The organism is Aeromonas sp. s6, assembly GCF_040907815.1.
Taxonomy (GTDB): domain Bacteria; phylum Pseudomonadota; class Gammaproteobacteria; order Enterobacterales; family Aeromonadaceae; genus Aeromonas; species Aeromonas caviae.
Genome location: NZ_JBFOCN010000036.1, coordinates 1 through 54,533, shown reverse-complemented (window position 1 = coordinate 54,533; position 54,533 = coordinate 1). Strand labels below are relative to the sequence as shown.

Annotated in this window: 48 protein-coding genes, 1 tRNA gene and 1 riboswitch; of the genes, 15 read left to right on the top strand and 34 right to left on the bottom strand. The window is 61.0% G+C overall.

The window, feature by feature from the left end; all coding sequences use genetic code 11:
* The coding region (locus AB5Y50_RS05585) for an IS4 family transposase (protein ID WP_368162444.1) at positions 1 to 1,061 on the top strand (1,061 nt) is incomplete at its 5' end.
* 54 nt (positions 1,062 to 1,115) lie between these two features.
* Here AB5Y50_RS05585 and AB5Y50_RS05580 read toward each other — a convergent pair.
* From AB5Y50_RS05580 to tadA, 9 genes are all read right to left on the bottom strand, one after another.
* The gene (locus AB5Y50_RS05580) at positions 1,116 to 2,525 is read right to left on the bottom strand and encodes a basic amino acid/polyamine antiporter (protein WP_042864109.1); all 1,410 of its coding nucleotides are present in this window, start codon (positions 2,523 to 2,525) and stop codon (positions 1,116 to 1,118) included.
* A 9-nt stretch (positions 2,526 to 2,534) separates the two neighbouring features.
* Positions 2,535 to 3,437, bottom strand: a complete 903-nt coding sequence (locus tag AB5Y50_RS05575) for a homocysteine S-methyltransferase family protein (RefSeq protein WP_039040257.1) — start codon at positions 3,435 to 3,437, stop codon at positions 2,535 to 2,537.
* A 293-nt stretch (positions 3,438 to 3,730) separates the two neighbouring features.
* A complete protein-coding gene (locus AB5Y50_RS05570; RefSeq protein WP_042017561.1) occupies positions 3,731 to 4,273 on the bottom strand; it encodes a hypothetical protein in 543 nt (180 codons plus the stop codon).
* Positions 4,274 to 4,291: 18 nt separating this feature from the next.
* Positions 4,292 to 5,611: a hemolysin family protein gene (locus tag AB5Y50_RS05565; RefSeq protein ID WP_041213150.1), complete on the bottom strand. Its 1,320-nt coding sequence runs from the start codon at positions 5,609 to 5,611 to the stop codon at positions 4,292 to 4,294.
* A gap of 241 nt (positions 5,612 to 5,852) precedes the next feature.
* Positions 5,853 to 6,563, bottom strand: a complete 711-nt coding sequence (gene phoU, locus AB5Y50_RS05560) for a phosphate signaling complex protein PhoU (protein WP_257710304.1) — start codon at positions 6,561 to 6,563, stop codon at positions 5,853 to 5,855.
* Positions 6,564 to 6,742: 179 nt separating this feature from the next.
* On the bottom strand, positions 6,743 to 7,561 hold the full coding sequence (gene pstB / locus AB5Y50_RS05555) for a phosphate ABC transporter ATP-binding protein PstB (RefSeq protein ID WP_010675264.1): 819 nt from the start codon (positions 7,559 to 7,561) through the stop codon (positions 6,743 to 6,745).
* 104 nt (positions 7,562 to 7,665) lie between these two features.
* Positions 7,666 to 9,315, bottom strand: coding sequence for a phosphate ABC transporter permease PstA (pstA, locus tag AB5Y50_RS05550; protein ID WP_042017560.1), 1,650 nt, complete (start codon positions 9,313 to 9,315; stop codon positions 7,666 to 7,668).
* Between the two features lie 17 nt (positions 9,316 to 9,332).
* Complete coding sequence (locus AB5Y50_RS05545) at positions 9,333 to 11,570, bottom strand: ABC transporter permease subunit (protein ID WP_368162443.1); 2,238 nt, start codon at positions 11,568 to 11,570, stop codon at positions 9,333 to 9,335.
* A gap of 168 nt (positions 11,571 to 11,738) precedes the next feature.
* The gene (tadA, locus tag AB5Y50_RS05540; RefSeq protein ID WP_323952050.1) at positions 11,739 to 12,287 is read right to left on the bottom strand and encodes a tRNA adenosine(34) deaminase TadA; all 549 of its coding nucleotides are present in this window, start codon (positions 12,285 to 12,287) and stop codon (positions 11,739 to 11,741) included.
* Positions 12,288 to 12,672: 385 nt separating this feature from the next.
* On the opposite strand from tadA, the gene AB5Y50_RS05535 reads away from it, so the two are divergent.
* The 4 genes from AB5Y50_RS05535 to aceA all read left to right on the top strand — a co-directional run bounded on the left by AB5Y50_RS05535 (position 12,673) and on the right by aceA (position 16,828).
* Positions 12,673 to 12,749 (top strand) — tRNA-Pro (locus AB5Y50_RS05535).
* 255 nt (positions 12,750 to 13,004) lie between these two features.
* Positions 13,005 to 13,145, top strand: a complete 141-nt coding sequence (locus AB5Y50_RS05530) for a hypothetical protein (RefSeq protein ID WP_010675269.1) — start codon at positions 13,005 to 13,007, stop codon at positions 13,143 to 13,145.
* Positions 13,146 to 13,837: 692 nt separating this feature from the next.
* The gene (gene aceB, locus AB5Y50_RS05525) at positions 13,838 to 15,445 is read left to right on the top strand and encodes a malate synthase A (protein ID WP_124813014.1); all 1,608 of its coding nucleotides are present in this window, start codon (positions 13,838 to 13,840) and stop codon (positions 15,443 to 15,445) included.
* Positions 15,446 to 15,514: 69 nt separating this feature from the next.
* Positions 15,515 to 16,828 carry an isocitrate lyase gene (gene aceA / locus AB5Y50_RS05520; protein ID WP_041214877.1) on the top strand — a complete coding sequence of 438 codons (1,314 nt, stop codon included), beginning with the start codon at positions 15,515 to 15,517 and terminating at the stop codon, positions 16,826 to 16,828.
* A gap of 206 nt (positions 16,829 to 17,034) precedes the next feature.
* On the opposite strand, the gene hda is transcribed toward aceA, so the two are convergent.
* The 3 genes from hda to upp form a co-directional block, all read right to left on the bottom strand.
* Positions 17,035 to 17,736 (bottom strand): DnaA inactivator Hda, encoded by a 702-nt coding sequence (hda, locus tag AB5Y50_RS05515; RefSeq protein WP_010675272.1) that lies wholly within the window; start codon positions 17,734 to 17,736, stop codon positions 17,035 to 17,037.
* Between the two features lie 102 nt (positions 17,737 to 17,838).
* The gene (locus AB5Y50_RS05510) at positions 17,839 to 18,867 is read right to left on the bottom strand and encodes a DUF2066 domain-containing protein (protein ID WP_143237759.1); all 1,029 of its coding nucleotides are present in this window, start codon (positions 18,865 to 18,867) and stop codon (positions 17,839 to 17,841) included.
* Positions 18,868 to 19,008: 141 nt separating this feature from the next.
* Positions 19,009 to 19,635 carry a uracil phosphoribosyltransferase gene (upp, locus tag AB5Y50_RS05505; RefSeq protein WP_005302745.1) on the bottom strand — a complete coding sequence of 209 codons (627 nt, stop codon included), beginning with the start codon at positions 19,633 to 19,635 and terminating at the stop codon, positions 19,009 to 19,011.
* A 176-nt stretch (positions 19,636 to 19,811) separates the two neighbouring features.
* Between upp and purM the strand changes: the two genes are divergently transcribed.
* Together purM and purN are read left to right on the top strand one after the other, a co-directional pair.
* Positions 19,812 to 20,849, top strand: a complete 1,038-nt coding sequence (gene purM, locus AB5Y50_RS05500) for a phosphoribosylformylglycinamidine cyclo-ligase (protein ID WP_010675274.1) — start codon at positions 19,812 to 19,814, stop codon at positions 20,847 to 20,849.
* A 32-nt stretch (positions 20,850 to 20,881) separates the two neighbouring features.
* Positions 20,882 to 21,520, top strand: coding sequence for a phosphoribosylglycinamide formyltransferase (gene purN, locus AB5Y50_RS05495; protein ID WP_042017578.1), 639 nt, complete (start codon positions 20,882 to 20,884; stop codon positions 21,518 to 21,520).
* A 114-nt stretch (positions 21,521 to 21,634) separates the two neighbouring features.
* Here the strand turns inward: purN and AB5Y50_RS05490 are convergent, their stop codons facing one another.
* The 5 genes from AB5Y50_RS05490 to AB5Y50_RS05470 form a co-directional block, all read right to left on the bottom strand.
* Entirely contained in the window at positions 21,635 to 22,396 is a 762-nt protein-coding gene (locus tag AB5Y50_RS05490; protein ID WP_113070040.1) for a Nif3-like dinuclear metal center hexameric protein, read from the bottom strand.
* Positions 22,397 to 22,503: 107 nt separating this feature from the next.
* On the bottom strand, positions 22,504 to 23,838 hold the full coding sequence (locus AB5Y50_RS05485) for a sigma-54 dependent transcriptional regulator (RefSeq protein ID WP_041214874.1): 1,335 nt from the start codon (positions 23,836 to 23,838) through the stop codon (positions 22,504 to 22,506).
* Positions 23,839 to 23,908: 70 nt separating this feature from the next.
* The gene (locus tag AB5Y50_RS05480) at positions 23,909 to 24,943 is read right to left on the bottom strand and encodes a PAS domain-containing sensor histidine kinase (protein WP_368162442.1); all 1,035 of its coding nucleotides are present in this window, start codon (positions 24,941 to 24,943) and stop codon (positions 23,909 to 23,911) included.
* Between the two features lie 105 nt (positions 24,944 to 25,048).
* Positions 25,049 to 26,467, bottom strand: coding sequence for a sigma-54 dependent transcriptional regulator (locus tag AB5Y50_RS05475; RefSeq protein ID WP_041201656.1), 1,419 nt, complete (start codon positions 26,465 to 26,467; stop codon positions 25,049 to 25,051).
* A gap of 239 nt (positions 26,468 to 26,706) precedes the next feature.
* Positions 26,707 to 27,546: a DUF2726 domain-containing protein gene (locus tag AB5Y50_RS05470; protein ID WP_368162441.1), complete on the bottom strand. Its 840-nt coding sequence runs from the start codon at positions 27,544 to 27,546 to the stop codon at positions 26,707 to 26,709.
* A 258-nt stretch (positions 27,547 to 27,804) separates the two neighbouring features.
* Here AB5Y50_RS05470 and AB5Y50_RS05465 point away from each other — a divergent pair, with 258 nt between their 5' ends.
* From AB5Y50_RS05465 to ppx, 3 genes are all read left to right on the top strand, one after another.
* On the top strand, positions 27,805 to 28,317 hold the full coding sequence (locus AB5Y50_RS05465) for a glycine cleavage system protein R (RefSeq protein WP_128342599.1): 513 nt from the start codon (positions 27,805 to 27,807) through the stop codon (positions 28,315 to 28,317).
* 76 nt (positions 28,318 to 28,393) lie between these two features.
* The gene (ppk1, locus tag AB5Y50_RS05460) at positions 28,394 to 30,463 is read left to right on the top strand and encodes a polyphosphate kinase 1 (RefSeq protein WP_128342601.1); all 2,070 of its coding nucleotides are present in this window, start codon (positions 28,394 to 28,396) and stop codon (positions 30,461 to 30,463) included.
* Entirely contained in the window at positions 30,453 to 31,943 is a 1,491-nt protein-coding gene (gene ppx, locus AB5Y50_RS05455) for an exopolyphosphatase (RefSeq protein ID WP_368162440.1), read from the top strand. The genes ppk1 and ppx overlap by 11 nt, the downstream gene beginning before the upstream one ends.
* Before the next feature lie 59 nt (positions 31,944 to 32,002).
* On the opposite strand, the gene mgtE is transcribed toward ppx, so the two are convergent.
* The 14 genes from mgtE to AB5Y50_RS05385 all read right to left on the bottom strand — a co-directional run bounded on the left by mgtE (position 32,003) and on the right by AB5Y50_RS05385 (position 47,055).
* Entirely contained in the window at positions 32,003 to 33,346 is a 1,344-nt protein-coding gene (gene mgtE, locus AB5Y50_RS05450; protein WP_368162439.1) for a magnesium transporter, read from the bottom strand.
* Between the two features lie 123 nt (positions 33,347 to 33,469).
* Positions 33,470 to 33,639: riboswitch (M-box (ykoK) riboswitch) on the bottom strand.
* A gap of 177 nt (positions 33,640 to 33,816) precedes the next feature.
* Entirely contained in the window at positions 33,817 to 35,025 is a 1,209-nt protein-coding gene (flgL, locus tag AB5Y50_RS05445) for a flagellar hook-associated protein FlgL (protein WP_128342603.1), read from the bottom strand.
* 3 nt (positions 35,026 to 35,028) lie between these two features.
* Positions 35,029 to 37,026, bottom strand: coding sequence for a flagellar basal body rod C-terminal domain-containing protein (locus tag AB5Y50_RS05440; protein WP_368162438.1), 1,998 nt, complete (start codon positions 37,024 to 37,026; stop codon positions 35,029 to 35,031).
* Between the two features lie 3 nt (positions 37,027 to 37,029).
* Positions 37,030 to 38,130 carry a flagellar assembly peptidoglycan hydrolase FlgJ gene (gene flgJ / locus AB5Y50_RS05435; protein WP_128342607.1) on the bottom strand — a complete coding sequence of 367 codons (1,101 nt, stop codon included), beginning with the start codon at positions 38,128 to 38,130 and terminating at the stop codon, positions 37,030 to 37,032.
* A gap of 46 nt (positions 38,131 to 38,176) precedes the next feature.
* Complete coding sequence (locus AB5Y50_RS05430; RefSeq protein ID WP_010675288.1) at positions 38,177 to 39,274, bottom strand: flagellar basal body P-ring protein FlgI; 1,098 nt, start codon at positions 39,272 to 39,274, stop codon at positions 38,177 to 38,179.
* Positions 39,275 to 39,334: 60 nt separating this feature from the next.
* Positions 39,335 to 40,006: a flagellar basal body L-ring protein FlgH gene (flgH, locus tag AB5Y50_RS05425; RefSeq protein ID WP_010675289.1), complete on the bottom strand. Its 672-nt coding sequence runs from the start codon at positions 40,004 to 40,006 to the stop codon at positions 39,335 to 39,337.
* 16 nt (positions 40,007 to 40,022) lie between these two features.
* Positions 40,023 to 40,811 (bottom strand): flagellar basal-body rod protein FlgG, encoded by a 789-nt coding sequence (gene flgG, locus AB5Y50_RS05420; protein WP_010675290.1) that lies wholly within the window; start codon positions 40,809 to 40,811, stop codon positions 40,023 to 40,025.
* Between the two features lie 14 nt (positions 40,812 to 40,825).
* Positions 40,826 to 41,572 carry a flagellar basal-body rod protein FlgF gene (flgF, locus tag AB5Y50_RS05415; RefSeq protein WP_042648967.1) on the bottom strand — a complete coding sequence of 249 codons (747 nt, stop codon included), beginning with the start codon at positions 41,570 to 41,572 and terminating at the stop codon, positions 40,826 to 40,828.
* Between the two features lie 146 nt (positions 41,573 to 41,718).
* Positions 41,719 to 43,584, bottom strand: coding sequence for a flagellar hook protein FlgE (locus AB5Y50_RS05410; RefSeq protein WP_290436344.1), 1,866 nt, complete (start codon positions 43,582 to 43,584; stop codon positions 41,719 to 41,721).
* 10 nt (positions 43,585 to 43,594) lie between these two features.
* Positions 43,595 to 44,332, bottom strand: a complete 738-nt coding sequence (locus AB5Y50_RS05405; RefSeq protein ID WP_102948625.1) for a flagellar hook assembly protein FlgD — start codon at positions 44,330 to 44,332, stop codon at positions 43,595 to 43,597.
* Between the two features lie 90 nt (positions 44,333 to 44,422).
* Entirely contained in the window at positions 44,423 to 44,842 is a 420-nt protein-coding gene (gene flgC, locus AB5Y50_RS05400) for a flagellar basal body rod protein FlgC (RefSeq protein WP_053288338.1), read from the bottom strand.
* Positions 44,839 to 45,240 (bottom strand): flagellar basal body rod protein FlgB, encoded by a 402-nt coding sequence (gene flgB / locus AB5Y50_RS05395; RefSeq protein ID WP_053288337.1) that lies wholly within the window; start codon positions 45,238 to 45,240, stop codon positions 44,839 to 44,841. Before flgB ends, flgC begins: the two co-directional genes overlap by 4 nt.
* 61 nt (positions 45,241 to 45,301) lie before the next feature.
* Complete coding sequence (locus AB5Y50_RS05390) at positions 45,302 to 46,126, bottom strand: protein-glutamate O-methyltransferase CheR (RefSeq protein ID WP_052815061.1); 825 nt, start codon at positions 46,124 to 46,126, stop codon at positions 45,302 to 45,304.
* A gap of 17 nt (positions 46,127 to 46,143) precedes the next feature.
* Positions 46,144 to 47,055: a chemotaxis protein CheV gene (locus AB5Y50_RS05385; protein WP_053288335.1), complete on the bottom strand. Its 912-nt coding sequence runs from the start codon at positions 47,053 to 47,055 to the stop codon at positions 46,144 to 46,146.
* Between the two features lie 237 nt (positions 47,056 to 47,292).
* Here AB5Y50_RS05385 and flgA point away from each other — a divergent pair, with 237 nt between their 5' ends.
* The 3 genes from flgA to AB5Y50_RS05370 all read left to right on the top strand — a co-directional run bounded on the left by flgA (position 47,293) and on the right by AB5Y50_RS05370 (position 48,726).
* Complete coding sequence (flgA, locus tag AB5Y50_RS05380; protein WP_029314756.1) at positions 47,293 to 47,898, top strand: flagellar basal body P-ring formation chaperone FlgA; 606 nt, start codon at positions 47,293 to 47,295, stop codon at positions 47,896 to 47,898.
* A 94-nt stretch (positions 47,899 to 47,992) separates the two neighbouring features.
* Positions 47,993 to 48,313, top strand: coding sequence for a flagellar biosynthesis anti-sigma factor FlgM (flgM, locus tag AB5Y50_RS05375; protein ID WP_069652526.1), 321 nt, complete (start codon positions 47,993 to 47,995; stop codon positions 48,311 to 48,313).
* Positions 48,310 to 48,726, top strand: coding sequence for a flagella synthesis protein FlgN (locus tag AB5Y50_RS05370; protein ID WP_052815062.1), 417 nt, complete (start codon positions 48,310 to 48,312; stop codon positions 48,724 to 48,726). The genes flgM and AB5Y50_RS05370 overlap by 4 nt, the downstream gene beginning before the upstream one ends.
* A gap of 43 nt (positions 48,727 to 48,769) precedes the next feature.
* On the opposite strand, the gene yfcE is transcribed toward AB5Y50_RS05370, so the two are convergent.
* Positions 48,770 to 49,312, bottom strand: a complete 543-nt coding sequence (gene yfcE, locus AB5Y50_RS05365; protein ID WP_069652525.1) for a phosphodiesterase — start codon at positions 49,310 to 49,312, stop codon at positions 48,770 to 48,772.
* 10 nt (positions 49,313 to 49,322) lie between these two features.
* The gene (locus AB5Y50_RS05360) at positions 49,323 to 50,960 is read right to left on the bottom strand and encodes a peptide ABC transporter substrate-binding protein (RefSeq protein ID WP_052814883.1); all 1,638 of its coding nucleotides are present in this window, start codon (positions 50,958 to 50,960) and stop codon (positions 49,323 to 49,325) included.
* A gap of 289 nt (positions 50,961 to 51,249) precedes the next feature.
* Here AB5Y50_RS05360 and AB5Y50_RS05355 point away from each other — a divergent pair, with 289 nt between their 5' ends.
* Positions 51,250 to 52,152 carry a DMT family transporter gene (locus AB5Y50_RS05355; RefSeq protein WP_201873181.1) on the top strand — a complete coding sequence of 301 codons (903 nt, stop codon included), beginning with the start codon at positions 51,250 to 51,252 and terminating at the stop codon, positions 52,150 to 52,152.
* 101 nt (positions 52,153 to 52,253) lie between these two features.
* On the opposite strand, the gene rsuA is transcribed toward AB5Y50_RS05355, so the two are convergent.
* The gene (rsuA, locus tag AB5Y50_RS05350; protein WP_043153817.1) at positions 52,254 to 52,946 is read right to left on the bottom strand and encodes a 16S rRNA pseudouridine(516) synthase RsuA; all 693 of its coding nucleotides are present in this window, start codon (positions 52,944 to 52,946) and stop codon (positions 52,254 to 52,256) included.
* 172 nt (positions 52,947 to 53,118) lie between these two features.
* On the opposite strand from rsuA, the gene AB5Y50_RS05345 reads away from it, so the two are divergent.
* On the top strand, positions 53,119 to 54,309 hold the full coding sequence (locus AB5Y50_RS05345; protein WP_368162437.1) for an HD-GYP domain-containing protein: 1,191 nt from the start codon (positions 53,119 to 53,121) through the stop codon (positions 54,307 to 54,309).
* Positions 54,310 to 54,533: the final 224 nt, after the last annotated feature.

Here is a 54,533-nt window from a genome sequence, read left to right as displayed (position 1 = left end):
TCATCCAGGCGCGCCAAAAACTGGCTGACCAAGCCGTTCGACAGGTGTTCCAGCAGACCGCCACACTCTGGCATCAGCAGTGTCAGCACCCCACCTGGGCCGGCTTGCAGCTGCTGGCCGTGGACGGGGTGGTCTGGCGCACGCCCGATACTCCGGACAATGCCGGCGCCTTTGCCAAGTCGAAAACCGTCCAGGGGGAGACGCAATATCCCCAGGTCCGCATGTTGTGTCAGATGGAGCTGACCAGTCATCTGCTGACCCAGACAGTGATGGACTCCTGTGCGGTAAACGAGATGGTGTTGGCAGAGCAACTGATTGAAAAAACACCCGATAATAGCCTGACCCTGTTCGATAAGGGCTTCTACTCACTGGGGTTACTCCATGCCTGGCAACGCCAGGGCGTAGCGCGTCACTGGCTTATTCCGCTGAAAAAGGGGGCTCAATACGAGGTCATCCGCAAGCTGGGGCGGCAGGATGTGCTGGTACGCCTCAGTGCCAGTCCGCAGGCCAAGAAGAAGTGGAGCGAGTTGCCGGAGCAGTTCGAAGCCCGGCTGCTGACCCGGACGGTAAACGGCAAGGAGCGGCAGGTGCTGACCTCGCTCACCGACCCGCTGCGCTTCCCGGCCAGCGAGTTGATGGAGCTATACCAGAATCGCTGGGAAATCGAGCTGGGCTATCGGGAGATGAAACATAGCCTGCAACAGCACCGGCTGACGCTGCGCAGCAAGAAACCCGATGGAGTAAGGCAGGAGCTATGGGGCTTGGTATTGGCCTATAACCTACTGAGATATCAGATGGTTAGGATGGCGGCGAGCTTAAAGGGCTATACGGCCAGCCAGTTGAGCTTTCACATGGCATCGGTGTATCTGCTGCATGAACTCAGTTGCCTGCCGTTTGTGTCACCGGGCATGGTTCCAGGGCGTGTCGCTGAGTTGGACAAACAGGCAGAGCAGTTCAAGTTACCCGCCCGCCGAGAACGAAGTTACCCAAGGTGCATCAAAGCCAAACCACAGAAGTATGCGACGAGAAAACCTAGTAAAAACAATGCCAGTCAGGCTTAACTGACTGGCATTAGCCCAGGGGCGCTCTTTTTCATGACAGGGACAACCCCCGGGTCAGACGTGAACGAAGGACCAGACGGCGGGGATCAGGCTCAGCAGCGTCACCCCGGCCAGCAGCCGTTCGCGCCCGCTGAGCCGCTGTTCGGCGCCGAGCTGGCGACGGCTGTAGAGAAACAGCAGCAGACCCGGCCCGTAGAGCAGAAGCGACAGCAGCAGGTACTCCACCCCGGCGGCGTAGAGCAGCCAGAAACCATAACCGCTCGACACCAGCGCCACCACCCGCATCAGGCCGCGGCCCTGCCCCCCCTTGCCACTGAAGACCAGCTTGAGCAGGAAGAGGCCGATGAGCAGGTAGGGCACCAGGATCATGGAGGTGGAGATGAGCAGCAGGTTGGTATACCCCTTGCCAAGCAGCCATACCAGCAGCAAGCAGCCCTGCACGGTCAGGCTGGTGAGCCAGAGCGAGGCGATGGGGGTGCCGTTGCGGTTCTCGCGCCGGAAGATGGCCGGGAAGGCCCCGTGACGCGCCGCGCTGAACGGCACCTCGGCCGAGAAGAGGGTCCAGCTCACGTAGGAGGCGAGCACCGACACGATGAGGCCGGCGCTGATGAGCAGCTTGCCCCAGGAACCCGTCATCTGGGCCATCAATCCCGCCATGGAGGGGTTGGGCAGGGCCGCAAGCTCCGGGCGGCTCAATATTCCGAGCGCCAGCACCGAGATGAGTACATAGAGCAGCAGCGCCAGCACCACGCCGAGCACGGTGGCGGTGCCCACGTCCCGCTTGTTTCTCGCCCGGGCCGAGAGCACCGCTGCCCCTTCGATGCCGGTGAAGACCCAGAGGGTGATGAGCATGGTGTTGCGCACCTGCTCGGAGACCGGTACCGCCAGGGTGCTGCCCTCCTGATCCGCCGCAAAGGTGACCGGATCGAACCAGTAGCAGGCGAACAGGATGAACAGCAGCAGCGGCAGGCTCTTGGCCAGGGTCGCCACCAGATTGAACAGGGCCGCCTGCTGCACGCCTCGGGCCACCAGCAGGTGCACCGCCCAGAGGATGCAGGACTCGCCGACAAAAGCTGCCAATGTGTTGCCCTCGCCAAACCAGACCCGCTCCGGCGTGTCGACGAAGCTGCCCAGCGCCGCGAAGGCGATCACCAGATACCCCACCACGCCGATGGTGGCACAGAGCCAGTATCCCCAGGCGGAGAAGAACCCCACCAGCTCGCCAAAGCCGGCTCGGGCATAGCTGTAGATGCCGCCGTCGAGCTCGGGTTTGAGCCGCGACAGGTAAAGGAAGCTCATGGCCAGCGCCAGTATGCCGACCCCGGTGACGGCCCAGCCGATCAGCACGGCGCGGGCGCCCGCCACATCGGCCATGTTCTGGGGCAGGCTGAAGATGCCGGCCCCCACCATGGAGCTGAACACCAGCGCAGTGAGGGACCAGAGCCCGATCTTGCTCTCTTTCATGGGCGCTCCTTAACGCAGCCGGCTGGCCAGCGCCTCGATGTGTTCCGGACCGATGCCGCAGCAGCCGCCGATGAGGTTTGCCCCGGCTCTGCGCCAGCGCTCGGCCCAGCCGAGGTAATCCAGCGGCCCCAGATCGCCGCGGATCTCGTCCAGACCGTCATTGGCAGTCGCCTCCTTGGGCTGGGGCGGGAAGGCGTTGGCATAGGCGCCGAGGCGAACGTCGGTGCGCCCCTGAACCTGCAACGCGGCGACGGCCACCTTGAGCGCCCCTTCAATCACCTCGGGCTGGCAGCAGTTGAACAGGATGGCATCCACCCCGGCCGACGCCAACGCGGTCACGGCATCCGCCACCCGCTCACCGGAGCGCAGGGTGGGTTCGCTGCCCGGCGCTTCGTCTTCCAGAGTAAAGGAGACCCAGAACGGCTTGCCGTCCTCGGGCAGCAGGGCCTTGAGGGCCAGGGGCTCGGCGATGAGGCTCATGGTCTCCGCCAGCCAGAGATCCACATGGGGTGACAGGGCACGGATAAGCGGTGTCGCCAGCTCGCTCACCCGCTCGGCCTGATAGAGGTCCGCACGATAGGAGCCAAAGAGCGGCGGCAAGGAGCCGGCCACCTTGACGGCTCCCCCCTGTTCGTCGGCCACGTCTCGGGCCAGTTGCCCGGCCAGAGCTGCAAGTGCCTCCCCTTGGGCGGCAAAGCGCGCCTCGCCGATGTGGAAGGGCACCAGGGCATAGCTGTTGGTAGTGATCACCCGGGCACCGCTCGTCGCATAGGCCTGGTGTACCTCGCGCACCGTCTCGGGCGCTTCCATCAACGCCAGCGCCGACCACTCCGGTTGACGGAACGGCGCACCACGCCGCGCCAGTTCACGGCCCATACCGCCATCGAGTACCCACAAATCCTGCTTGTCCATCTCTGTCTCTCTGCGTCTCCCCGCCATGACGGGTGTTTATTGTGTGAAACCATATTAAGCCATCAAAACATCTAGACGGCTAGAAATCCCAAATATCATGACCCAAAGTAGAACAAGAGGCAATCGGGGGCTACGAACAAATCCGGGCAAGCTCAGGATGATGGCGGCAAAGGGAGATCTCCCCGGCACAGGCATCACCTGGGCAGGCACTGAAACGACAAGAGGCCACCCCGGGGGGTGGCCTCTTGTGAAACAGGGGATCAAGGCGGGCACAGCCGCCGATAACCAGGGGCTCAGCGCCCGGCCAGCACCCGCTTGGTCTGCTTGACCCAGTCGGAGACCCGGCCCTGCTGGGGATAGCCCTGCCAGATCTGCTCCCACTGGGCGGGGCTGAGGGGGCGGCCCAGCCGACGCTGCACCCCGGCATAGAGGTAGTCGTGGGCCGTGGTGCGTGCCTGGGCCGAGGTGAGGAACTTGGCAACAGGGTCGGTGAGACGCACGTCCCGCATGCCGAGCAGCGGATAGTCGCTGTGCACCGCCGCCAGCATGGTCTCGCGCATGGCGGATTCGATGTAACCCCGGGCAAACAGGGCGGTGACCGATTCAAGCGACCCTTGATCCGGGCCGTGATACTCCTCGTCGAACACCGGGCTGGGCTCTGCCACGGCGCTTTGCACCACCGCATCGGGATCCTGCTGCGGGACCACCACGGCAGGCTCGGGGGTAACGGGTTTGGCAGGCGTCACTGGCTTGCGCGGTGCGCTCTGGCTGCAGGCACCCAGTGCCAGGGCGAGCGCCACACAGGCCAGCGCACGGGAATGAGTCTTCATCTTCATGATTGCTAACGAACTCCTTTAGGATTCCTGAGCGGGCTTCTCATTGCTCGCAGGTTCTACCCGGGTGACCAGCAACTGGTCAATCTTGTAACTGTCGATGTCCACCACTTCGAACTTGTAACCGGCATATTTGACCGAGTCGGTGCGCTTGGGGATCTTGCGCAGCATGTACATGATGAAACCGGCGATGGTCTCGTAGTTTTGGTTTTCCGGGAACTCCTCGATGTCGAAGGCGCGCATCACGTCGGAGATGGGGGTAACCCCGTCCACCAGCCAGGAGTTCTCGTCCCGCTGGACGATCTGCTCTTCCACCACGTGGGTGGCCCACTCCCCCATGACGGTGCTCATCAGGTCGTTCATGGTGACGATGCCCACCACCAGGGCGTATTCGTTCATCACCACCGCAAAGTCGCCGCGATGGTTCTTGAAGTACTCCATCGCCTCGTAGAGGTTGAGGGTGTCGGGAATGATGATGACGTTCTGCACCAGGGAGCCGCTGTTGAGATCGATGCTCTGGCCGCTGATGACGCGGATCAGCAGCTCCTTGGCATCCACGAACCCCTTGATGCTGTCGAGGTTGTGGTCGCACACCAGGAACTTGTTGTGGGGGTGCTCGGCGATCTTCGCCTTGATGCTCTCCTCCCCCTCTTGCAGGGTGAAGTAGATGAGGCTCTCCCGCGCCGTCATGGCGGAAGTGACACCCAGAGACTGGAGCTCGAACACGTTCTCGATGAGCTGGTGCTCCTCGCGCTGAATGACACCGGCTTCGGCACCTGCATCCATCACCGCATAAATATCGTCGGAGGTGATCTCGTCGTTGCGCACCATGGAGATGCGCATCAGCCGGAACAGGCCGTTGGCCATGCCGTTGAACAGCCACACCAGCGGCATCAGCAAGGTGACGCACAGCATCATGGGACGCACCACCACCACGGCGATCCGCTCGGGCATGGTCATGGCAAGGCGCTTGGGCATCAGGTCCGCTATCAGGATGAACATGCCGGTGACGAAGACGAACGAGGCCGCAGAGCTAATCTGGCCGAGCCAGGGCCCCTGGTAGAAGCCGGCAATCAGCTCCCTGATGGCGGGATTGAGGGCGGATTCCCCCAGGATACCGCCGAGGATGGCGACGGTATTGAGGCCTATCTGCACCACGGTAAAGAAGTTGCCCGGCTGGGCCTGCAATGCCAGCACCTTCTCGGCGTGGCGGTTGCCCTCGTCGGCCATCACCTGCAACTTGATCTTGCGGGAGGCGGCAAGGGAGATCTCGGAGAGTGAGAAGAACACGCTGCCGGCGACCAGCAGCATCAGAAAGAACAAACTATCGGCAAAACTCATGATTAACCTATTGCGACAGCCGCCTTAGCACAAGACGGCAAACTGGGCCCGGGAAACCGGACCGTGACTCCATCCGGGACTCACACAGGGGCCATATTCTAGCAGAAAAGCGCCCGCTGGGTGGCGTTATCTTGAACTGCCGTGCCATGCAATGAAAAAGGCGCTCAAAGCGCCTTTTTATTCAATCAAGGCTGGATTCCCGTCGTGCAGCCGCGACGGGAGCTCCACCCAAGGCGCCCTATCAGCCCTTGCCCAGCAGATCGCTCAGGTCATCGGCCTTGGTGTGACGCACATCCTTGCCCTTGACGTAGTAGACGATGTACTCGCAGATGTGCTGGCAGCGATCACCGACCCGCTCGATGGCCCGTGCCGCCCACAAGACGTTCAGCACCTGCGGTATAGTGCGCGGATCTTCCATCATGTAGGTCATCAGCTCGCGGATGATGGACTCGTATTCGCGGTCCACCTTGTCATCTTCCTTGTAGACCGCCAGGGCTGCATCCAAATCCATGCGGGCGAAAGCGTCGAGCACGTCGTGGAGCATCTTGACGGTGCGACGCCCCATGTTCTCCAGCGACACCAGCGGCGGCTGCGGCTTGTTGGCGTTGTCGGTCAGCATGCGGGCAATCTTGTCCGCCACGTCGCCGATCCGCTCCAGATCCGTGATGGTCTTGATGATGGCCATCACCAGCCGCAGGTCGGACGCGGTGGGCTGACGCTTGGCGATGATGCGGGTGCACTCCTCGTCGATCGCCACTTCCATGGCGTTGACCTTGTGGTCGTTGGCCACGATCTTGCGCGCCGCATCCAGATCCTGGCCATGGATGGCGGCGATGGCGTCGGTGAGTTGCTTCTCCACCAGCCCCCCCATCACCAGTACCTGATTGCGCACGCTCTCAAGCTCGGCATTGAACTGACCGGAGATGTGTTTGTTGAGGTTCATATTGTCCATACCAGTAATCCTTGTTGCTCCGATTATGCCTTAGCCGTTGAACTGACTGCCAATCTGTTTGTTGATGCCCATCTTGTTCATCTCAATCACCCTTGTTGCACCAACATGCCTTAGCCGTTGAACTGACTGCCAATCTGCTTGTTGATGCTCATCTTGCTCATCTCAATCACCGGCATTCCTTAGCCGTAACGACCGGTAATGTAGTCTTCGGTCTTCTTCTTGGCCGGGGTGGTGAAGATAGTGTTGGTATTCGAGTACTCGATGAGTTCCCCCATGTACATGAACGCGGTCTGATCCGAGACCCGCGCCGCCTGCTGCATGTTGTGGGTCACGATCACCACGGTGAACTGGCTCTTGAGCTCGTTGATGAGCTCCTCGATGGTGAGGGTGGAGATGGGGTCCAGCGCCGAGGTCGGTTCATCGAGCAGCAGCACTTCCGGCTCGATGGCGATGGCACGGGCAATCACCAGACGCTGCTGCTGACCACCGGAGAGGCCGAAGGCGTTGTCGTGCAGACGATCCTTCACCTCCTCCCACAGGGCGGCACCGCGCAGGGAACGCTCGGCGGCCTCGTCCAGAGTACGGCGGTCGTTGATGCCCTGCAGGCGCAGGCCGTAGACCACGTTCTCGTAGATGGACTTGGGGAAGGGGTTGGGGCGCTGGAACACCATGCCCACCTGGCGGCGAAGGGCGGAGACATCCACGCTCTTGTCATAGATGTTGTGGCCGTGCAGCTGGATCTCCCCCTCGATGCGGCAGATCTCCACCAGATCGTTCATCCGGTTGATGCAGCGCAGCAAAGTGGACTTGCCGCAACCGGACGGGCCGATGAAGGCGGTGACCTGACCCTTGGGGATCTTCATGTTGACGTTGAACAGCGCCTGCTTGTTGCCGTAGTACAGGTTGAGATCCTTCACCTCCAGCGCAGTCTGCTCCGGGGTCAGGTTGAGCAGGTCGGTGGCGGTGTGCGGGGCCGAACTCGGTGTTACGTTGATCATCTGTTTACCTCAAATTCTCTTGGTGGCAGCGGGCAAACGTCTTGCCCGCTGCCGGAATATCTGGTTGGCAGGGAAGACCCCTGCCCGTCTCTGTAATGGCTGGATTAATGTTCCAGCGACCGGAATTTCTCGCGCAGGTGGTTACGAATACCGATCGCCGTCAGGTTGAGGCCGACGATCACCGTCACCAGCAGGAAGGAGGTGGCGTAGACCAGAGGACGCGCCGCCTCGACGTTCGGGCTCTGGAAGCCCACGTCATAGATGTGGAAGCCCAGGTGCATGAACTTGCGCTCCACGTGCAGGTACGGGAAGTTGCCGTCCATCGGCAACGTGGGAGCAAGCTTCACCACCCCCACCAGCATCAGCGGCGCCACCTCGCCCGCCGCACGGGCGATGGCCAGGATAAGGCCGGTCATGATGGCCGGGCTTGCCATGGGCAGCACGATGCGCCACAGGGTCTCGGCCTGGGTGGCACCCAGCGCCAGCGAACCCTGGCGAATGGTGCTCGGGATCCGGGCCAGCCCCTCTTCGGTGGAGACGATCACCACCGGCAGGGTCAGAATGGCCAGGGTCAGAGCAGACCAGATGACACCGGGGGAGCCGAAGGTCGGGCTCGGCAGCGCTTCCGGGTAGAAGAGGCGGTCGATGCTGCCCCCCAGGGTGTAGACGAAGAAGCCCAAACCAAACACGCCGTAGACGATGGAGGGCACCCCCGCCAGGTTGATCACCGCGATGCGGATGATTTTGGTCAGGCTGTTCTTGCCCGCGTACTCGTGCAGGTAGACTGCCGCCACCACCCCGAGCGGGGTCACGATGATGGCCATCAGGATCACCATGAAGACGGTGCCGAAGATGGCCGGGAAGACGCCGCCCTCGGTGTTCGCCTCCCGGGGGTCATCGGAGACGAACTTGCCAATCTGGTGGAACCAGTGACCCACCTTGGCCATCAGGCTCATGTCGTTGGGCCAGACCACATCCAGCACCCGGGACATGGGCATGGTCACCAGCTCGCCGCGCATGTCCTTGACAGTGATGCTGTCTCTGTCCGCCTGGGTACGCAGGGAGAAGAGCTCTTTCTCCAGCACCTGGTAACGGTCGTTGAGCGCCTGACGCTCGCTCGCCAGCTCGGCTTTAAGCTGATCGGTCAGCTTGTCATCCAGCTCGGCCTTGCGCTCTTTCAGGCGCAGGCGCTCCAGTTGGTAGTTGATGCTGCCGATGGCCCCTTTTTGCAGGTCGTTGGCTTGGCTTGAGAGGCCGTTGGCACGGGCCAGCACCCGCTGCAAGGCGGGATGCAGATCCGTGGTCAGCTCCTGGCCATCTTCCTTCACCGAGGTGATGTAACCATAGAAGTTGCCGTTGGTGGCGCGTTCCACCATGGCGAGCTCCGCCGGCTGGGTGCGCGATTTGATATCGGTCTCCAGCACCCAGCGAAAATCGAGGTCCACGAACTCCCGGTTGCCGGTCTTGACCAGATAACGGGTAATCTCTTCGCGATCCTCCCCTTCCAGCGCCTGGCCTGCGGCGCGCAGGCGCTCCACCGGCACCAGCTCCCGGTCGTTGATCTCGCCAATCAGGACGCTCTTGTTGCCGCTTGCATCTTCAAGTTGCCACTCATAGATGGGATGGGGCCAGAAATAGACCAGACCACGCCAGCCAATCAGCAACAACAGACCCAGTACGGCCACCAGACTCAGGCTGACGGCGCCCCCCGTCATCCAGATCCAGGGGGCCCCCGATTTAAACCACTTACCCATTGTCGATTCCTTAGTCCTTACAGAGAGCTGTACTTTTCACGCAACCGCTGGCGGACGAATTCAGCCAGGGTATTGAACAAGAAGGTGAACACAAACAGCACGAAGGCGGCGAGGAAGAGCACCCGGTAGTGGGAGCTGCCCACTTCCGATTCCGGCATCTCCACCGCGATGTTCGCCGCCAGGGTCCGCAGCCCCTGGAACATGGAAAAGTCCATGATGGGGGTGTTGCCGGTGGCCATCAGCACGATCATGGTCTCGCCCACAGCGCGGCCAAGGCCCATCATCACCGCCGAGAAGATGCCCGGGCTCGCGGTGAGGATCACCACCCGGCTCAGGGTCTGCCACGGGGTCGCCCCCAGCGCAAGCGAGCCCTGGGTCAGGTGCTTGGGCACCGAGAAGACCGCGTCTTCGGCGATGGAGAAGATGGTGGGGATGACCGCAAAGCCCATGGCGATACCGACCACCAGGGAGTTGCGCTGGTCAAACTTGATGCCCATGTCGTGGGTCAGCCAGATGCGCGAATCACCGTGCATGAAGGCGTTCTCGATGATGGGGCTCAAGGCGAAGGCGCCCCATCCGATGAACAGCAGCACAGGGATAAGCAGGATGGCGTGCCAGCCTTCCGGCAGCCAGGCGCGGCCGCGCTCCGGCAGATAGTTCCACACCAGGGCGGTGAGCAGCATGCCCATGGGCAGCAGGATCAGCAGCAGGATCACCCCGGGCAGGGCCCCTTCGATGATGGGCGCGAGCCACAGACCCGCCAGGAAGCCGAGGATGACGGTCGGCAGCGCCGCCATGATCTCCACCGTCGGCTTGACGTATTTGCGCAGCCCCGCCGACATGAAGTAGGCGGTATAGATGGCACCGGCGACACCCAGGGGCACCGCGAACACCATGGCATAGAAGGAGGCTTTCAAGGTACCAAACACCAGGGGCACCAGGCTCAGCTTGGCTTCGAAGTCGTTGCTGGCGGAGGTGGACTGCCACACGTACTGGGGCTCGGGATAGCCTTCATACCACACCTGTTGCCAGAGGGCAGACCAGGTTACCTCGGGGTGATCGTTCTCGACGTCAAAGACCTTGAAGTCATCCCCCTGCTGGGTCAACAGCAGGTTGTGGCGAGGAGAGATGGCAACAGCAGCCAGGTTGCCCCCGTCAACCTTCTCGCCAAGCAGCTTGGCTTCACCGGTGGCATGGAAGAAGTTGATGGTGCCGTCGCTGCCTGCGCTGATGAAGCCCTTGCGAAAGTGCTCGGGGGTCAGCAGGGCGACCGGCGCATCGCCCTTGAAGTCACGGATCTGGGTGAACTGGCGCTTGCCATCCTTTGCCACCTCGAACCACTGGGAGATGACGCCGTTGTCGTTGCCCACCAGCAGGGAGGACGCACCGGAGAGCAGTGCCACCTGGGTCACGCTGGCATTGGGGGCGTTGATCTCCATGACATTGCGCAGGGAGATGTCGCTCAGGTTGTGGATGTCATAGACCGACAGGCGGTTGCCCTCGCGCACGAACAACAGGCGCAGGTTCGGGGTCAGCAGCATCTGGTCAACATGGCGTGGCAGGGACGGAATGGTGTAGGTCTGGTTGCTCCACTCGATTTCGCCGGAGAGGAAATTCTCCTCACCGCTCATCACCATCAGCACACCACGACCATCTTCGGTCACGGCCGCGGTCGCCATTTTGTCCTTGGTCGCCTCGAAGACCATGCGCGTCAGCGCCTTGCCCTGGGGATCGATCACCACAGGGGTCTCGCCGAAGGGATATTGCAGGCTGGGCTCGATGACGCGCACGTCATTGGGATAGGAGATCTTGAAATAGGGTTGCACCACCTGGGCCTTGCCGTCGGCAAACCCATAGGCGATGAGTTTCTGGCCCGGCGCAGGCGGCGCGACCGCCGTGATCTCGCCGTCCACCTGCGCCTCACCAATCACCTGTCCGGTCTTGATCTTGCCATCCGGTTGCACGGCAAAGAATTTGACCTTCCCCTGGTCGCTGAAGCGGTAACCTATCTCGTTTTGCTCCTCGACCCCGAGCCAGGCGGTCTTGCCCTTGATGGGCAGGGTGAAGGAAGCGGTGCTCTCCATGCTGGCGCCATTGAAGATGGGCTTCACCACATAAAGCAGGTAGAAGAAGATGAGCAGCAGCGCCACCAGCACCAGGGCTCCCCCTGTGGTGACGCCATATTTGGCCAATTTATCCTTGATCCGGCGTTTTCGACTGCCCGCCATGACCAGATTTAACGATTCCGATGACATGCAAGACCTCAATGTGAGCTAGGCTTGGCGGCATTATATGGCGGATGCATGACAGTTTTGTTACATCAACAGCGGCAAAGAGCGCAGGCTCCATCGGGGGGGTGGCAGTTGATATTCGGTGGGAAGCAGGCAGCCGGTCTGGCAGTGAAATAAAAGCAAACGGGGCCATCAGGCCCCGCTGTCATCTTGAGGAAGCGCCTCTTTCGCGGCGAGTCTGGCCGCCTTCTTCTCGGCGCGGCGCCGTTTGAAGAAATCCGACAGCTGGGCCGAGCAGGCGTCGGCGAGCACCTCCCCCGTCAGTACCACCTGGTGGTTGTGGCGGGGATCCAGCAGGATGTCGAACACAGACCCTGCCGCCCCCGTCTTCAAATCCCGGGCACCATAGACCACCCGCTTGACCCGGCTGTGGATGAGGGCGCCGGCACACATGCAACAGGGCTCCAGCGTCACATAGAGGGTGGTGTCGAGCAGGCGATAGTTTTCAAGCTGCTTGCCCGCTTCCCGAAGCGCCATCACCTCGGCATGGGCGCAGGCGTCGTGCTCGCTGATGGAGCGATTCCACCCCTCTGCCACTATCTTGTCCCCCAGCACCAGCACGGCGCCTACCGGGATCTCGCCTATCCCCTCTGCCCTGGCTGCCAGGGCCATGGCATGGCGCATCCAGCGTTCGTCCTCCTCGCGCTGGCTGATCTGTGCTGCAACTTCAGATGGTTTCACGCCCTGATCCTCTCGTCGATATGATGTCGGCTTGCCTGGCCCCTGCACGGCATCGGCCGCGTACTCCCGGATTGCTGCGTCCCGGCCCTGGGCACACCGGGCCCCTTCCCCCTCGCGCTGGCCGGTAGCCGGTAGCCCACGGCAGAAGATGCTGTCAATGAAAGAGAGGCCAAAGGCCCCGGCGACATAAGAACGCCCCGAGTCGGGTGTTCGCCACCCTGTGCCCGCCTAAGGGGGCGGCGATTATGCCAAAACTCCGGCCAGGGCCCAAGTTGCATCTTGGCTGAACAATAAAGAAGCAGTCGGCATCTCCCTGATAAAAAAGGAGTTGCGCCCGCCAAATCATCCGATTAGACTTCCTTCCCGTCAGCCGAGCTGACTCCGTCGGTGTGTAGCGCAGCCAGGTAGCGCATCTGCATGGGGTGTAGAGGGTCGGAGGTTCGAATCCTCTCACACCGACCAAATTCCCCGAAATAGCCCAGTCAAACGACTGGGCTATTTTTTTGCCTGCACGCCCGACGCTTGCCTCTTTTCCTCTCACCTCCCCCGTTCATCGGGTCGCCGCTTTTTATTGGCATGAATTTTATACAGAACCACTTGAAGCTTTCATAAAGTGCCGCTAGGATACGCAACTTTTCCGCCGGCCATAAAAACAGGGAGGTGGACACTAGGGTGATGGAATCACCGACCGGCTTGCAATCAATGAGGCAAGCATCCATGACCCAAGCTGTTGACTCCCAGCCCGTTCAGCCCCTGATCTCCCCCACGCCCTCCGAGCTCGATTCCGCAGAGCACGGGTTTGGCAGTTCAGTGCACCTCGATGTGATCGATCTCGCCGCCCCGGATGAAGATTACTGAGACGAGCCCGTGCCATAGTGCGGTTCAAGACGCCGGTTTTGCTGTCCGGCACCGCCCTTGACCCAGGCCAACAGACCGCCACCGCAAATAACGACAAAATGCTAGTTTTTCTTCAAAAATCAGTTTAATTGACCATCTCCTGCGTTCCAACCTCCCTCTCCTTCATGGACACGCCTTGATACAAACCTACGTTATTGCTCGTCATTTCCCTCTCTCCTGTTCGCCTTCGCCATTTTGACTCAATTTGACATTTTAGTTTTAAACGCCAGTTCACTACCCGGTTACTTCATAGCCCCCATGCAGTCTGGATTGAACGAAGGCATTTCATACAGCTGTTTTTGCAAAGCTTGGAGTAATGTCGGGATTTGTTTTTGCATTTGTAATTTTATTACGTAATTAGTTACATTTTTAACCCATCCCCTCTACCGAAATCCTCCCCCCTGCCGCCCCGGCGACCCAAGAGCATAACCATCTGCAAAGAGCTTTTACACTAATCACATAAATCCATTTAAAACAGCATCTTAACTATCATCAAAAAACACCCGTTTTAAAAATCAAGTTGACGAATCCGCCATTCTTTTGCACCTTATGAATCGTGTTGCCCCGCTGTTACGGGGAGTTTGAAAGAAAGGGATATAGACGTTAGTCGTAGTTAATAAATTCAAAATGTAACTTTTGGAGGAGTACCCACTATGTCGGCACCGGCCCAGACCATCAGCAGCACCCGCCTGCGCATTCAAGGCGAGATGCTTCCCGATTACGCGCAGATCCTGACGCCGGATGCGGTGGCCCTGGTGTCCGAACTGGTGGAACGTTTCGCTCCCCAACGCAACGAGCTGCTGAAGCAGCGAGTCGCACGCCAGGCCCGTATCGATGGCGGCGAGTTGCCGGACTTCCTGCCAGAGACCGCCCATATTCGCGATGGTGACTGGACGGTGCGCGGCATTCCCGCCGATCTGCAGGACCGCCGTGTGGAGATCACCGGCCCGGTCGAGCGCAAAATGGTGATCAATGCCCTCAACGCCAACGTCAAGGTCTTCATGGCCGACTTCGAGGACTCCCTGGCCCCGGCCTGGAACAAGGTGATCGAGGGCCAGATCAACCTGCGCGATGCGGTCAACGGCACCATTGCCTACCAGAGCCCGGAGGGGAAGGCCTATACCCTGAATCCCAACCCGGCCGTGCTCATCTGCCGGGTGCGCGGTCTGCATCTGCCGGAGAAGCACGTCACCTTTGATGGTGCCCCCATTCCCGGCGGCCTGTTCGACTTCGCCCTCTATTTCCTGCACAACCACAAGGCGTTGCTGGCCAAGGGCTCCGGTCCCTACTTCTACGTACCCAAGCTGCAGAGCCATCTGGAAGGGCGCTGGTGGAGCGAGGTGTTCGCCTGGACCGAAGACAGGTTTGGTCTGCCCCGCGGTACCATCAAGGCCACCGTGCTCATCGAAACCCTGCCGGCGGTATTCGAGATGGACGAGCTGCTCTATCAGATGAAGGATCACATCGTCGCCCTCAACTGCGGCCGCTGGGATTACATCTTCAGCTATATCAAGACCTTGAAGAACCACTCCGATCGCGTCCTGCCGGATCGTCAGGTGGTGACCATGGACAAGCCGTTCCTCTCTGCCTACTCGCGACTCCTTATCAAGACCTGCCACAAACGCGGCGCGCTGGCGATGGGGGGCATGGCCGCCTTTATTCCGGCCAAGGACGCGGCAGTCAACGAACAGGTGTTTGCCAAGGTGCACGCGGACAAGCAGCGCGAGGCCGACAACGGCCACGATGGCACCTGGGTCGCCCACCCCGGTCTGGCCGATACCGCCATGGCGGTGTTCAACGCCACCATTCCGGCGGGTGCCCAGAACCAGATCGGCGTGCTGCGCGAGCAGGATGCCCCCATCACGGCCGCCGACCTGCTGGCCCCCTGTGAGGGTGATCGCACCGAGGCGGGCATGCGCACCAATATCCGCGTCGCCCTGCAATACCTGGAAGCCTGGATCAACGGCAATGGCTGCGTGCCCATCTACGGACTGATGGAAGATGCCGCCACCGCCGAGATCTCCCGCACCTCCATCTGGCAGTGGATCCGCCACGGCAAGACCCTCTCCAACGGTCAGGCAGTGACCAAGGCGCTGTTCCGCCAGATGCTGGCCGAGGAGCAGGAGGTGGTCAGAGGCGAAGTGGGCGAGGCCCGCTGGCAATCTGGCCGTTTCGCCGAGGCAAGCGCCCTGATGGACGAGATCACCTGCGCCGACACACTCATCGATTTTCTGACGCTGCCCGGCTACGAGCGGCTGTGAGACCCGGGCCGGTAACGGCCCCCATAACAAGTCAATGGAAACGTGAAATCAATGAAAGAGGGAACTGATATGGCACTGACCCGTGAGCAACAGATCCAGGCTATCGAGAAAGACTGGGCAGAAAACCCCCGCTGGAAAGGGATCAAGCGCGGCTACAGCGCCGAGGACGTGGTGAACCTGCGTGGCAGCCTGCAGCCGGCACACACTCTGGCCCAACGCGGCGCCGACAAACTGTGGGAGCTGATCCACGGCGGCGCCAAGAAAGGCTATGTAAACTGCCTCGGCGCCCTGACCGGCGGCCAGGCGGTGCAGCAGGCCAAGGCCGGCATCGAAGCCATCTATCTCTCCGGCTGGCAGGTGGCGGCGGACAACAACCTCTCCTCCACCATGTACCCGGATCAGTCCCTCTACCCGGCCAACTCCGTCCCCTCCGTGGTAGAGCGCATCAACAACTCCTTCGCCCGGGCAGACCAGATCCAGTGGGCCAACAAAGTTGGACCAGAGGACAAGGGCTTCATCGACTACTTCCTGCCCATCGTGGCGGATGCGGAAGCCGGTTTCGGCGGCGTGCTGAACGCCTTCGAGCTGATGAAGGGGATGATTGAAGCGGGCGCCGCCGGCGTGCACTTCGAAGATCAGCTCGCGTCCGTGAAAAAGTGCGGCCACATGGGCGGCAAGGTACTGGTCCCGAGCCAGGAAGCGGTGCAAAAGCTCATCGCAGCCCGTCTGGCAGCCGACGTCTGCGGCACCACCACCCTGGTGATCGCCCGTACCGACGCCAACGCGGCAGATCTGCTGACCACGGATGCCGACCCCTACGATGCCGGCTTCCTGACCGGTGAGCGCACCAGCGAGGGCTTCTACAAGGTGCAGGCCGGCATCGAGCAGGCCATCTCCCGCGGCCTGGCCTACGCCCCTTACGCCGACATGGTGTGGTGCGAGACCGCCAAGCCCGATCTGGACGAGGCGCGCAAATTTGCCGAGGCCATCAAGGCCCAGTACCCGGACAAGATCCTGGCCTACAACTGCTCCCCGAGCTTCAACTGGAAGAAGAACCTGGACGATGCCACCATCGCCCGCTTCCAGCAAGAGCTCTCCGACATGGGCTACAAGTACCAGTTCATCACCCTGGCGGGTATCCACAACATGTGGTTCCACATGTACGAGCTGGCCTACCAGTACGCCCGTGGCGAGGGAATGAAGCACTATGTCGAGATGGTGCAGCAGCCGGAATTTGCCGCTGCCGAGCGGGGCTACACCTTCGTGGCACACCAGCAGGAAGTGGGTACCGGTTACTTCGACAAGGTGACCACCGTCATTCAGGGCGGCCAGTCCTCGGTGACCGCCCTGACCGGCTCGACCGAAGAAGATCAGTTCCACTGATAGCTGTGTAATGCTCGCAAACAAACCCCGGCCAAGTCCCGGGGTTTGTCGTTATGGGGCTTAGAACCTATCCCAGTAGGCGTAATCGTTGAAGGCAGTTTGAACACGGACAGCGCGCAGAAACCGGAGCGTACTGTAGTACGTGAAGATTTCGAGCACTGCCCAGGTTCAAAATGGCGAATAAGATAGCCTAATGGGATAGGTTTTCAGAGCTCGAGGATCTCTTTGACAAAGGGAATGGTCAGCTTGCGCTTGGCACGGAAGGAGGCGTTGTCGAGACGATTGAGGGTGGCAAGCAGGGTGCGCATGTCGCGGGAGAGGCGGTTGAGCAGGAAACGGCCCACGTCGATGGGCAGCTTGAAACCCCGCAGCTCGGCGCGCAGTTGCAGGGCGCTGAGTTTGCCCTCGTCGTCCAGCTCGTCGAGGTGGAAGCTCACTCCCCAGTCGAGACGGGACGCGAGATCCGGCAGTTGCAGCCCCAGCTTGCGTGGCGCGCTGCAGCCGGTAACGATTAGCGTCCCCTCCCCCTTCTCCTTCCAGCGATTGTAGAAGTCGAACAGGGCCCGCTCCCACAGGGCGTTGCCGGCGATCGCCTCCAGGCTGTCGAGACAGACCAGGGGCAGGCTCTCCAAGGCATCGAGCATGCTGGGGTCAAGCTGTTCGAATTGATCGAGGGAGAGATAGGCCGCCGCCGCGTCGCGGGCGTTGACCTCGGCGCAGGTGGCATGGAGCAGATGGGAGCGGCCCGACCCCTTGGCTCCCCAGAAATAGAGGAAGGGCGAGCCCTGACCGATGGCCGCATTCTTGAGGGCGGTGATCAGATGGGCGTTGTTGCCGGGATAAAAACTGACGAAGGTTTCATCATCCGGTAGTTGTACGGCTAAAGACAGTTGGGCCGGTTGCTTCACTCGTTGGGCTTTGACTGTGATATTTGCGGGCAAGTGTATCACCAGCGGGGCAGATAGAGAACCGCCCGGACCATGCCGGGCGGTCAGGATCCTTCCCCGGGATCAGGGCTGCGACCATTGATAGCGCAGGCCGCTCTCGTTGTCTTCCACCTGATGCAGGCGGCTCTCCAGTTGCAACCCCCTCACCAGCTCGGCCTTGTCCCCCTGCAGCGAGAGGTTGAAGGTCACCTTGTCCCCTTCCAGCTTGCCAATAGCCACCTTGGTGACACTGGCCATCCCCTGCAGCAGCTTCTGGATCTGGATCATGCCATCGATATCGGACAGCCCCTCCACCACCAGGGTCTGGCTGGAGGCGACACCGGAGAGACGGGTACCGTACTGCTGCACCAGCCAACCGGCCAGGGCATCGGCAAAGCCCTTTGCCACCTCGGCCTGGGTACCTGAACCCGAGCCCTTGGTCAGCTCGGTCAGCTCTCCTGCCTGCGCCCCCGGCTTGGACCCATAAAGACCCCAGTCGATGCTCCAGGCCTCCCCCTCCGGGCTCAGTTTGCCGAGCACCACCATTTCGGCGCCGTAACGCTGGCTCGCCTTGAGCACGGGATCAGCAAAGCGGCCCCAGACATCGGTCGCATTGACCGCCATGTTGTCATCCAAATCCATCAGCGGGAGACTGACCGGCAGCCCCATGGCCTGGGTCTGGGCACGCAGCGCCTCGGACCAGCCATCGCCGGACTGATCCGGCAGAATGCGCCGCTCGCCTTCGTCGACCACCAGCCAGATGGCGACCTGCGGCCGCACCGGGCCAAGCAGGGCAAACTTGCTCTGGCCGACCAGGGCGTTAACCTTGGCCACATTGAAATCCACCTTGAGAAACTTGACCGAGCCGATGTCCTGATAGCTGTATTGCTGCACGTAATCCGCCGGCGCCGCCAGGGCCTTCACCACATCCGGCTGGGTGAGGATATCGCGCTTGCCCGTCACCTTGACGAGCACATCCCCCAGCGCCTGGGACTGGGCGGCCGTCATGTCGCCACTGGTGGGAGCCTTGCCCTGATAGAGGTCGGTTACCTGGGCGGCCGATACCACGAGAGGCAGACAGCAGCAGAGGAGAGTCGCTAAGCGTTTCAGCATAAAGAAGATTCTCGAAATGGGGGATGGTGCTTATGGTAGCGGCAAGGCGCGCATGGCAGCAAGCAAAGGGGGGGAGAAACAGCGGAGCCGGCAGGGTGCCGGCTCCGTTTGCGCGCCTTGGGCGCGGCGATGGGGTGATGCTTACTTGGTGCCGAAGATCTTGTCGCCGGCATCACCCAAGCCCGGGACGATATAGCCCTTCTCGTTCAGCCCCTGGTCGATGGAGGCACAGAACAGCTCCACGTCCGGGTGAGCGGCTTCCAGCGCCTTGATGCCTTCCGGCGCTGCAACCAGCACCAGCACCTTGATGGACTGGCAACCTTTCTTCTTGAGCAGATCGATGGTGGCGATCATGGAGCCGCCGGTGGCCAGCATGGGGTCGATGACCAGGGCCAGACGCTCTTCGATGTTGCTGACGATCTTCTCGAAGTAGGGGACAGGCTGCAGGGTCTCTTCATCGCGATAGATACCGACCACGCTGACGCGGGCGCTCGGCATGTGCTCCAGCACGCCATCCATCATGCCAAGACCGGCGCGCAGGATAGGCACGACGGTGACCTTCTTGCCCTTGATCTGGTCTACTTCCACAGGGCCGTTCCAGCCATCGATGGTCACTTTTTCGGTTTCGAAGTCAGAGGTCGCTTCGTAGGTCAACAAACTGCCCACCTCCTTGGCCAGTTCACGGAAACGCTTGGTGCTGATGTCGCCTTCGCGCATCAGGCCGATCTTGTGCTTGACCAGGGGGTGTTTGACTTCAACGACTTTCATTATTATCTCCTCTAACCGGCGCCAAAAAAATCGCGGAATCATACAACAAAAGCCACTGCTTGTAGAGCTTTTCGATTCAAAAACGCGCAAACGATTTTCTTTCTGGTTTTTCGTGCCCGCTGGTAGAATACGCCCCGAATTTTACCCTCCACTTCTTTATATGACGGGGAATACGCGTGACTGACAAAACCTCACTGAGCTACAAGGATGCTGGCGTAGATATCGATGCCGGCAATGCACTGGTTGAACGTATCAAGGGCGTGTCAAAACGCACTCGTCGTCCTGAAGTCCTTGGTGGTCTTGGCGGCTTTGGGGCCCTGTGTCAAATCCCTGCTGGCTACAAGGAACCGGTACTGGTCTCCGGTACCGACGGGGTGGGCACCAAGCTGCGTCTGGCCATCGACCTGAAGAAGCACGACACCGTGGGGATCGACTTGGTCGCCATGTGCGTCAATGACCTCATCGTGCAGGGCGCCGAGCCCCTCTTCTTCCTCGACTACTATGCCACCGGCAAACTGGACGTGGACACTGCCGCTGCCGTGGTCACCGGCATCGGCGCCGGCTGCGAACAGTCCGGCTGTGCCCTGGTCGGCGGTGAAACTGCCGAAATGCCTGGCATGTATGAAGGGGAAGATTACGACATCGCCGGTTTCTGCGTCGGCGTGGTGGAAAAGAGCGAGATCATCGACGGTAGCAAAGTTGGCGAAGGGGATGCCCTGATCGCCCTGGCCGCCAGCGGTCCCCACTCCAACGGCTTCTCCCTCATTCGCAAGATCCTGGAAGTCTCCAAGGCCGACGTGCAGCAGCCGCTGGGTGACACCACCCTGGCCAACGCCCTGCTGGAGCCGACCCGCATCTACGTGAAGCCCGTGCTCAAGCTCATCAAGGAGTGCGAGATCCACGCCCTGTCCCACATCACCGGCGGCGGCTTCTGGGAGAACATCCCGCGCGTGCTGCCCGCCAACACCCAGGCGGTCATCGACGAGCAGAGCTGGCAGTGGCCGGCGGTGTTCAGCTGGCTGCAACAGGCAGGCAACGTCACCCGCCACGAGATGTATCGCACCTTCAACTGCGGCGTCGGCATGATCATCGCCCTGCCGGCGGATCAGCTGGACAAGGCACTGGCCCTGCTCAAGGCCGAAGGCGAGAACGCCTGGCACATCGGCCACATCGCCAAGGCGGCCGATGGTGAGGAGCAGGTCATCATTCAATGAATGATCGGATCAACGGCCAGATGACCTCCCCTATGAAACGCATCCTCGTCCTCATCTCAGGCAGCGGCAGCAACCTGCAGGCCATCCTCGATGGCTGTGCCGGCGGCAAGATTGCCGGTCAGGTGGTCGGCGTCATCAGCAACAAGGCTGATGCCTATGGCCTGGTGCGTGCCAGGGAAGCCGGGGTGGCAACCGCCATCCTGGCCCAGCAGCAGTTCGCCAGCCGGGAGGAGTATGATGCCGCCCTGCTGGCCCTGATGGCGGATTATCAACCGGATCTGGTTGTGCTGGCCGGCTTTATGCGGATCCTGAGCGCCGACCTCGTGCGCCACTTCGCGGGGAGGATGATCAACATCCACCCCTCGTTGCTGCCGAAATACCAGGGTCTGCACACCCACCAGCGCGCCATCGAGGCCGGTGATGACGAGCACGGCGCCAGCGTCCACTTCGTCACCGAAGAGCTCGACGGCGGCCCGGTGATCCTCCAGGCACGGGTCCCCATCTTCGAAGGGGACAGTGCCGACGAGGTCGCCGCCCGGGTCCAGGTGCAGGAGCACAGCATCTACCCCCTGGTGGTGCAGTGGTTCTGTGAAGGGCGCTTGCAGATGCGAGAAGGGTCTGCCTTCCTCGATGGCAAGCAGCTTGGCCTGGCAGGCTATGCCAGCGAGTAACCGCTAGCAGCAGTAAGACACAACAAGGGAGGCTCAGGCCTCCCTTGTCATTTCCATCGACCAGCGCAATGCCTGTCATCACATCCGATGACGCCGCTGCGCGGCTAATCGGCCCTACACCGGATTGTCGATATCGATAAAGGTGACCTCCAACCCGTGCACGGTGGCGAGCCACTCTCCCAGCGCCTTGACGCCGTAACGTTCGGTGGCGTGGTGGCCTGCGGCGTAGAAGTGCATGCCCATCTCGCGGGCGGTGTGGATGGTCTGCTCGGAGGCTTCGCCGGAGATGAAGGCATCGATGCCCTGCTCCGCCGCCTGGCTGATGTAGCTCTGACCACCGCCGGTGCACCAGGCCACGGAGCGGATGAGCTCGGGACCACTGTCACCACAATGAAGCGGCTCGCGACCGAGACGCTCGGCAATCAGCTTGGCAAAATCGCTGCCGCTCATGGGCTCCTCCAGCTTGCCCACCATGGCGACGCTCTTGCTGTTCCAGGGTTCGAGGCCGCGACGCACCTTGATGCCAAGCAGCCTGGCAAGCTGGGCGTTGTTGCCCACCTCCGGGTGCACGTCCAGCGGCAGGTGATAGGCAAACAGGTTGATGTCGTGGGTCAGCAGAGTCTTGATGCGGCGCTGTTTCATGCCGGTGATCTGGGCCGGCTCGCCGCTCCAGAAGTAGCCGTGATGAACTAGGATGGCATCGGCCCCGGCGGCCACGGCGGCATCGATGAGGGCCTGGCTGGCGGTGACGCCGGTCACCACCTTGCGAATGCGCTCGCGCCCCTCCACCTGCAGGCCGTTGGGGCAGTAATCCTTGATGGCATGGGGTTCGAGCAGGTGGTTGAGCAGGCTTTCCAGTTTACGATGAGAGATCATGGGGGTCTCCTAGCTGGGCTCCCCACGCACTGTGCGGGGAGCCGGATTCCGATCGTCAGGGCCCATGATAATCGAGCCGGACCGGCAAGGCCATGCGCCTGTCAGGCCTAGGCGGGCAGCTCGATGCCGGCGTCACGCATCTGGGCCAGCTTGTAGCGCAGGGTGCGCGGGCTGATGCCGAGCTTGTCGGCCACCGCTTTGCGACTGCCGTTGCACTCCTGCAGGGTGTCCAGAATGATCTGGTGCTCCTGCTGCTTGAGTTCGCCGCCAAGCCCCTCCCCTGACAGCCGCTCGAGCGGGCGCACCAGGGTCTCGTCCGTCTCTTCCAGGATCAGGTGCTCACAGTCGATGAGGCCGTCTGGGCAGAGGATCAGGGCACGCTGCACCACGTTGTCGAGCTCGCGCACGTTGCCGGGCCAGGGGTGAGCCATCAGACGCTCTCGGGCGCCCTCTGCAAGCTGCGGCGTCGGCAGCCCCATCTGGCTGGCATGCAGCGCCAGCAGATGCTCCGCCAGGGGAAGAATGTCCCCCGGGCGCTCCCAGAGCGCCGTCCAGCGCAGGGGGAAGACGTTGAGGCGATAGTAGAGATCCTCGCGGAACAACCCGTCCTGCACCGCTTTTTTCAGATCCCGGTTGCTGGTGGCAATGACCCGCACATCGAGGGGGATCATCTTGCGGCTGCCGAGCCGCTCCACCTCTTTCTCCTGCAAGACCCGCAGCAGCTTGGCCTGCAACCCCAGATCCATCTCGGTGATCTCGTCGAGCAGCAGGGTTCCTCCCTGAGCCTGCTCGAACTTGCCAGGGCACCCCTGCACCGCACCGGTGAAGGCGCCCTTCTCGTAGCCAAACAGGGTCGCTTCCAGCATGTTCTCCGGAATGGCGGCGCAGTTGATGGCGACGAAGGCCTGCTCTGCCCGGCTGGAGTGGTCGTGAATGTAGCGAGCCAGCACCTCCTTGCCTGTCCCGCTCGGGCCGGTCACCATGACGGTGGCTTCGCTTCTCGCCACCCGGGTCGCCAGCTGGAACAGCTCCGCAGTCCTGGGGTCCCCGTACACCACGGCACGCTTCTCCACCTTCTGGGCCGGCACATAACGGCTGACCTGGTTGAGCAGCACCTCGGGGGAGAAGGGCTTGGCCAGATAGTCGATCGCCCCCTCGCGCATGGCGCGCACCGCCCCGTCGATGTTGGCGTAGGCAGTCATCAGGAGCACCGGCACCTGGGGATATTGCTGGCGAATGTTGGCGAGCAGGGTCAGACCATCCATGCCCCCCATCTGGATGTCGGAGATCACCATGTCAAAGCGCTGACGGGACAGGGCAAGCAGGGCCCGCTCGCCGCTGTCCACCTCGCGGCACTCATAGCCACCGAGCAGCAGGGTATCCACCAGCGCCTCGCGCAGGCCGTTGTCATCTTCCACCACCAGAATGCGAGCCTGGGTCATGCCACACCTCCTACAACCAACATGGCCTTGTCGAGAATCATCTTCACCGGCGCTCCGGCTTTTGCGTGGCTCATGCCACGCCCCCCAACTGAACCTGTTGCTGATGCAGGGGGAAGGACAGGGTAAAACAGGTGCCCTCGCCAGGGACCGAGGCCACGCTCACCTCCCCCTGATGGGCTCGTACCACCGACTGCACCACCGCAAGACCGAGGCCCGTCCCCTGGGATCGGGTGGTAAAGAAGGGTTCGAAGATCTGGTTGAGCAGGGAGGGGGCCATCCCCTTACCGTTGTCGATGACCCGCATCTCCACCCGGTTGCCGCTGCGCACAGCGCTCACCAGGAGCGAATCGGCGCCGGCCTGCCGGGCATTGGCGATGAGGTTGTTGATGGCCCCCGCCAGGGCACTGCTGTTGGCAAGCAGACAGAGATCGGGCTCAGGGGCCTCCAGATGCAAGGCGCAGCCCTGCTGCTGGCAGAAGGCTTCGGCCCCCGCCTGCACTTCCGCCAGCAAGCCCTGCACCGAGAGGGGCGCCACCACCTGGTTGTCGCCATTGCGGGCAAACAGCAGGATGTCGTTGATCTGCTTCTCGAGATCCTGCAGGCGCGCCATCAATTTTTGCTGGAACTGGCTGCGGGATTCAGGCTTGAGGGTGCGGTTGGCCAGGTTGGCCGCATAGAGCATGGCGGAGGAGAGCGGGGTGCGGATCTGGTGCGCCAGAGAAGCCGCCATATTGCCAAGGGCGGAGAGACGCTTCATGTGGTTGACCCTGTCCTGCAACTGGCGGGTCTCGGTCAAGTCGGTAATGAACACCAGTTGGCCCGGCTGATCCGGCAGCGGCTGAGTCGACAGCTGGACCCGGCGGCCGTCGCGCAAGGAGATCTCGTGACCGTCATCCTCACGGGGTTCGAAGCAGCGGACGATGATCTGGCGCCAGGAAAGGCCTTCCAGTGGCTCTCCCAGCAGCGCCAGGGCGGCAGGGTTTGCGCGGGTGATCAGCCCCTCGCCATCGAGCAGCAGCACGCCGGTCGGCAGCGCCGTGAAGATGGCGTAAAGCTGACTCACTTCATGTGACTGGAGGGGGGCATCCTGCTGCAAGATTGTCATAAAGCTGACCTCAAACTGGCGATTGAGTCAGCTTATTCAATTTCCATGCCAGCAAAATAGGCGTTATTTATCAATGTATTGGATCAATGCGTCAAAGCATTGACCTCAATTGTCCTTGCTCATGCCGTACTTCTTCATCTTCTCCACCAGGGTGGTGCGGCGCATGCTGAGCAGGTCGGCGGCGCGGGCCACCACCCCGTCCTGGGACTCCAGGGCCTGGCGGATCAGCTCCACCTCGAGGTCGGCCAGCATCTCCTTGAGGTTGACCCCTTCCTGGGGCAACTGCATGGGCAGGGGTATGGCGATGCCGGGATCCAGCTCTGGTGGGGACTGGAACACGGCAGCCAGGGCGTCCCGCTCGTCCATCTCGGTGAGCCGCTCATCTCGTGGCTCGCAGGGCAGCAGGCGATAGCGGCCGGGCAGATCCGCCACATCGACGATCTGGTTCGGATAGAGGATGAGCAGGCGCTCGATGAGGTTGGACAGCTCGCGCACGTTGCCGGGCCAGGCGTACTGCATCAGGGACTCCATGGCGCGCTGGGTCAGACGGATGATCCCCTTGTGCTGTTCGGCATGGCGATTGAGCAGCTCCTGCAGCAGCAGCGGGATGTCGTCGGCCCGATCCCGCAGGGGGGGGGTCTCGATGGGAAACACATTGAGGCGGTAGTAGAGATCTTCGCGAAACGCCTGGGTGCGGATCATGGCTTCCAGATCCCGGTGGGTCGCCGCGATCACCCGCACATCGGCCTGGACGGCCTTGCCGCCCCCGACCCGGTCGAACTGGCGCTCCTGCAGCACCCGCAGCAACTTGACCTGCATCGGCAGCGGCATGTCGCCGATTTCGTCGAGGAAGAGGGTGCCCCCCTGGGCCAGTTCGAAGCGGCCGCGCCGGGCGGCAATGGCACCGGTGAAGGCCCCCTTCTCGTGACCGAACAGCTCGCTCTCGAGCAGCTCCGCCGGAATGGCGCCGCAGTTGATGGGCACGAAGGGGCCCGCGCTTCGGGCGGACAGCTCGTGGATGGCGCGAGCCACCACCTCCTTGCCGGTTCCGGACTCACCGAGGATCAGTACGTTGGCGTCGGTCTCGGCCACCTGGCCGATAAGACGGCGCACCTCCTGGATGCCCCTCCCCTTGCCCACCAGCAGGCGCAGCAGGGTCTGACCCTTGTCGTGGGTCTGATGACGGGGATGCAGGGAGATGAAGGCCTGGCAGAAGTGCAGATGACGGGTGAGGGACTCATAGGTAAAGGGCGCCTCGGCCACCCCGATGAAGTTGCTGCAACCATGGCTCGCCGGCATCAGGGAGAGGAAGGGCAGACGAGGATGGGCGGCAAGCAGCTCACTCAGGGCGCGCTCGCGCAGTTCCCCGGCCAGAATCCCCTGCAAGGGCCCGGCAGTCTCGATGGCCACATCGAGATCGCTCTCAACCACCTCCTGCCAGGGGATCCCCATGAAGGAGAGCACAGTCCCCAGTTGCTGGCGCCGCACATCATCGGCATCAACAAGCAGCACACCCATAGCCATCCTATCCATATTTTCACACCTGACGCCAAATTATTGTTTTTTAAGTGCTTATTAAAACCAATTTCGCACTGTGTCATAAGGGGGACAAAGTGCCAAAATTATGGCGGATTGTCAAAACTTGTCGCATCCTCCCGGACCCTGGCGGGACGGGGATCACGCTTCCAGCCAGATTGAGTATCGGATGAAAACCAGCGAAGGGGAAAGAATGACGCCGACAGGGTGCGGCGTCAGAGGAGGGATCAGTGTTTCACGTTCTCCTGGGGAGCGGCATAGCGGCACTCGGGAAACCGGCTGCAGGCGAGGAACAGGCGACCGGCATGGGGACCCTTTCGTGCTTCCCGTGCCACCAGGGGCGCGGCACAGCGGGGGCAATGAGGGATCGTCTCCCGGGGCTCCTCCTCATCCGGATCGAGGAAGGGATTCTCCTCCATCAACGCGGGCATTGCCTCTTCGGCCTGGGGGGGCGGCACCTGGGGCTCCCTGGCAGCCCCCGGGTGTGACGTGCCCAGATCGACACCATCGAACAGCAGCGGGCTGAAGGTCGGTTCGCGGCGCTCGCCGGGCAGCAGGTCATCCACCGGCGCCGTCGTTCTCGCCAGCAGGGGCAGCAGTTGCTCCCGCAACTCGTCGACCTGGTAGTGGCTGCTGGCCGGGATCTGCAACAGCGGCAGGCCGGCGCCATCGCAGGCCGCCTTCAGGAAGAGATCCCGCGACTTGCGCTTCTGGTGGCGGTGCCCCTCGTCATCCAGCTCCACGGCACACAGGAAAGAGAGATCCGCCGGGTGGCAGAGCAGAAAATCGAAGTGCTTCTCCCCTATCTTGCCGAGCGCCTGCTGGCGCTTGCGCTTGCCAAGGTACGCCTCGGGCGTCAATACATAGGAGGCTCGTACCTTGGCAAAGACACGGGCCTTGTCCCCCACCGCCTGATCCAGCACCCCGAAGAAGGTGCGCTCCGCTGGGCTCATCAAGGTTTCCTGCAGATCATAGGGCTCGGCCTTGCCCACTTTCTCCCTGCGCCAGACGATCACCAGCAGGAGCAACCCCAGCAACACGGCTCCCGATACGACAAGGCTATTCATACACGCACATCCCGTTTACAAGACAAATTCAGTTCACACCAGAGGAAGGGGCACACTCTACCACGGGGAAAGCGACTCAGGCAGCGCAGAAATCAAGCCCGTCCCGGCATTCACGTTTTTTCACTGAATTTGCGCAAGGCGGGCTTCATATGGCCTGTCACAGCAGGCACAATGCTAGAGCCCATGGACGTTCTGGCGCACTCCCCGTCACCGCCAGGCGTCAACGGACCCCACGCAGCCCCATTCAAGGAGAGCAGGATGCAAAAGCAATTGGTCGTCACCGTGATCGGCGCAGACAAACCCGGGATCGTCGAGAGCCTGGCCGATACCATCACCCGGCAGCAGGGCAACTGGCTGGCCAGCTCCATGAGCGAGCTGGCGGGGCAATTTGCCGGCATTTTGCACGTCGCCGTGCCTGACGAGCATTACCGCAGCCTGTGCGAGGCCCTGGTGGTGCTGCCTGGCCTCACCGTGAGCTTCGCCGAAGGGCAGCTCAGCCCGCAACCGGCCCATCAGGTGATGCTGAGCGTCACCGGCAACGACAGACCGGGCATCGTCCACGAAGTGGCCAGCATCCTGCGCCAGCTCAACATCAACGTCGCCGACCTCACCACAGGTTGCGAACCTGCGCCCCACTCAGGCGCCCCCCTCTTCTATGCTCACGCCCTGGTGGCCCTGCCGCCGCAGCTCGAACTGGACGATCTCGTCACGGCCCTGGAGTCCCTCTCCGACGACCTCGTCGTCGACATCGATCAGGATCTGAGCGAATAGTGTCGCCTGTCATAAATTTGTCATGGTTTGACGCCATAACTTCCGCGCAGACGCAACCAGAGCAAAGAGGCACCAGATGAGCACCGACAAGCAGTATGAAGAGAAAGAGCTTAGCTGGCTCTCATTCAATGAACGGGTGTTGCAAGAGGCGATGGACAAGACGGTACCCCTCATCGAGCGGGTCCGCTTCCTCGGGATTTTCTCCTCCAATCAGGACGAGTTCTTCAAGGTACGGGTGTCGGACGTCAAGCGCCGCATCCTCATCAACGAAGTCCACGGCGGCGACGACGAGGCCAAGGTGCTGCTGCGCGCCATCCAGCAGAAGGTGATGGCGCTCGGCGAGGCGTTCGACAACACCTACAAGGAGCTGCTGATCGCGCTGGCCCGCCACAACATCTTCCTGGTGAACGAAAGCCAGCTCTCCGAGTCCATCCAGCAGTGGCTGCGGATCTTCTTCCGGGAAAAGGTGCTGCGCCACATCATCCCCATCCTCCTCAACAAGGAGGTCAACCCGGTCAAGTTCCTGAAAGACGAGCACACCTATCTCGCCATCGAGATGAAGAAGAACGGCCAGGTGATCCAGTACGCCCTGGTGGAAGTGCCCACCGACGATCTGCCCCGCTTCTTCCAGCTACCGCCGGAGGGCACCCGTCGCAAGAAGCAGATCATCATCCTGGACAACGTTATCCGCTTCTGTCTGGACGAGATCTTCAAGGGCTTCTTCGACTACGACGAGATTGCCGCCTACGCGGTCAAGCTGACCCGGGATGCCGAATATGACCTCTCCGACCAGCTGGACCTCAGCCTGGTGGACAAGATGAGTGACGGCTTGAAACAGCGCCTCACCGCCATGCCGGTGCGCTTCGTCTACGAGCGGGAGATGCCGGCGGCCATGATAAGCTTCTTGAAGCTCAAGCTGCAGATCAGCTCCTACGACGCCATCATGCCCGGTGGGCGCTATCACAACTTCAAGGATTTCATCGGCTTCCCCAATGTGGGCCGGGATTATCTGGAAAACCCCAAGCTGCCGGCCCTCGATTGCCGCGACTTTGACGGCCTCGTCAACGCCTTCGACGCCATCGCCAAGCAGGACATCCTGCTCTACTACCCGTACCACAAGTTCCACCACTTCACCGAGCTGGTGCGCCAGGCGGCCTTCGACCCGGCGGTCAGCGCCATTCGCATCAACATCTACCGGGTGGCCAAGAAGTCGCGGATCATCCACTCCCTCATCGACGCCGCCAACAACGGCAAGAAGGTGACCGTGGTGGTGGAGCTGCGCGCCCGCTTCGACGAGGCAGCCAACATCGACTGGGCCAACATCCTGACCGACGCAGGCGTCAAGGTGGTGTTCGGGGTGCCCAGCCTTAAGATCCACTCCAAGCTCTGCCTCATCACCCGCCACGAGAACGGCGAGGCGGTGCGCTACGCCCATATCGGGACCGGCAACTTCAACGAGAAGACCGCCAAGATCTACACAGACTTCTCCCTGCTGACCCGCCATCCGGACATCACCGCCGAGGTGGAGAGCGTGTTCGAGTACATCGAGTACCCGTACCGGCGCTACAAGTTCAACCACCTGCTGGTCTCCCCCATCAACAGCCGCCGCCAGCTCTATCGCCTCATCGATAACGAGCTGACCAACGCCAAGGCGGGGCAACCCAGCGGTATCACCCTCAAGATCAACAACCTGGTGGACAGAGACCTCATCAACCGGCTCTATGCCGCCGGCCAGGCCGGGGTGCCCATCCAGATGATCATCCGGGGCATGTGCGCCCTGCGCCCGGGGGTGCCGGGTCTGAGCGACAACATCCGGGTCATCAGCATCATCGACCGTTTCCTCGAACATCCGCGGGTGATGGTGTTCCACAACAAGGGCAATCCCCAGCTCTATATCTCCAGTGCCGACTGGATGAGCCGCAACATCGACGGTCGCATCGAGGTGGGCACCCCCATCTATGACGAGCGGCTCAAGCAGCGCATCCTCGACATTCTCGAGCTACAACTGAGTGATACCTGCAAGGCGCGGGTGATCGATGCCGACCAGAAGAACGAGTACGTGAAGCGGGGCAACCGCCGCAAGGTCCGTTCCCAGGTGGCGATTTACGACTACCTCAAACGCATAGAGTCAAACCATGGACAATAGTCTGTACGCCGCTGTCGATCTGGGCTCGAACAGCTTCCACATGGTCATTGCCCGCCTCACCGAGGGGCGGATGCAGATCATCGATCGCATCAAGGAGCGAGTGCGCCTCGCCGAAGGGATGGATGAGCAGCGCCGCATGTCCCAGGAGGCCATGGCGCGCGGGCTGGACTGCCTCGCCCTGTTCGCCGAGCGGCTCACCAACATCAAGCCGGATCAGATCCGCATCGCCGGCACCTACACGTTGCGCCGCGCCAGCAACGCCCGCGACTTCGTGCGCGAGGCGGCCAAGGTGCTCAACCACCCCATCGAGATCATCAGCGGCCAGGAAGAGGCCCGCCTCATCTATCAGGGGGTCGCCCATACCCAGCACATCGAGGGCCAGGTGCTGGTGGTGGACATCGGCGGCGGCAGCACCGAGCTCATCATTGGCGAAGGGTTTGAGCACAAGGCGCTCACCAGCCGCAAGATGGGCTGCGTCAGCTTCACCCAGAGCTTCTTTGGCAACGGCAAGCTCGGCGAGAAGGCCTTCAACGCCGCCGTGTTGGAAGCCCAGCATCAGCTCGCCCCCATCATCAACCAGTACCGCAAGCTGGGCTGGCAGAGCTGCCTCGGCAGCTCGGGCTCCATCCGCACCGTGCGCGACGTGTTGCAGGGGGAAGAGTGGACCGATGGTGCCATCACCCTGGCGGGACTCGAGCGGCTGAAAGAAGAGATGCTCAAGCACAAGCGGGTCGACCAGCTCAAGCTGGCGGGCCTCACCGAGGAGCGTCAGGGAGTGTTCGCCGCCGCGGTGGCCATCCTGCTCGGGCTCTTCACCTCCCTGCCCATCGAACGGATGGAGTACTCCGACGGCGCCCTGCGCGAAGGGTTGCTCTACGAGTTCGAGGAGCGCCTGCAGCATCACGACATTCGCGAACGCACCGCGCTTGCCCTCAGCACCCACTATCGCATCGACAAGCGCCAGGCCACCCGGGTGGAGCGCAGCGTCCTCTCCCTGTTCGACGCCCTGAGCGGCCCCTGGGAGATGCCGGAAGAGCCCTATCGCGCTATCCTCGGCTGGGCGGCGCGGCTGCACGAAATCGGCCTTGCCATCAACTACAGCGGCATCCACAAACACTCCGCCTACATCTTGCAAAACACCGACCTGCCCGGCTTCAACCAGGACGATCAGGCCCTGCTGGCGGCCCTGGTGCGCTTTCATCGCAAGGGGCTCAAGCTCTCCGAGCTGCCCGCCCTGCCCAACCACGACGAGCAGACGGTGCTGCGCTGCATCCGCATCCTGCGCCTCGCGGTGGCGGCCCACCACAGGCGTCAGGACAACCTGCTGCCCGAGTGGAACGTGCAGGCCGCCGGGGATCAGCTGGTGGTCACCCTGCCCCTGGACTGGTGCGACGAGAACAAATTGCTGATGCAGAACCTGGAAAAGGAGCACCGCTACTGCCACGAGCAGGGCTGGCCCTTGCTGTTCCAGCTCCGGTGATCCGCCCCTCTGTGCAAAAAGGCAGCCGATGGCTGCCTTTTTTTGTCTCTTGTCTTTTCCTACTGCAGATCCGGCAGGATCAGCTTGGCTATCTCGAAGTAGATGATGAGGCCGGTACCGTCCACCAGGGTGGCGATGAAGGGGGCGGAGACCACCGCCGGGTCGATGCGAAAGCGACGCAGCACCATGGGGATCACCGAGGCGACGGTGGCACTCCAGAGCACGATGGCGACGATGGTCAAGGTCACCACCATGCCGATCTCGGGCCCCACCCCCAGGCTCCAGGCCCGCACCCAGGCCGCCAGCGCGATGGCGGCCGAGATGAGCAGACCGGTGGAGATCTCCTTTTTCAGCACGGTGCCGAGGTTTTTCAGGCTCACCTCCCCCACCGCCATGGCACGCACTATGGTGGTGGTGATCTGGGTACCGCTGTTGCCACCGGTACCGATGAGGAGCGGGATGAAGAAGGCCAGGGCGATGGCTGCCTCCAGCTGCTCTTCAAAGGCCCGCAGCACGGTGCCTGTGTAGGCTTCCGCCACGAACAGGATCAGCAACCAGCCCACCCGCTTGCGCCACAACTGCCAGGGGGTGGCCTGCAGATAGGGAGTGTCGAGTGGCGAGGAGCCCCCTTGCAGCTCCGCATCCTCGGTGGACTCCAGCTCCAGGATGTCGGCGGCATCGTCCACGTGGAAGACCCCCACCAGACGCCCCTGATCTTCCACCGGCAGGAGCGAGAGGTCGCGGTCAATGAGCAGGCGGGCCGCCAGCTCCTGATCCGCCCGGGCGTTGATGCGCACCGCCTCCCCCTCCATCAGCTCCCCTACCGGCAGCAGAGGATCGGCGATCAGCAGCGACTTGAGGGAGACGCTGCCAAGCAGGCGCTGCTCGCCGTCAACCACATAGAGATGACCGAACAGCCTGGCCTGATCCCAGGCCCTGTGGATCAGCTGCTTGGCGCTTTCCACCGTTGCATCGGCCTCCACTGCCAGGTATTCGTGGCGCATGTTGGCCCCCACCGACTCGTTCGGCCAGGCCAGCAGGGACTGGAAGGCTTTGCGGGCGGGCTCCGGCAGCCGCGCGAGCAGGGTCTTGCGATCGTGCTCGTCGAGCCTGCGCAGGATGGCCAGCAGGTCACGACGGGCCAGAGTACCCTGCAGTATTCCCACGATGCTGCCATGCAGCCTGAGCAGTAGATGGCCGGCACACTCCGCCGGGAGGGAGGCAAGCAAGGACGCCCCTTCCGGCATGGAGAGAGTATCGAAGATGCAGTTGAGCTCTTCCGGGCGCAGGGTCAGAAGCTGATCGGCACGGGCCACCGGATCCAGGTTGTGCGCCAGCCAGTTGCGCAGGGCGACCGGGTCGAGCAGTTGATGACGATTGAGCAGGGTGTGTGTTTTCTTCATCACAGATGTCCTCATGTGATTTCAGGCGAACCTGAACGCCTCCGGCACCTGGCCGGATGCAACGGCAAGAAAACAGCAATTTGATTGACGAGTAACAGGCAGGAAATGACGCCGTCCGGCGTGTTTTCATCCCCACGTACCAGCTTTAGCACTGCATAACGTATCCGGCATGCCGGAAGCCACTTGGGTTGACACCTTAATCCGATGAAAACTGTCCTGATCTTGGGCGTCTCTGGACGTCGTGAGATCAGTGGCCTGTGTTTATGCAGGAGCCTCGCCTAACGAGATGCTGCGAACATTGATTGCACGGCGCTACCGTGCGGGCGGCATCATCTGCTCAGGCGCAGGTCGAGTCAAGGCAAACGGGCCCCTGGCAACGGGTTGTTACAAATTGGTCGGACGGCGGGCCCTTCATGAAACGAGGCTCCCCCGTGCGTGGCACGGGGGAGCCTGCGGTCAACGGATGAACGTCAGCGGATATAGTCGAAGAGGGTCAGCTTGCTTATCTTGCTGAAGGCGAGCTGGGAGGCACTCATGGCTGCATCCTCCTTGGAGAGGGCCGCGATCACCTCGTACATGTCCGCCTCGGACACCTTGGCCCGCGCCTGCTGGTTCAGGGTGCTGAGTCCGTCGTTGGAGCTCATCACCTGCTCCAGGCTGTTCATCCTTCCCCCCAGCTCCCCCAGTCCCCGGTCTATCTTGGTTCTGGCGTTGCTCATGTGGGTGGTGGCATCGGAGACCGCCAGCTGGAAATCGCTCTCGGACAGGGTCGGATCGCGCATGGCGGAGATGAAATCGGACATGCCATTGAGGATGTTGTCGTTTTTCGGGGTATCCAGCACGAAGTTCTGGGTCGCCGACCCCGCAGGGAGGTCGAGGGTGAGCGCCAGGCCGTTGAAGGGGATCTTGTTGCCCGCCACATAGTCGCCGCTTTGCAGCAGGGTGCCACCGCTGTCACGGATCTCGTAGGTGTCCGGCGGCCCGGCCAGGGTGCTGACCGCATATTGGTTGCTCGGCAGGGAAGAGTCATAGTTGTTGCGATAGAAGCTCTCGAAGTTCCCCTGATCCGCCACCGACACCTGGATGTTGCCACTGGCGGCGCTGGCAGTGCGCCGGGTCGCCACTATCTCGAACAGATCGAAACCGGAGTCGTTGGCCGGGATCTGCACCGTGGGTGAGACCTGGATGTTGCGCTGCCCCGTGTCCCCCTGGAACACATAGTTGCCACTGGCATCCTTGACGAAGGGCTGGGTCTTGCTCTGATTGCCGCCGAAGATGTACTCCCCCTGGGAGTTCTTGCTGTTCATCAGGTCGAACATCTGCTTTTGCAGCCCCTCCAGCTCGCTCGCGATGGCGCTGCGCTCCTCGGAGCCCATGGCGGAGTTGTTCGCCTTCTGGATCAGGGTCTGGGCACTGAGCATGGCGTTGTTGAGGGAGGTCAGCACCGTCTCCTCGTGGCCCAGGCTGTTCTCCAGCAGGCTGCCGTTGACGCCGTACTGCTTGAAGAGATCGATCTCCTTGGTCAGCGCCATCTTCTGGCTCATGCCGGCCGGGTCCTCCCCGGAGCGAGAGAATTTATCCCCCGTCATCAACTGGTTGTAGGCGGTGTTCTGGCGCTCGCTCACCTTGCTCATGGAGGCAAGGTTGCGGTCATAGATCATGTTGGTGGTGATGCGCATGACTTACCTCACGGAGGAGAGCAGGGTGTCGAAGATGGTCTTGGCGGTGTTCACTATCTGGGCCGAGGCCGCATAGGACTGCTGGAAGCGGATGAGGTTGGCCGCCTCCTCCTCCAGATTGACGCCGGAGACACTCTCGAAGATGGCGGTACTCTGGGTCAGCTTCGCCTCGTTGGCCTGCAACAGGGTCTTGGCCTGGCTGGTCTTGTTGCCAATGCCGCTCACCAGACCCGAGTAGGCATCGTTGAAGGTCATCTTGTCGTTGCTGGTGGCGGCGTTGTTGTTCTTGCGCACCAGCTCCTTGTTCTGCAGCTCCGCCAGCGCCAGGCCGTTGGCGTTGTCCGCAAAGCCGTCCTTGTTGTAGCTGAGCGTGAAGCTGTCGCTGGCCTCCACCTTGCCGGTGATGCTGAACTCATAGCCCGGGCTCTGGGTCGGATCGGCGTAGACCTTGGGCCCCCCAAGGGGGCTCTCGAGGGCGGCCATCAGGTTCTTTCCCTTGCTGGAGGCGGGGGCGACACCCAGCAGGTTGTTGTTCTTGTCATAGACCTCGTAGTTGCCGCTGCCGTCGATCTTGATGACCTGGGGGTCACTCGGGTCCAGAGTGTTGGTGCCAAAACCCGAGCCCGTGCCGGTGTTGTAGACACCGCCCAGCGTTATCTCGCCCGAGCCCAGGTTCTGGGATCCCTTGTCTGCCTTCAGGGGGGATGCCAGCGCGATATCCTCGGGACGGGTGATCGCCTGCTCCAGGTTGGCAGCCGCATTCCGGGTGGGTTGCAACAAGATCTTGTCACCCGCGACCGGAGTGCCGGAGAGATCGATTTCGATGCCGTGCCCCGCCACCTCGAAGGTGGCTGGCGGCGTGGTCCCCGTGGCGAGCGAGGTACGCTGCCCGCTGCCGTCGATGGCGAACACCTCGTAACCGGTGGCGCTGTTGAACCGCACCTCGTAGTCGAAGGTGGTGACCTCGCTCCCCTTGCCGGGGACGAAGTTGACGCTGGCCGCCCCGTTACCCTGGTTGCTGGCGTAGGGCAGCCCCTGGCTTCCCTTGAGGGTGAAGAGATCCCCCCCAAGCTCGTTGTCGAGATCCATCCCCAGCCGGTTCTGCTGGTTCATGGCATCCCCCAGGGCGACGGCCAGCTGCCCCAGCTCCCGCTTGGCGGGCTCCAGATCCCGACGCGCGGTGAAGAGGCCACCGATGGCACCGCCAATATCCTGGTCGTTGATGCTGGCCTGGTTCTTGCCCAGGGTCAGCTGCAGGGAAGGCTCACGGGAATCCGGGTCCCCCGGCACCACCTTGAACTGGGCCACGCCGCCATCGAGCACCAGGGAGTGCCCTGTGCTCATGTTGACCAGCATGCTGCCGTTGGGCTGGGTCACGGTGCGGATCTCCATCTTCTCGGAGAGCTGGCGAATTGCCTCATCACGCTGATCGAACAGCATCAGGTTCTCTTCAGGGGAGCCCTGGGTGCGGACGATGGACTGGTTCAGATCGTTGATGCTGTTCAGCAGGCTGTTCACCCTGTCCGTCTCGTCCCCTATGGTGGCGTTAATGGTATCGGACTGCTTGTCGAGCTGGGCGGAGAGGGTGTGGAATCTGTCCACCATACCGCTCAGTTCACTCAGGGTCGTCTGGCGCCCTCCGATCTCGGACGGTGACTCGTTGGCGGTGTGGAAAGCCTTGAAGTAGGAGGTGATGGTGGACCCCACACTGTTGCTGGCATCACCGAGCAGGCTGTCGAGCTGGAACAGTTGATCGTAGCGGGTGTTGGCGGCGTTATAAGCGGACGTATCCCGGCGAACCTCGGCCTGGGCATAGGCGTTGATGATGCGATCACTCACCATGTCGCCCGTCCCCAATCCGACGGAATTGGTGTAGATCAGGGTGCGTTCACGTACATAGCCCTGGCTATTGACGTTCACTATGTTGTTGCTGGTGGTCTGCAGCAGTCGCTGCTGGGCCAACACACCCGAGGTCCCAATTCCAAGCAGATCGCTTGCCATAGCTTACAGCTCCATCTCTGTGTTCCTGTCTGCAATGTTGCCGGGCGTCGAATAGCCGGCGATGGCATCACTGCGCAACACTTGTTTAAGTTTCCTGGCGTACTGGGGATCGGTGGCATAACCGGCCTGCTGCAACGCCTCGAAGTAACCGTCCGGGCTGTCCACCTTGGCCAGCGCCCCCTTGTAGCGACTCCCAGAGGTCAGGAAATCCACGTAGTCGTTGAAGCTCTCTTCGAACGACTCGTAGGAGCGAAACGCCGCCTTCTGGCGCGAGGCCACCCCTTGCTCGTATTCCAGGGTGCTCACCACCGCCTTGGGGCCTTCCCATCGCGGATCCGCCTTGATGCCGAACAGGTTGTGCGTCACGTTTCCGTCTGCATCCTTGATCACCCGCTTTCCCCAGCCACTCTCAAGGGCGGCCTGGGCCACCAACACCGCCGGGCTCAACCCCAGCTTATCCGCCGCCTTCTTGGCCAGCGGCATCAGCCTGTCGACGAACTCTTCCGGGCTGTCAAACACCTTGGCGCTGCCATCCAGGGCCGAAGGCCTCTGGCTGCTGCCCATGGGCGGCACGGTGCGGTGGGGGCGTCTTGGCATGGCCAGCGTACGCTCGGCCCCATTCAGCTCACCCTTCATTTCGTTATCAGCAAAATCTTTGCCAACTTTGGAGGCAGCAATCAGATCGTTGGAGGCACTGGGGGGTTGATAGGGCTTGTAGACTCGCTCGGTACGCTGGGGCAGCTTGAGTACCCGGCCATCCTGATGGGTGAAGGTCTGCTCGGGAGAGAGCTGCCTGGCCACCATCTCGGCAATGCCCAGCCCCCCCTTGCTCGACATGTCGGCAACCCGCTGCTCGTCCAGCATCCCTTCATAGAACTGGGTGTAGCTGCTGTTCATCGGGTTGCCCTCGGTGAGCACCGAGTTGGCCTGGCGCATCCCCTTGAACAGGGTCTGGGTGAAGATGGATTCGAACTGGCGGGCGGCCGCCATCAGGGCCCCTTGCTTCCCCTCCTTGCTCAGGCTCATCTGGCGCAGTTTGTCCAGGTTCTGGACGTCCTGCACCATGCCAATATTGATACCGCTCTGGGTGTCGAACTCTGCCATAACCTACCTCTTTGCCGCCCGTGGCAACCGCTTGCCGCTCACGAAATTACAGAATGACCAGTTGGCCCTGGATCGCGCCCGCCTGCTGCAGCGCCTCCAGGATCGCCATCAGATCCCCGGGGGCGACCCCCACCTGGTTCACCGCCCGCACCAGATCGTCCAGGGTCGCGCCGGTATCGAGCTTGAACATCCGACCGGGATCCTGCTGCACGTTGATGGTGGAGTTGTTGGTGACCGCCGTCTGCCCGCCAGCGAGCGGATTGGGTTGGGAGACCTGCTGGTTCTCGGCGATGGTGACCGTCAGCCCACCGTGGCTGATGGCCGCCGGGCGCAGCTTGACCTCGCTGCCGATGACGATGGTCCCGGTGCGCGAATTCACGATGATCTTGGCGGACTCGCTCGCCGGGTCCACTTCCAGGTTCTCGATGGTGGAGAGGTAGGAGACCCGCTGGGCCGGATCCCGCGGCGCGAATACCTTGATGGAGGTAGCGTCCATCGCCTGGGCGGTGTTCGGACCCACCAGATCGTTGACCACGTCCGCCAGACGGCGGGCGGTGGTGAAGTCCGGCCGGTTCAGGTTGAAGGTGATGGTGTCGCCCTGGCTGAAGGAGTTGGGAACCTCCCGCTCCACGGTCGCCCCGTTGGCGATACGCCCCACTGTGGGCGTGTTCACCACCACCTTGGAGCCGTCCGCCCCTTCGGCCCCGAGGCCACCGACCACTAGGCTGCCCTGGGCCACCGCATAGACGCGGCCATCCAGTCCTTTCAGGAAGGTCTGGAGCAGGGTGCCGCCACGCAGGCTCTTCGCCTCGCCGATGGCGGAGACGGTGACGTCTATGGTCTGACCCGGCTTGGAGAAGGGGGGCAGATCCGCGTGGATGGCCACCGGCGCCACGTCCTTGATCTTGGGCTTGATGTTGTCAGGCACCTTGATGCCGAAGTTGTTGAGCATGGTCCTGAAGGTCTGCTCGGTGAAGGCGTTGTTCTTCTCCCCCGTGCCGGGCAGGCCCACCACCAGACCGTAACCGATAAGCTGGTTGCTGCGCACTCCTTCCACCGAGGCGAGGTCCTTGATGCGGGATGCGTGCGCCAGCCCGAAGGGCAGCAGGCAGCACAGCAGGGCAAGCAGACGGAATCGGTTCATGACATCTCCTAACAAAACCTTCCTGTTCCAGGGCCCGTGAACACCCCGGACTCTTGAGTCTTAAATGGGCCACCAGGGGCCGTTGAAGAAGCTGGTGAGCCAGCCCTGTTCCTGGGTGTTCGCCAGATCCCCGGTACCGCCGTAATAGATACGCGCATTGGCCACCCGCTGGGAGGAGACGCTGTTTTCCGAGCTCACGTCCTCCGGGCGCACCAGACCGGTGATACGGATGTATTCGTTGCCATTGTTGAGCATGATCCACTTCTCGCCGCGCACCAGCAGGTTGCCGTTTGGCAGTACCTTGACCACGCTGACCGAAATGTTGCCCTGCAGGCTGTTGCTCTGATCCGCCTTGGCCTGCCCCTTGAAGGCACTGTTCTGGCCGATGGAGGCCGACAGATCGTAGGGCCCCGCCGTGACCGGCACGCCACCCAGGGTGACGGGGTCGAGCGCCAGCTTGTTGTCCTTGCCGCTCTGGGTGTTGGCCTTTTTCGACGCCGAGGTCGACTCCGCCAACTGGATGGTGATGATGTCACCCACCCGGTGCGCCTTGATGTCCGAGTAGATGCCGTTGACCTGCTCGGGCTGGAAGATGGCGCCGGTCGGGCGCACCGACACCGGCTCCGACTCCCCGTAGACGGGGGCGAAATCCGGGTCATCCGGTTTGGCGGTATTGGGGGTACTGGTGCAACCCGCCAGGGTCAGCAGTCCCAGCATCCATATGGCTTTCATCATGGCACTCCTTTCATCAGGTCCGCTGGGTCAGGAAGGACATCATGGAGTCGACGGCGGAGATGACCTTGGAGTTCATCTCGTAGACCCGCTGAGCTTGGATGAGATTCACCAGCTCCTCGGTCACGTTGACGTTGGAGGTCTCCAGCATCCCCTGCTTGATCACCCCCAGCCCGTCCGCGCCGGCAGTCCCCTGAATGGGGGCGCCGCTGGACTGGGTCTCGAGGAAGAGGTTCTCCCCCATGGGCTGCAGGCCGGTGGGGTTGACGAAGTCCGTGGTGTTGATCTGGCCCACCACCTGGGACTGGCCATCCCCCTTGAGCTGGACGGAGACCTGGCCATCCTCCCCCACGGTGACGCTCTGGGCGTTCTCGGGGATCTGGATCTCCGGTTGCAACGGGTAACCGTTGCCCGGGGTGACGATGGTCCCCTCGTCGTTCAGGGTGAACTGGCCGTTGCGGGTATAGGCGGCGCTGCCATCGGGCAGCTGGATTTCGAAGTAGCCGCGGCCGCTGATCATCAGATCAAGGGAGTTGTCCGTGGTCTGGACGTTGCCCTGACTGTGGTTTTTCTGGGTGGCGACCACCTTGGCCCCCGCCCCCAGCATCAGGCCGGAAGGGAGCTCGGTGTCCGCCGAGGAGCGACCGCCAGGCTGGTTGATGTTCTGATAAAGCAGATCCTCGAAGATGGCCCGCGCCTTCTTGTAGCCCACGGTGCTGGCGTTCGCCAGGTTGTTCGAGGTGACCGAGATGTTGGTCTGCTGGGCATCGAGGCCGGTCTTGCTGATCCAGAGTGCAGGATTCATGGGGTGCTCCTTGATTAGCTGATACGCAGCAGCTGGGTTTGTGCCTCGTCGTTCTCCTCGGCGGTCTTCATGATCTTGACCTGAGTTTCAAACTGACGTTGCAAGCGAATAAGGTTGGTCATCTCGTCGACCACGTTGACGTTGCTCCCCTCAAGGGAGCCGGCGATCAGGCCCACATCCGCAGACGCGGCCTCATTCTGGCCATCCTTGCGGCGAAACAGGCCGTCCTGGCCTTTCTCCACCGCATCTGCCGCCGGGTTGACCAGCTTGATACGCTGGAAATCTTCCGGCAGGTTGGCGGCTGCCCCCTCGGGACGGCCGCTGATGGTACCGTCACGATTGATCTCGATCTTCTCCATGGGCAGGGGCAGCACGATGGGCTGACCGGCATCATCCACCACATTCAGACCGGTGGAAGTCTGCAGATTGCCGGTGGCATTGAGCTGCAGGTTGCCCATGCGGGTATAGGCTTCCGCGCCATTGGGATCCTGCACCGCAATCCAGCCCGGCCCATCGACGGCAACGTCAAGATCCCGCCCCGTGGTCTGCAGCAGGCCGTGTTGCAAGTTCTGGCCCGGCCGCTCGGTCATGGCGAACACCCGCGTGGGCAGCCCTTCGCCAAACGCCTGCATGCTGCGCGCCTGCTCGAAGTCAGACTTGAAGCCAATGGTGTTGGCGTTGGCCAGGTTGTTGCCACGAACAGCCAGGCTGTTCATGTTCTCCTTGGCCCCGGACATGGCGATGTAAAGCAGGTGATCCATGGGATCCTCCGTCAAACAGATGACTCTCACAGCTCAACTGCAAGTTGAATGCCAAGAGAGATGACGAAGATGGCATGAAAGGAGGAAATGAGGCGGGACGGAAATGACAAGGGGCGCCGAAGCGCCCCTGCCAACTACCCGCCGTCTTAGCGGATCTGCAGTATGTTCTGCTGCAGGGAGCTGTTCACTTCCAGGGAACGGGAGTTCGCCTGGAAGTTGCGCTGGGCAGTGATGAGATCGACCAGCTCGGTGGTGAGGTCCACGTTGGACTGCTCCAGCGCCGACGACTTGATGGAGCCGAACGTGCCGGAGTTCGGGGTGCCGGGCAAGGCATCGCCAGAGAGCAGGGACTGGCGCCAGGAGGTGTCGCCGACCTGGGTCAGCCCCTGAGAATTGGCAAACTTAGCCATGGCCACCATGGCAACCTTGACGGTGGTGGCATTACTGTAGGTTGCCGATATGATGCCATCTCCCGTAATTTCGACCTTCGTCAAGCGACCGACAGTGGAGCCATCCTGGGTCAATTGGTTGACTTCAAAAGGTGAAGCGTACTGTGTCACGGTACCGAGCTTGAGCTCGATATCCTGAGTGCCATCGGCACCATTAGTAATAATGCCGGCGCCTGGAGTGCCCAAGGGTTCGGTCTTAATGACCTCAGGACTAGTAGGTGTCTGCATTCTTCCAGAAGCATCAAAAGTGACACGCGCACTCAGAGGTGCTTGACTTAGGCCAGTTGCCATTGCCGTCGCTTGACCGCCAACAATATCAATGGGTTTATCACCTTCATAAAGGTACATACGCCAAGCAGTAGGTACAGTCGCCTTGCTTGGATCTGTAGAATCTGCCTCCTTGACAAAATACTGCGTGATAGTGTGCGGCTCACCAAGGGAGTCATATGCAACCACAGATGTTGATGAGGAATATGTAGTTGAATCTTTTGGATCAAACTTGGAATATGTGCGGGCGATACCGTCCTGGTTCAATTGGTTAACTTTGTATGGTGATGCCGATTCGCTTACCGCATCGAACTTGAACTCAACAACCTGAGACTCATTAGCACCATTCATGTTAATGCCAGCACCAGGAACAGCACTCGGCGGGTTGGGAGTTCCTAAAGGTACTGTTTTTAATTCAGCAGGAACCGTACCAGTCATAGTGCCAGAAGTATCGAAATTAATTCGCGCAAACTGCTGTGGGGTTCCCGCATCATTAATATTTATAGGAGTCGTCCCTTGGAAGAGGTACATACGCCAAGTTGCAGGTACTGCAGACTGAGTGGGATTTGCTGGATCTGCGTCCTTGGCAAAGTACTGAGTAATTGTGTGCTTCTCTCCAAGTGAGTCATAGACATCAGTAGTAGTTTGCATTGAATAAGTGCTGGGATCATTCGGGTCAAATGCCAAACCAGGATTAATGACATTAGCGCTAGAGTCCAAATTAAAACTGCTATTAACCTGAGAAGTCATCAATGGGTCTGCACCACTGGCTTTTGGTGTCGAGGTGGTGGGTAGATTAAAACTGGCATTGACTTGTGATGTCTGTACAGGCTCTCCGGCACGATCAGGGATCTGAATTGGCCGAGTTGCAGTAATGCTAACTGCTTTTGGGGTGCCATCGGCGTTGATCTCGTATCCCTGCAAGTAGCCACCTGAATTGCTCACCATATAGCTGTTTTCATTGAGCTTGAAGGCGCCCGCACGGGTGTAGGTGCGATCCAGGTTGGTCAGGCCGTCCGAGGTCACGAAGAAGCCGTTGCCCTGGATGGCAAGATCCAGCGCGTTGTTGGTGAATTGCAGCGCGCCCTGGTGGAACTGCTGAGCCACAGCGCCAGTCGCCACACCGTTGCCGACCTGGGTCTTGGCGTTGACGAAGATAGAATTGGCGTAGACGTCGGCAAACTCGGCACGGGACTCCTTGAAGCCGGTGGTATTGACGTTGGCAATGTTGTTCGCGGTGACGTTCAGGTCTTTTTGAGCCGCATTGATGCCGCTGAGGGCATTGTTGAATGACATGTCTTTCTCCTTAGATCACTGCGTTAGAGGACGAAGCCGACTGGGTGGTGGTCTTGCCGGTCGTCGCGCCAATTTCCAATACATCGGTCAGGTAGATGCCGCCCAGTCCCTTGAGTTTGAGGGTGCTGGGGTTGGTGCTCGTTCCCAGGGTGACGCTCTCCACCTTGGCGTAAGTCAGGGCGGGGATACTCTCCGACTTGCCGTCGACGGTGGCATGCGCCTCTATCGAATACTTGCCGCTCTTGGCCTCGTTGCCGGACTTGTCCTTGCCATCCCATTCGAAGGCCACGTTCCCCTTGTGGCTCCCTTCAATGGCGAACTCCCTGATGACCTGGCCGCTCTCGTCCTTCACCGTCACCTTAATGTTGCTGCCGCCATCGCCGGTGGCGATGACCCCCGTGAGGGTGCCCCCCTTCTCCACGTAACCCGTGTTGGACGGGATCAGCACGTTCTGCCCCACCAGCGCGGAGGCCTGCAGCGCCTGGCTGGAGGTCATCAGGCTGTTGAGGCTCTCCATCTGGGTGGAGAGGCTGCTGATCCCCTGAGACGTTGACATCGAGGTCATCTGGGAAAGCATCTGGGCGTTGTCCACCGGTTTGAACGGATCCTGATAGGAGAGCTGCATGGTCAGCAGTTTCAGGAAGGACTCCTGATCCAGCTCCTTTTTCTGGGTACTGGTGTTGACCGTACTGGTCTGGGCCGACGTCGTCCGGTTGACGCCCAGCAGGCTGTCATAGGTATCTGCCACTTATGCTCCCCCCTCTAGGGCGTGCCCACTGGGCCGATTGTTGCCGCCTGGCAGGCGATCACGGGTCACTCTCATCCGGGTTCACCTCTGTCAGGACTTGCCCAGACCCAGGGTCTGCTGCAACATTTTCTTGGCCGCATCGGCCACCTGGACGTTGGTCTGGTAGCTGCGCGACGCCGCTATCATGTCCGCCATCTCTTCCACCATGTTGACGTTGGGCTTGAAGATGAAGCCATCCTTGTCCGCCATGGGGTGATTCGGGTTGTACTCCTTGAGCAGGGGCGCATCACTCTCGACGATGCCCTTCACATCCACCCCGACCGAGGCCTGCTTGTCGGTCATGGCCTGATCCAACTGGGCGGCAAAGACTGGCCGCCTGGCGTGGTAAGTTTTTTCCACGCTGGAGCTGACGCTGTCAGCGTTGGCCATGTTGCTCGCCACCGTGTTGAGGCGAACGGACTGCGCGCTCATGGCTGAGCCTGCAATGTCAAAGACCTTGAACAAACTCATCCTTGCTCTCCTTTCAGTGCCTTGAGCAGGCCGCTTATCTTGCTGTTCATGAATTCAAGAGAGGCCTGGTATTCAAGGCTGTTGCGCAGGAACTCGCTGCGCTCCTGCTGTACGTCCACCGTGTTGCCGTCACCGGTATCCGGTTGCAGGGGATTGCGGTACTGGGTCGTGCCCGGGGAATCCATCTGCAAGGCGAAGTGCTTCTCGCTGGTAGTGCTGAGCCCGAACCCTTGCTGGCCCTGGGCATCCTGCAACGCTTGTGAGAAGTTGATGTCACGGGCCTTGAAACCCGGCGTATCCGCATTGGCGATGTTGCTGGACAACACCTCGGCACGCTTGGCGCGCACGCTCAGCGTGTACTGATGAACACCAAATGCCTTGTCGAATGAAATTGCCATAGCACACCTCCTGCTTCATGGATATTTAGCAAGAGGTGTGCCAAGAGGGTATTGAGCGGGGTTATTTGACCTTGTAGACGATGCCGGGGTTGCAGCGGATCATCTCGAACTTATCGGTGAGGCCAGCCAGAGACTCGGAGGCCCCCAGCATCAGGTAGCCGCCAGGATTGAGGCTGCTGGCGAACTGGTTGAGGATCTTGGATTTCACTTCGGGCGCAAAGTAGATGAGCACGTTGCGACAGAAGATGATGTCAAACTTGCCGAGCAGGCTGTAGCTCTCCAGCAGGTTGAGGGGACGGAAGCTGGTCAATTTTCTGACACGCTCCACCACCCGCATCTTGTTGTCGCCATAGGGTTCGAAAAAGAGTCGCTTGCGCTCGGGGGAAAGCCCGCGAGCCAGTGCAAGGCTATCGTAGATCCCTTCCTTACACTGGTTCAGCATGGTGCTGGATATATCGGTCCCTACTATTTGCACCCCGCCCGGCATGCTACCCGGCCGTTTAACTTGCTGCTCCAGCGCCGTCATGGCGATGGAGTAGGGCTCCTGTCCGGACGAAGAGGCGGCAGACCATATCTTGATGGTGCGACCGCTCTTACCAAGCTCCGGGAAAATCTTGTCACTCAATAACTGGAACGGATAGGTATCGCGAAACCACAAAGTCTCGTTGGTGGTCATGGCATCGATCACTGCCATCTTGAGTTCCCGCTCGCGCACGCTCATCGCCCGGGTGACCAGATCAGACAGACTCTCGATACCAAACTGAGTCATCAAGGGCGACAGGCGGCTTTTAACCAGATACTGTTTGTTGTCACCCAGTACTATGCCGCTCTGTTGTGCCAGAAAATTGCTGAATTGCCTGTATAAGTCGTCCGAAAGTGTCTTCATGCAGTTGTTCTTCTTGATTAGAGAGCGCCTTGTACGGCCTTGGCCAATTCATCCGGCTGGAATTTGGCAATGAAATTGTTCGCTCCGACTTTCTGCACCATGGCCTGATTGAACACCCCACTGAGGGAAGTGTGCAGGATAACATGCAAATCCTTGAGGTTGGGATTGTTGCGGATCTCGGCGGTGAAGGTATAACCATCCATCTCCGGCATTTCAATATCTGAAATAACCAATGCAATCTGATCATGTATGGGGCCATTTTTGGACATCTCCAACAACATGTTGAGCGCTTCCCGTCCATCCTTGGCCAGCACGCACTGCACCCCGATAGCCTCCAGTGCACGTTGTACCTGCTTGCGCGCAACCGAAGAGTCGTCCGCAACCAGCACGGGACGCCCGTGAGGATTGCGCTCCACGCTTGCTTCCACCAATTCGGTGGACACCTCAGTGGAGACCGGCGAAATCTCGTTGAGAATGCGCTCCACGTCCAAGATCTCCACCAGCTCGCCATCTACCTCGGTCACTGCCGTCATGTAGTTGATGCGACCAGCCCCTTTGGGTGGCGGCAGAATGGACTCCCAGTTCATGTTGATGATGCGCTCGACCGAGTGGACCAGGAACCCCTGAATGGAGCGGTTGTACTCGGAGATGATGATGAAGCACTTGGAGAGATCCTGGATGGGGCGCTTGCCCATCGCCATGCTGAGATCGATCACCGAGATGGTCTGGCCACGGATATGTGCCACGCCGCGAATGCAGGAGTTGAGCTTGGGCATGACGGTCAGAGGGGGACACTGCAGCACCTCGCGTACTTTGAATACGTTGATGCCAAATCTTTGACGTCCATTGAGACGAAACAGCAGCAGCTCCAGCCTATTTTGTCCCACTAATTGGGTTCGCTGGTTAACCGAGTCCAGAACACTCGCCATAAACACTCCCTAAAAATGCTTGGCACTGATCGTGCATATCATTATGCATGCACATTGGCTTACATCAGACCATCGTTGTTTCAACAACAGAATAATTCTGGAGCAAGCATAGTTAACTACGGTGGTATACGTGAATAACTTATCGACCGGTAAGCAAAAATGATTAGTAGACTTTTCCTTATCTTACTGCCGTTTTGCAGTCTGTCTCACGCCATGGCGTCCGAGGTCACCGACTATCTGCAAGAACAGGCACAGGCGTTCGTGCTCGACCAGCTCGATATTCCCCTCGATGCACAGGCCGACGTCAAGGCCGGCACCATTGACGAGCGCCTCCCCCTCACGCGCTGCGAAGATGCCCTCACCATTTCCCTCCCCGCCAGGATGGAGATCCGTCGCAACACCACCGTCTACCTCAAGTGCGAGGGAGATAAATCCTGGGATCTCTATCTCCCTGTCCGGGTCAGCATCCAGAAACCCTATGTCACCGTCGCCGTCCCGGTTGCCAAGGGAGACATCCTGAGCGAACCGATGCTGACCTTGGCATACCAGGACCAAACCCTGATCCGTGGCGACTACCTTACCGATCCGACCGCACTCATCGGGGTACGTAGCAAACGTGAGCTCAAACCGGGCCAGCCAATCAGACTGACCCAGGTCTGCGTGGTCTGCAAGGGGGACCAGGTCACCCTGAGTGCTGAAAACAGCAGCATGCAGATCAAAACCATGGCCCGCGCCTTGCAAGATGGCAGCTTCGGAGACATGATCCGGCTTGTCAACACGCGCTCGGGCAGAACGGTGCAAGGCCAGGTCAGTGCAGTGGGCTCCGTGGTCGTGACATTCTGACACAGGAATGCACTGCGCAATTTTTTTCTAAAGTTCTGACCGCCGTCACCGATACACAGGTAAGCGAACAGTAAAGCAGACGAAGGTAAACCTTATGGCTATCAACAATATCAACAACTTGGCTAACAACCGCCTGCAAAACAGCGGCAGCAGTCAAGGTGTAGCCACCAAGCCGGCGACCTCCAGCGAGGGCAGCCGTGCGACCACCGTCAAGAGCGACTCTGTCTCCTTGACCAGTGAGGCGCAGCAATTGCAGCAGATGCAGAAGACCCTCAACACCGCCTCCACCGGTAACGAGAGCCGCGTCGAGAGCCTGAAGAAGGCCGTGGCCAGTGGGGAGTACAAGGTCAACAGCGAAACCGTGGCCAGAAAGATGTTCAGCTTTGAAGCCGATCTGGATAAACGGTTGGGATGATGGACCTCCCTTCGCTGCTGCGCGCTCAGGACGACAACCTCTCCCAGATGCAAGGCTTGCTGGCAGAGGAGTTCGACCTCCTCAAGGCTCACCGGGCCCTTGCCTTGCCGGCACTCGCCGATCGCAAGCAGCAACTGCTGGTGGCCATCGAGACGCTGGACAAGACTCTGGCGGAGCTACCCGACCTGAAGCAACAGCTGAGCGCCTTCCCGACCCAATTGCAGGCCCTTCAAGCCAAGCTGGAAGCCTGCCAGGAGCAGAACAATCTCAACGGACGTCTGCTCGAACTCAGTATTGTCTCCAATCGCCGTCTCGCCAGCTTCCTCAGCAAGCTCAGAGACAGCAGCTCCCTGACCTATGACGCCAAAGGCAATACCCGCTCAGGCACCCGCTCTTTCGGGATCAAGGCCTGATCTCCTCTCCCCCTTCGGGCTTCCTCTCCTTTTGGGCCCCTAGTCAGAGCACCAGCTGCATCAGGGTTTCTCCATCCTTGCAGGCATGAATGCTCATGCGGCCCTCGTGATATCGCCCATAACTGGCCACCCACTCGCCCCTTGGAAAACAGATAGACCCCGGGTTCATCAGGATCATCTCTCCTTCCTGACATAGCACAGGCACATGGGTATGACCGCTGATGAACAGGCTCCCTGCAGGCAGGGGCACGTTGCTGGGCTCATAGAGATGACCGTGGCTGACAAACCAACGCCGCCCATCCACCAGTAGCTGGTTGTAGGGCGCCGTGATGGGGAAGTGGAGCAGCATCTGGTCCACCTCCGAATCGCAATTGCCACGCACCGCCATGATGCGGGGGGCCAGCTGGTTGAGCCTTGCAGCCACGGCAGCAGGATCATACCCCGCCGGCACCGGATTGCGCGGCCCGTGATTGAGCAGATCCCCGAGCAGCAGATAGTGATCAGGCTGCCAGGGAGCGAGTTGCGCCAGCACCTGCTCGAGGGCAGTCAGACTGCCGTGCAGATCCGAGATAATAGCAATCTTCATTCCACACTCCTCATGGCTGGCTGAAATAGAGATCCTTGGTGGCGATGGCGCCCTTGAGGTTGCGGCTCGGCAAGCCGCGCAGTGCCGGGTCCACCAGTCTCATCTGGTTGTAGTGATAGACGGGGATGACGGGCACCTCCTCCATCAGCAGTTGCTCGGCCTGATGATAGATCCCGGACCTAACGTTGGCATCCAGGGTCTCGGAGGCCTGCTGCAGCAGACCATCGAAGACGGGGTTGCAGTAGCCGCTCTCGTTCTGGGGATCCTGGCAGCGGAAACTGCCAAGCATGGACGACGGCTCGACATAATCACCAAACAAAAATGAACGAGCCAGCATGAAATCACCACTGTTCTTGGCCACCTGATAAGCATTCCACTCCATGTTGTTGAGGGAGACTTCTACCCCCAGCGGTTTCCACATGGCCGCCACCGCCAGAGCCAGCTTCTTGTGGTTCTCCGACGTGTTGTAGGTCAGTGTCAACCTGAGAGGATGGGCGCTGTTGTAGCCTGCCTGGGCCAACAGCGCGGCTGCGCGGGCCAACCGAGTTGACTGGTCTTCCCGGGAGAGGGGGATATCCAGTTCGTCATAACCTGGCATGGCGGGCAGCAATGACCAGGCAGGACGTTCTCCCTGGCCGCTCACCTTCTCGGTCAGCAGGTAGCGATCAATGGCCATGGAGAGCGCTTGGCGCACCCGCACATCCTGCAATTCAGGGAGATTGAGATTGAAGGTATAAAGATAGGTGCCAAGCAGCGGCAAACCCCAGATCCGCTCCGGTGCCTCCTGCATGGTCTTCTGGTAGTACTCCAGCGCCACCTTGTTGGTGAGCTGGATCTCCCCCGCTTCGTAACGCAGCCGCTCCCCATGCTGGGAAGCGAGCGGCAGGTAGGTCACCCGCTGGATCCGGGTATGGGCGTCATCCCAGTACTGGGGGTTGCGCTCGGCTTCGATGCGCTCGTTCACCACCCAGCTCGCCAGCTTGTAAGGGCCATTGCTCACCATCTTGCCTGGCTGGGTCCACTGCTTGCCAAACTGGGTGATGACCCGTTCGTTGACCGGCACGAAGGGACGCTGGCTGACCAGTTGCAGGAAATAGGGAACGGGACGCTCCAGGGTCACTTTCAGGATCTGGTCGCTTTCTGCCTCCACCCCCAGGGCATCGAGATCGAGCGCACCGGCATAAATGGACTGGGCATTGTTGATGCCGGTCGCCAGCAACAGGCCAGCGGAGGGGGAAGCCTGCGCCGGATTCAGCAGCCGCCGCCAGGCGTAGACGAAATCCCGGGCTGTGAGGGGCTCGCCGTTGGACCATTTGAGCTGGGGACGCAGAAAGAAACGCCACACCAGTCCATCCTCGCTGGTCTCCCAGCGCTGGGCCTGGGCGGGCACTATCATGCCCTGTCCATCCTCGCTCACCAGCCCCTCGAACAGGTCCACCAGCACCACCTCCCCTGGGAAGCCGGAGCGGATCAGGGCCGGATCGAGGGACTCGGGTTCGGCGCCATTGCCTTTGACCAGGGTTTGTCTATCTGAAATGTAAGTCTGCTCAACCACGCTACTAGCCAGTGACGGCGGCACCGCCATCAACCCAAGCAGTAAGGGAGATAGCCAGCGACGGGCTGGCCTGACGGCGAAACGGTAAAACATACATTAACCTCGTTCAATTCTTTTGACTGCAATAGGGAGAAGGCCGGCGGCGCGCCTGGAACCGAATGCATCATGCCGCGCTTGTTATCCCCGAAGACGGCCCGTATTGTATCGGGCCTGCCCGATAGAGGGAGTCTTCCGGGCTATTTTTTTCATGGTTTTATGACGACATAGCGGCCACGGGTGCGTGCGACAGCAAGAAGGCACGCTCCCCTGCCCCGTAAGCAATCGGCCCGGGGTGATATGTCGCCTGTAGGTCCGGTTGTCGTCTACCGTTTCAGGGGTCTTTATGGGTTACGAATGGTTGGCGCTGGCTGCCGCCAGTTTATGGGCGATCGCCGCCCTCATCTCCGTCAAACCGGCTCGCCATCTGGGGGCCTTTGCCTACAGCCGCTGGCGGATGTTCCTGGTCAGCCTGATGCTGGCCAGCGCAAGTCTGGTGACGGGAGGCTGGCAGACCCTCACCGAGAGCGCCCTTCCCCTGCTGGCCCTCTCCGGCCTCATCGGCATCTTCGTCGGCGATACTGCCCTCTTTGCCTGCATGAACCGACTCGGCCCCAGGCGCAGCGGTCTGCTCTTCTCCTGCCACGCCCTCTTCTCCGCCCTGCTTGGGCTCTGGCTCTTTGGCGAGCGGCTCGATGGTTGGCGCCTGCCAGGCGCCTTGCTGGTCCTGGCCGGGGTCATGCTCGCCATCCTGTTTGGTCGTCGTGGCGACAACCTGCAGAACGAATGGGAGCAGGTGCGCGGCCGCCTCGTGGTCGGCATAGCCCTTGGCCTCACCGCAGCCCTGTGCCAGAGCCTCGGAGCCATCATCGCCAAGCCGGTGATGATGAGCGGCACCGTGGACGCGGTGAGCGCTTCCGGCGTGCGCATGGGCAGCGCACTCTTGGCACACTGCGTCTTGCGGGCACTGCGCCTGCCGCTCGCCATGCCGCACAACCCAATCAACCGGCAGGTGCTCGGCATGATAGGCATCAACGGATTTCTGGCGATGACGCTGGGAATGACCCTGATCCTGGTGGCCCTGCGTCAGGGAGATGTGGGCATGGTGGCCATCTTGTCTTCCACCACACCGGTCATTCTGCTGCCCTTGCTGTGGTGGCACTCGGGGATGCGTCCCTCGCTCCCCGCCTGGGCCGGAGCCCTGCTCGCCACCCTGGGCACGGCCCTGGTGCTGGGAATGGGGAACTGAGCCCCGTCTCTCCTGCAAGAAGGAAGGACCAACACGCCCATCGGCGGCACTGAGCCGCCGATGCTCCCTCGTACCGGACAGGGAGAGAGGCGATCGCGCCCCTAGAACAGGGCCACTTCCTCTTCGGTCAGCTCCCGGTATTCCCCCGGTGCCAGCTCATCGTCCAGAGCCAGATCGCCGATGCGTTCCCGATGCAGTCCGACCACCTTGTTGCCGATGGCGGCGAACATCCGCTTCACCTGGTGATACTTGCCCTCGTGGATGGTCAGGCGTGCTTCCCGATCGTCCAGGATTTCCAGCTCCGCAGGGCGGGTCTTGTCGTTCTCGTTGCGCAGGTAGATACCGTCGGCAAAGAGCGAGATGGCCTCTTCACTCACGGGATCAGCCAGCCAGACGTGGTAGGTCTTCGCACACTCGTGCCGGGGCGACGTGATGCGATGGGACCACTGGCCGTCATCGGTGATCAGCACCAGCCCGGTGGTATCGAGATCGAGGCGCCCCACCACGTGCAGTTTACCCATGGCCGGCTCGTCGAGCAGGTGGAACACGGTGGCGTGATCCGGGTCCTCGTTGGAGCAGACATATCCTTCCGGCTTGTGCAGCATGAAGTAGCGATTCTGCAGGTTCAGGGTCAAGGTCACACCGTCAAACTCGATCTGGTGTTGCTCATTGATGTGAAAGGCGGGCTGCTTGACCAGCACGCCGTCTACCAGCACTTCCCCCTGACGGATCAGCTTGCCCGCCTGGGAACGGGTCAAATCGGAGCAATCGCAAAGAAATTTGTCGAGCCGCATGCAAAAACCTCGGAATCCATCATGATTGGGGGCGACATTATATCGGTCAGACCCGACAACACCAGTACTAAGCGACAGGGACTCAATATGGCGCCTGACGCCATGATGTGCCAGTGATAGACTGCCGTCAGCAGACCGACATCACACATAATAATAAGCCCAGGATGTACCCATGAAGCCGACGAAGTCTCACCCCGTCATCCCCGTCAGCCAGTTGAAACCTGGCATGTATGTCATTGCCATTGCCAGCCAGACCGGCGCCATGGAAATTGCCCAGACGGGCATGGTGACCAACCCTCAACAGGTGGAGGCGCTGATCCGGCGCGGCGTGCTGACGGTGCGGGTGGATCTTGCCCGCAGCAAGCTGCCGGGAGGGGGCACGGCAAGCCCGGCGGATGCGGTGACAAACGGGGCGGGCTCCTCTCGTCAGATCGGCAGTGGTGAAGGGCGCGAGCTCAAGATCCGTCGGCTCTATCAGGAAGCGCGCGAACTCCAGGGCAAGTTCATTCGCCATCTCAAGGCCGGTGAGCCCATCGACATCACGCCCCTTGCCGCCGTGGCCGAAGAGATGGTCGATACCATGTTCACCCACGGCGATGCCATGCTCTGTTTGGCGCGGATCCGTGCCAAGGATGCCTACCTGATGGAGCACTCCATGAATGTCGCCATCCTCCTGGCGAACTTCGGCCGCTATCTGGGGCTGGATCGCAGCGTGCTCAAGGAGCTGACCCTGGGTGGCCTGCTCCACGACGTGGGCAAGATCATGACCCCGGACGAGGTGCTCAACAAACCGGGCAAGCTCACCGATGAGGAGCTGGAGGTGATGCGCGAGCACGTCATCCACAGCCACGACATCCTGGCCGCCACCGCCGGCATCACCCCCATCATGCTGGAAGTCGCTTCCAATCATCACGAACGGATCGATGGCACCGGCTACCCGCGGCGCCTCAAGGGGGATCAGCTCTCCCTCTACACCCGCATGAGTGGCATCGTCGATGTCTACGATGCGGTGACGGCAGACAGGGTCTACAAACAAGGCATGCAGCCTACCCAGGCGTTTCGCATTTTGCTCAAGGGGGTTGATCTGCATTTTGATGCCGACCTGGTGACCAAATTCATCAAGTGCATGGGGGTCTATCCGGTGGGCACCCTGGTGCAGCTCTCCAACCAACGTTTGGCTGTCGTAATGCAACGCAATGAACAACAACCGCTCAAGCCCGTGGTCAAGGTGATCTATCACGCCGGTCGTCGACACTATCTCGATGTGCAGTGGCTGGATCTCGCTAAGAAAGGGGTTCAAGAGACCATAGAGAGCACGGTGGACCCCAAGGAGTTTGGCATCAACCTGGTCAACTTCGTCTAACCTGTCCGGCTTGTTGACGGCTGCTCGCGGCATTGACATCCTCCCCCACCTTAGCGCTTCGCGTCACAGGAGGGGGATTCCCATTACTGGGTGATAGCTGCTCGCGCAGTACCGGGTTCCTGCTTCATCGGGCGGCCTGATTGCACCACGCCTCCACAGGCTAAAACGGCGTGTCCCGCCGCTAAAATATTGCGAGCGCCGTTCACATCGGCGTTCGCCTCATA

Excerpts from the sequence above, each read along its gene's own strand:
- AB5Y50_RS05580 (WP_042864109.1), bottom strand. The coding sequence starts at position 2,525 with ATGAAAGAGAGCAAGATCGGGCTCTGGTCCCTCACTGCGCTGGTGTTC.
- AB5Y50_RS05575 (WP_039040257.1), bottom strand. The coding sequence starts at position 3,437 with ATGGACAAGCAGGATTTGTGGGTACTCGATGGCGGTATGGGCCGTGAA.
- AB5Y50_RS05570 (WP_042017561.1), bottom strand. The coding sequence starts at position 4,273 with ATGAAGATGAAGACTCATTCCCGTGCGCTGGCCTGTGTGGCGCTCGCC.
- AB5Y50_RS05565 (WP_041213150.1), bottom strand. The coding sequence starts at position 5,611 with ATGAGTTTTGCCGATAGTTTGTTCTTTCTGATGCTGCTGGTCGCCGGC.
- phoU (WP_257710304.1), bottom strand. The coding sequence starts at position 6,563 with ATGGACAATATGAACCTCAACAAACACATCTCCGGTCAGTTCAATGCC.
- pstB (WP_010675264.1), bottom strand. The coding sequence starts at position 7,561 with ATGATCAACGTAACACCGAGTTCGGCCCCGCACACCGCCACCGACCTG.
- pstA (WP_042017560.1), bottom strand. The coding sequence starts at position 9,315 with ATGGGTAAGTGGTTTAAATCGGGGGCCCCCTGGATCTGGATGACGGGG.
- AB5Y50_RS05545 (WP_368162443.1), bottom strand. The coding sequence starts at position 11,570 with ATGTCATCGGAATCGTTAAATCTGGTCATGGCGGGCAGTCGAAAACGC.
- AB5Y50_RS05530 (WP_010675269.1), top strand. The coding sequence starts at position 13,005 with ATGACCCAAGCTGTTGACTCCCAGCCCGTTCAGCCCCTGATCTCCCCC.
- aceB (WP_124813014.1), top strand. The coding sequence starts at position 13,838 with ATGTCGGCACCGGCCCAGACCATCAGCAGCACCCGCCTGCGCATTCAA.
- aceA (WP_041214877.1), top strand. The coding sequence starts at position 15,515 with ATGGCACTGACCCGTGAGCAACAGATCCAGGCTATCGAGAAAGACTGG.
- AB5Y50_RS05510 (WP_143237759.1), bottom strand. The coding sequence starts at position 18,867 with ATGCTGAAACGCTTAGCGACTCTCCTCTGCTGCTGTCTGCCTCTCGTG.
- upp (WP_005302745.1), bottom strand. The coding sequence starts at position 19,635 with ATGAAAGTCGTTGAAGTCAAACACCCCCTGGTCAAGCACAAGATCGGC.
- purN (WP_042017578.1), top strand. The coding sequence starts at position 20,882 with ATGAAACGCATCCTCGTCCTCATCTCAGGCAGCGGCAGCAACCTGCAG.
- AB5Y50_RS05490 (WP_113070040.1), bottom strand. The coding sequence starts at position 22,396 with ATGATCTCTCATCGTAAACTGGAAAGCCTGCTCAACCACCTGCTCGAA.
- AB5Y50_RS05485 (WP_041214874.1), bottom strand. The coding sequence starts at position 23,838 with ATGACCCAGGCTCGCATTCTGGTGGTGGAAGATGACAACGGCCTGCGC.
- AB5Y50_RS05480 (WP_368162442.1), bottom strand. The coding sequence starts at position 24,943 with ATGACAATCTTGCAGCAGGATGCCCCCCTCCAGTCACATGAAGTGAGT.
- AB5Y50_RS05475 (WP_041201656.1), bottom strand. The coding sequence starts at position 26,467 with ATGGCTATGGGTGTGCTGCTTGTTGATGCCGATGATGTGCGGCGCCAG.
- AB5Y50_RS05470 (WP_368162441.1), bottom strand. The coding sequence starts at position 27,546 with ATGAATAGCCTTGTCGTATCGGGAGCCGTGTTGCTGGGGTTGCTCCTG.
- AB5Y50_RS05465 (WP_128342599.1), top strand. The coding sequence starts at position 27,805 with ATGCAAAAGCAATTGGTCGTCACCGTGATCGGCGCAGACAAACCCGGG.
- ppk1 (WP_128342601.1), top strand. The coding sequence starts at position 28,394 with ATGAGCACCGACAAGCAGTATGAAGAGAAAGAGCTTAGCTGGCTCTCA.
- ppx (WP_368162440.1), top strand. The coding sequence starts at position 30,453 with ATGGACAATAGTCTGTACGCCGCTGTCGATCTGGGCTCGAACAGCTTC.
- mgtE (WP_368162439.1), bottom strand. The coding sequence starts at position 33,346 with ATGAAGAAAACACACACCCTGCTCAATCGTCATCAACTGCTCGACCCG.
- flgL (WP_128342603.1), bottom strand. The coding sequence starts at position 35,025 with ATGCGCATCACCACCAACATGATCTATGACCGCAACCTTGCCTCCATG.
- AB5Y50_RS05440 (WP_368162438.1), bottom strand. The coding sequence starts at position 37,026 with ATGGCAAGCGATCTGCTTGGAATTGGGACCTCGGGTGTGTTGGCCCAG.
- flgJ (WP_128342607.1), bottom strand. The coding sequence starts at position 38,130 with ATGGCAGAGTTCGACACCCAGAGCGGTATCAATATTGGCATGGTGCAG.
- AB5Y50_RS05430 (WP_010675288.1), bottom strand. The coding sequence starts at position 39,274 with ATGAACCGATTCCGTCTGCTTGCCCTGCTGTGCTGCCTGCTGCCCTTC.
- flgH (WP_010675289.1), bottom strand. The coding sequence starts at position 40,006 with ATGAAAGCCATATGGATGCTGGGACTGCTGACCCTGGCGGGTTGCACC.
- flgG (WP_010675290.1), bottom strand. The coding sequence starts at position 40,811 with ATGAATCCTGCACTCTGGATCAGCAAGACCGGCCTCGATGCCCAGCAG.
- flgF (WP_042648967.1), bottom strand. The coding sequence starts at position 41,572 with ATGGATCACCTGCTTTACATCGCCATGTCCGGGGCCAAGGAGAACATG.
- AB5Y50_RS05410 (WP_290436344.1), bottom strand. The coding sequence starts at position 43,584 with ATGTCATTCAACAATGCCCTCAGCGGCATCAATGCGGCTCAAAAAGAC.
- flgC (WP_053288338.1), bottom strand. The coding sequence starts at position 44,842 with ATGAGTTTGTTCAAGGTCTTTGACATTGCAGGCTCAGCCATGAGCGCG.
- flgB (WP_053288337.1), bottom strand. The coding sequence starts at position 45,240 with ATGGCAATTTCATTCGACAAGGCATTTGGTGTTCATCAGTACACGCTG.
- AB5Y50_RS05390 (WP_052815061.1), bottom strand. The coding sequence starts at position 46,126 with ATGAAGACACTTTCGGACGACTTATACAGGCAATTCAGCAATTTTCTG.
- AB5Y50_RS05385 (WP_053288335.1), bottom strand. The coding sequence starts at position 47,055 with ATGGCGAGTGTTCTGGACTCGGTTAACCAGCGAACCCAATTAGTGGGA.
- flgM (WP_069652526.1), top strand. The coding sequence starts at position 47,993 with ATGGCTATCAACAATATCAACAACTTGGCTAACAACCGCCTGCAAAAC.
- AB5Y50_RS05370 (WP_052815062.1), top strand. The coding sequence starts at position 48,310 with ATGATGGACCTCCCTTCGCTGCTGCGCGCTCAGGACGACAACCTCTCC.
- yfcE (WP_069652525.1), bottom strand. The coding sequence starts at position 49,312 with ATGAAGATTGCTATTATCTCGGATCTGCACGGCAGTCTGACTGCCCTC.
- AB5Y50_RS05360 (WP_052814883.1), bottom strand. The coding sequence starts at position 50,960 with ATGTTTTACCGTTTCGCCGTCAGGCCAGCCCGTCGCTGGCTATCTCCC.
- AB5Y50_RS05355 (WP_201873181.1), top strand. The coding sequence starts at position 51,250 with ATGGGTTACGAATGGTTGGCGCTGGCTGCCGCCAGTTTATGGGCGATC.
- rsuA (WP_043153817.1), bottom strand. The coding sequence starts at position 52,946 with ATGCGGCTCGACAAATTTCTTTGCGATTGCTCCGATTTGACCCGTTCC.
- AB5Y50_RS05345 (WP_368162437.1), top strand. The coding sequence starts at position 53,119 with ATGAAGCCGACGAAGTCTCACCCCGTCATCCCCGTCAGCCAGTTGAAA.